The sequence below is a fragment of the Psychrobacillus sp. NPDC096623 genome (assembly GCF_044762655.1).
Taxonomy (GTDB): Bacteria; Bacillota; Bacilli; order Bacillales_A; family Planococcaceae; genus Psychrobacillus.
In genome coordinates, this window is sequence record NZ_JBIWER010000001.1 from 288,358 (window position 1) to 346,028 (window position 57,671).

54 protein-coding genes (2 of these 54 only partly in view) are annotated in these 57,671 nt (G+C 35.7%); 16 read left to right on the forward strand and 38 right to left on the reverse strand.

The features are described from left to right. Positions 1-515: the 3' end of an aminotransferase class I/II-fold pyridoxal phosphate-dependent enzyme gene (locus ACIQX2_RS01455; RefSeq protein ID WP_402846197.1), read on the forward strand. It extends 955 nt beyond the left edge of the window; 515 of the gene's 1,470 nt are visible here — the last part of the coding sequence; its start codon lies beyond the left edge, outside the window; the stop codon is at positions 513-515. A 57-nt stretch (positions 516-572) separates the two neighbouring features. Here ACIQX2_RS01455 and ACIQX2_RS01460 read toward each other — a convergent pair whose 3' ends face one another. The 8 genes from ACIQX2_RS01460 to ACIQX2_RS01495 all read right to left on the reverse strand — a co-directional run bounded on the left by ACIQX2_RS01460 (position 573) and on the right by ACIQX2_RS01495 (position 8,545). Further along, positions 573-1,247, reverse strand: a complete 675-nt coding sequence (locus ACIQX2_RS01460; RefSeq protein ID WP_402846199.1) for an LrgB family protein — start codon at positions 1,245-1,247, stop codon at positions 573-575. Continuing rightward, positions 1,244-1,621, reverse strand: coding sequence for a CidA/LrgA family protein (locus ACIQX2_RS01465; RefSeq protein ID WP_402846201.1), 378 nt, complete (start codon positions 1,619-1,621; stop codon positions 1,244-1,246). The genes ACIQX2_RS01460 and ACIQX2_RS01465 overlap by 4 nt, the downstream gene beginning before the upstream one ends. Before the next feature lie 109 nt (positions 1,622-1,730). Beyond that, on the reverse strand, positions 1,731-2,546 hold the full coding sequence (locus ACIQX2_RS01470; protein WP_402847472.1) for a polysaccharide deacetylase family protein: 816 nt from the start codon (positions 2,544-2,546) through the stop codon (positions 1,731-1,733). 226 nt (positions 2,547-2,772) lie between these two features. Continuing rightward, positions 2,773-4,185, reverse strand: a complete 1,413-nt coding sequence (gene lpdA, locus ACIQX2_RS01475; protein ID WP_402846204.1) for a dihydrolipoyl dehydrogenase — start codon at positions 4,183-4,185, stop codon at positions 2,773-2,775. A gap of 4 nt (positions 4,186-4,189) precedes the next feature. Then, entirely contained in the window at positions 4,190-5,539 is a 1,350-nt protein-coding gene (locus tag ACIQX2_RS01480) for a dihydrolipoamide acetyltransferase family protein (protein ID WP_402846206.1), read from the reverse strand. Between the two features lie 31 nt (positions 5,540-5,570). Beyond that, the gene (locus ACIQX2_RS01485; RefSeq protein ID WP_402846208.1) at positions 5,571-6,548 is read right to left on the reverse strand and encodes an alpha-ketoacid dehydrogenase subunit beta; all 978 of its coding nucleotides are present in this window, start codon (positions 6,546-6,548) and stop codon (positions 5,571-5,573) included. Positions 6,549-6,551: 3 nt separating this feature from the next. Further along, positions 6,552-7,664 carry a pyruvate dehydrogenase (acetyl-transferring) E1 component subunit alpha gene (gene pdhA / locus ACIQX2_RS01490; RefSeq protein WP_402846210.1) on the reverse strand — a complete coding sequence of 371 codons (1,113 nt, stop codon included), beginning with the start codon at positions 7,662-7,664 and terminating at the stop codon, positions 6,552-6,554. A 233-nt stretch (positions 7,665-7,897) separates the two neighbouring features. Next, a complete protein-coding gene (locus ACIQX2_RS01495) occupies positions 7,898-8,545 on the reverse strand; it encodes a YkyA family protein (RefSeq protein WP_402846212.1) in 648 nt (215 codons plus the stop codon). A 134-nt stretch (positions 8,546-8,679) separates the two neighbouring features. On the opposite strand from ACIQX2_RS01495, the gene def reads away from it, so the two are divergent. Then, the gene (gene def / locus ACIQX2_RS01500; protein ID WP_402846214.1) at positions 8,680-9,237 is read left to right on the forward strand and encodes a peptide deformylase; all 558 of its coding nucleotides are present in this window, start codon (positions 8,680-8,682) and stop codon (positions 9,235-9,237) included. Between the two features lie 321 nt (positions 9,238-9,558). Here def and ACIQX2_RS01505 read toward each other — a convergent pair whose 3' ends face one another. Both ACIQX2_RS01505 and ACIQX2_RS01510 read right to left on the reverse strand, forming a co-directional pair. Next, the gene (locus ACIQX2_RS01505; RefSeq protein ID WP_402846216.1) at positions 9,559-10,488 is read right to left on the reverse strand and encodes a carbohydrate kinase family protein; all 930 of its coding nucleotides are present in this window, start codon (positions 10,486-10,488) and stop codon (positions 9,559-9,561) included. Positions 10,489-10,501: 13 nt separating this feature from the next. Further along, positions 10,502-11,275 (reverse strand): Cof-type HAD-IIB family hydrolase, encoded by a 774-nt coding sequence (locus ACIQX2_RS01510; RefSeq protein WP_402846218.1) that lies wholly within the window; start codon positions 11,273-11,275, stop codon positions 10,502-10,504. A 409-nt stretch (positions 11,276-11,684) separates the two neighbouring features. Between ACIQX2_RS01510 and ACIQX2_RS01515 the strand changes: the two genes are divergently transcribed. The 3 genes from ACIQX2_RS01515 to ACIQX2_RS01525 all read left to right on the forward strand — a co-directional run bounded on the left by ACIQX2_RS01515 (position 11,685) and on the right by ACIQX2_RS01525 (position 14,369). Next, positions 11,685-11,894, forward strand: a complete 210-nt coding sequence (locus ACIQX2_RS01515) for a DNA-dependent RNA polymerase subunit epsilon (protein WP_093059811.1) — start codon at positions 11,685-11,687, stop codon at positions 11,892-11,894. Between the two features lie 3 nt (positions 11,895-11,897). Beyond that, positions 11,898-13,565 carry a ribonuclease J1 gene (gene rnjA, locus ACIQX2_RS01520; protein ID WP_402846221.1) on the forward strand — a complete coding sequence of 556 codons (1,668 nt, stop codon included), beginning with the start codon at positions 11,898-11,900 and terminating at the stop codon, positions 13,563-13,565. Positions 13,566-13,742: 177 nt separating this feature from the next. Beyond that, positions 13,743-14,369 carry a LysE family transporter gene (locus ACIQX2_RS01525; RefSeq protein ID WP_402846224.1) on the forward strand — a complete coding sequence of 209 codons (627 nt, stop codon included), beginning with the start codon at positions 13,743-13,745 and terminating at the stop codon, positions 14,367-14,369. On the opposite strand, the gene ACIQX2_RS01530 is transcribed toward ACIQX2_RS01525, so the two are convergent. From ACIQX2_RS01530 to ACIQX2_RS01540, 3 genes are all read right to left on the reverse strand, one after another. Then, a complete protein-coding gene (locus ACIQX2_RS01530) occupies positions 14,366-15,688 on the reverse strand; it encodes an amino acid permease (RefSeq protein ID WP_402846226.1) in 1,323 nt (440 codons plus the stop codon). The two genes, ACIQX2_RS01525 and ACIQX2_RS01530, sit on opposite strands and share 4 nt — an antisense overlap. A gap of 349 nt (positions 15,689-16,037) precedes the next feature. Then, the gene (locus ACIQX2_RS01535; protein WP_402846228.1) at positions 16,038-16,697 is read right to left on the reverse strand and encodes a potassium channel family protein; all 660 of its coding nucleotides are present in this window, start codon (positions 16,695-16,697) and stop codon (positions 16,038-16,040) included. 76 nt (positions 16,698-16,773) lie between these two features. Then, positions 16,774-17,220 (reverse strand): TlpA family protein disulfide reductase, encoded by a 447-nt coding sequence (locus tag ACIQX2_RS01540; RefSeq protein WP_402846230.1) that lies wholly within the window; start codon positions 17,218-17,220, stop codon positions 16,774-16,776. A gap of 183 nt (positions 17,221-17,403) precedes the next feature. Here ACIQX2_RS01540 and ACIQX2_RS01545 point away from each other — a divergent pair, with 183 nt between their 5' ends. From ACIQX2_RS01545 to ACIQX2_RS01570, 6 genes are all read left to right on the forward strand, one after another. Then, positions 17,404-17,946, forward strand: a complete 543-nt coding sequence (locus ACIQX2_RS01545; RefSeq protein WP_402846232.1) for a helix-turn-helix domain-containing protein — start codon at positions 17,404-17,406, stop codon at positions 17,944-17,946. A 30-nt stretch (positions 17,947-17,976) separates the two neighbouring features. Then, positions 17,977-19,083 carry an ABC transporter ATP-binding protein gene (locus tag ACIQX2_RS01550; protein WP_402846234.1) on the forward strand — a complete coding sequence of 369 codons (1,107 nt, stop codon included), beginning with the start codon at positions 17,977-17,979 and terminating at the stop codon, positions 19,081-19,083. Then, entirely contained in the window at positions 19,073-19,897 is an 825-nt protein-coding gene (locus ACIQX2_RS01555; RefSeq protein ID WP_402846236.1) for an ABC transporter permease, read from the forward strand. Before ACIQX2_RS01550 ends, ACIQX2_RS01555 begins: the two co-directional genes overlap by 11 nt. Then, positions 19,881-20,684 carry an ABC transporter permease gene (locus ACIQX2_RS01560; protein WP_402846238.1) on the forward strand — a complete coding sequence of 268 codons (804 nt, stop codon included), beginning with the start codon at positions 19,881-19,883 and terminating at the stop codon, positions 20,682-20,684. Before ACIQX2_RS01555 ends, ACIQX2_RS01560 begins: the two co-directional genes overlap by 17 nt. Further along, on the forward strand, positions 20,681-21,754 hold the full coding sequence (locus tag ACIQX2_RS01565; RefSeq protein WP_402846241.1) for an ABC transporter substrate-binding protein: 1,074 nt from the start codon (positions 20,681-20,683) through the stop codon (positions 21,752-21,754). Before ACIQX2_RS01560 ends, ACIQX2_RS01565 begins: the two co-directional genes overlap by 4 nt. A gap of 137 nt (positions 21,755-21,891) precedes the next feature. Further along, positions 21,892-23,076 (forward strand): MFS transporter, encoded by a 1,185-nt coding sequence (locus ACIQX2_RS01570; protein ID WP_402846243.1) that lies wholly within the window; start codon positions 21,892-21,894, stop codon positions 23,074-23,076. 75 nt (positions 23,077-23,151) lie between these two features. On the opposite strand, the gene ACIQX2_RS01575 is transcribed toward ACIQX2_RS01570, so the two are convergent. The 12 genes from ACIQX2_RS01575 to ACIQX2_RS01630 all read right to left on the reverse strand — a co-directional run bounded on the left by ACIQX2_RS01575 (position 23,152) and on the right by ACIQX2_RS01630 (position 39,647). Next, entirely contained in the window at positions 23,152-25,749 is a 2,598-nt protein-coding gene (locus ACIQX2_RS01575; protein WP_402846245.1) for a VWA domain-containing protein, read from the reverse strand. Further along, positions 25,733-27,490: a vWA domain-containing protein gene (locus tag ACIQX2_RS01580; RefSeq protein ID WP_402846247.1), complete on the reverse strand. Its 1,758-nt coding sequence runs from the start codon at positions 27,488-27,490 to the stop codon at positions 25,733-25,735. The genes ACIQX2_RS01575 and ACIQX2_RS01580 overlap by 17 nt, the downstream gene beginning before the upstream one ends. 11 nt (positions 27,491-27,501) lie before the next feature. Then, a complete protein-coding gene (locus ACIQX2_RS01585; RefSeq protein WP_402846249.1) occupies positions 27,502-28,377 on the reverse strand; it encodes a DUF58 domain-containing protein in 876 nt (291 codons plus the stop codon). After that, positions 28,374-29,366, reverse strand: coding sequence for an AAA family ATPase (locus tag ACIQX2_RS01590; protein ID WP_402846252.1), 993 nt, complete (start codon positions 29,364-29,366; stop codon positions 28,374-28,376). The genes ACIQX2_RS01585 and ACIQX2_RS01590 overlap by 4 nt, the downstream gene beginning before the upstream one ends. Positions 29,367-29,377: 11 nt before the next feature. Continuing rightward, complete coding sequence (locus ACIQX2_RS01595) at positions 29,378-30,790, reverse strand: hypothetical protein (protein ID WP_402846254.1); 1,413 nt, start codon at positions 30,788-30,790, stop codon at positions 29,378-29,380. A gap of 12 nt (positions 30,791-30,802) precedes the next feature. Next, on the reverse strand, positions 30,803-31,645 hold the full coding sequence (locus tag ACIQX2_RS01600; RefSeq protein ID WP_402846256.1) for an ABC transporter permease: 843 nt from the start codon (positions 31,643-31,645) through the stop codon (positions 30,803-30,805). Position 31,646: 1 nt separating this feature from the next. Further along, positions 31,647-32,576, reverse strand: a complete 930-nt coding sequence (locus ACIQX2_RS01605) for an ABC transporter ATP-binding protein (RefSeq protein ID WP_402846259.1) — start codon at positions 32,574-32,576, stop codon at positions 31,647-31,649. Next, the gene (locus ACIQX2_RS01610) at positions 32,576-34,978 is read right to left on the reverse strand and encodes a hypothetical protein (protein ID WP_402846261.1); all 2,403 of its coding nucleotides are present in this window, start codon (positions 34,976-34,978) and stop codon (positions 32,576-32,578) included. The genes ACIQX2_RS01605 and ACIQX2_RS01610 overlap by 1 nt, the downstream gene beginning before the upstream one ends. Positions 34,979-35,036: 58 nt before the next feature. Further along, a complete protein-coding gene (locus ACIQX2_RS01615; RefSeq protein WP_402846263.1) occupies positions 35,037-35,912 on the reverse strand; it encodes a transcriptional regulator CcpC in 876 nt (291 codons plus the stop codon). Positions 35,913-36,205: 293 nt separating this feature from the next. Continuing rightward, complete coding sequence (gene cbpB, locus ACIQX2_RS01620; RefSeq protein ID WP_093059774.1) at positions 36,206-36,646, reverse strand: cyclic-di-AMP-binding protein CbpB; 441 nt, start codon at positions 36,644-36,646, stop codon at positions 36,206-36,208. A 103-nt stretch (positions 36,647-36,749) separates the two neighbouring features. After that, a complete protein-coding gene (fadH, locus tag ACIQX2_RS01625) occupies positions 36,750-37,517 on the reverse strand; it encodes a 2,4-dienoyl-CoA reductase (protein ID WP_402846266.1) in 768 nt (255 codons plus the stop codon). A 96-nt stretch (positions 37,518-37,613) separates the two neighbouring features. Then, positions 37,614-39,647, reverse strand: coding sequence for a sensor domain-containing protein (locus tag ACIQX2_RS01630; protein WP_402846268.1), 2,034 nt, complete (start codon positions 39,645-39,647; stop codon positions 37,614-37,616). 193 nt (positions 39,648-39,840) lie between these two features. Here ACIQX2_RS01630 and ACIQX2_RS01635 point away from each other — a divergent pair, with 193 nt between their 5' ends. Continuing rightward, a complete protein-coding gene (locus ACIQX2_RS01635; RefSeq protein ID WP_402846270.1) occupies positions 39,841-40,305 on the forward strand; it encodes a YkyB family protein in 465 nt (154 codons plus the stop codon). A gap of 207 nt (positions 40,306-40,512) precedes the next feature. On the opposite strand, the gene ACIQX2_RS01640 is transcribed toward ACIQX2_RS01635, so the two are convergent. From ACIQX2_RS01640 to ACIQX2_RS01670, 7 genes are all read right to left on the reverse strand, one after another. Next, positions 40,513-41,418: a chemotaxis protein gene (locus tag ACIQX2_RS01640; protein ID WP_402846272.1), complete on the reverse strand. Its 906-nt coding sequence runs from the start codon at positions 41,416-41,418 to the stop codon at positions 40,513-40,515. A gap of 68 nt (positions 41,419-41,486) precedes the next feature. After that, the gene (locus tag ACIQX2_RS01645) at positions 41,487-42,356 is read right to left on the reverse strand and encodes an NAD(P)-dependent oxidoreductase (protein WP_402846274.1); all 870 of its coding nucleotides are present in this window, start codon (positions 42,354-42,356) and stop codon (positions 41,487-41,489) included. A gap of 142 nt (positions 42,357-42,498) precedes the next feature. Continuing rightward, positions 42,499-43,740, reverse strand: coding sequence for a hypothetical protein (locus ACIQX2_RS01650; protein WP_402846276.1), 1,242 nt, complete (start codon positions 43,738-43,740; stop codon positions 42,499-42,501). Continuing rightward, a complete protein-coding gene (locus ACIQX2_RS01655) occupies positions 43,733-44,893 on the reverse strand; it encodes a DUF58 domain-containing protein (protein ID WP_402846278.1) in 1,161 nt (386 codons plus the stop codon). Before ACIQX2_RS01655 ends, ACIQX2_RS01650 begins: the two co-directional genes overlap by 8 nt. After that, complete coding sequence (locus ACIQX2_RS01660; protein ID WP_402846280.1) at positions 44,890-45,828, reverse strand: AAA family ATPase; 939 nt, start codon at positions 45,826-45,828, stop codon at positions 44,890-44,892. Before ACIQX2_RS01660 ends, ACIQX2_RS01655 begins: the two co-directional genes overlap by 4 nt. Positions 45,829-45,848: 20 nt before the next feature. After that, complete coding sequence (locus ACIQX2_RS01665; protein WP_402846282.1) at positions 45,849-46,022, reverse strand: Spo0E family sporulation regulatory protein-aspartic acid phosphatase; 174 nt, start codon at positions 46,020-46,022, stop codon at positions 45,849-45,851. Between the two features lie 93 nt (positions 46,023-46,115). Beyond that, the gene (locus ACIQX2_RS01670) at positions 46,116-46,307 is read right to left on the reverse strand and encodes an abortive phage infection protein (RefSeq protein ID WP_402846284.1); all 192 of its coding nucleotides are present in this window, start codon (positions 46,305-46,307) and stop codon (positions 46,116-46,118) included. Between the two features lie 125 nt (positions 46,308-46,432). Between ACIQX2_RS01670 and ACIQX2_RS01675 the strand changes: the two genes are divergently transcribed. From ACIQX2_RS01675 to ACIQX2_RS01685, 3 genes are all read left to right on the forward strand, one after another. Continuing rightward, positions 46,433-46,621 carry a YkvS family protein gene (locus ACIQX2_RS01675; RefSeq protein ID WP_090563100.1) on the forward strand — a complete coding sequence of 63 codons (189 nt, stop codon included), beginning with the start codon at positions 46,433-46,435 and terminating at the stop codon, positions 46,619-46,621. Between the two features lie 62 nt (positions 46,622-46,683). Next, positions 46,684-47,295, forward strand: a complete 612-nt coding sequence (locus ACIQX2_RS01680) for a CPBP family intramembrane glutamic endopeptidase (RefSeq protein ID WP_402846287.1) — start codon at positions 46,684-46,686, stop codon at positions 47,293-47,295. Positions 47,296-47,340: 45 nt separating this feature from the next. Then, positions 47,341-47,994, forward strand: a complete 654-nt coding sequence (locus tag ACIQX2_RS01685) for a hypothetical protein (protein WP_402846289.1) — start codon at positions 47,341-47,343, stop codon at positions 47,992-47,994. Between the two features lie 172 nt (positions 47,995-48,166). Here ACIQX2_RS01685 and ACIQX2_RS01690 read toward each other — a convergent pair whose 3' ends face one another. Then, positions 48,167-48,613, reverse strand: coding sequence for a MarR family winged helix-turn-helix transcriptional regulator (locus tag ACIQX2_RS01690; RefSeq protein WP_402846291.1), 447 nt, complete (start codon positions 48,611-48,613; stop codon positions 48,167-48,169). 65 nt (positions 48,614-48,678) lie between these two features. Continuing rightward, positions 48,679-49,743 carry an ATP-binding protein gene (locus ACIQX2_RS01695; RefSeq protein WP_402846293.1) on the reverse strand — a complete coding sequence of 355 codons (1,065 nt, stop codon included), beginning with the start codon at positions 49,741-49,743 and terminating at the stop codon, positions 48,679-48,681. Between the two features lie 179 nt (positions 49,744-49,922). On the opposite strand from ACIQX2_RS01695, the gene ACIQX2_RS01700 reads away from it, so the two are divergent. Next, a complete protein-coding gene (locus ACIQX2_RS01700; protein ID WP_402846295.1) occupies positions 49,923-51,677 on the forward strand; it encodes a B12-binding domain-containing radical SAM protein in 1,755 nt (584 codons plus the stop codon). Between the two features lie 228 nt (positions 51,678-51,905). On the opposite strand, the gene ACIQX2_RS01705 is transcribed toward ACIQX2_RS01700, so the two are convergent. From ACIQX2_RS01705 to ACIQX2_RS01720, 4 genes are all read right to left on the reverse strand, one after another. Further along, positions 51,906-53,258, reverse strand: a complete 1,353-nt coding sequence (locus ACIQX2_RS01705) for a TrkH family potassium uptake protein (protein WP_402846297.1) — start codon at positions 53,256-53,258, stop codon at positions 51,906-51,908. Between the two features lie 104 nt (positions 53,259-53,362). Next, on the reverse strand, positions 53,363-54,130 hold the full coding sequence (locus ACIQX2_RS01710) for a TerC family protein (protein ID WP_402846299.1): 768 nt from the start codon (positions 54,128-54,130) through the stop codon (positions 53,363-53,365). A gap of 245 nt (positions 54,131-54,375) precedes the next feature. Then, the gene (locus ACIQX2_RS01715; RefSeq protein WP_402846301.1) at positions 54,376-55,464 is read right to left on the reverse strand and encodes an SDR family oxidoreductase; all 1,089 of its coding nucleotides are present in this window, start codon (positions 55,462-55,464) and stop codon (positions 54,376-54,378) included. 61 nt (positions 55,465-55,525) lie between these two features. Then, positions 55,526-57,671: the 3' portion of an efflux RND transporter permease subunit gene (locus ACIQX2_RS01720; RefSeq protein WP_402846304.1), read on the reverse strand. It continues 926 nt past the right edge of the window; the window shows 2,146 of its 3,072 coding nt (coding positions 927-3,072); the start codon falls outside the window, past its right edge; the stop codon is at positions 55,526-55,528.

Below are 57,671 nucleotides of genomic sequence, written 5' to 3' on the forward strand. Positions count from 1 at the left end.
ATATGGATCCAACTAAGCTATTAATAAGTGTTAAAGATTTAGGAATGACAGGATATGAGGCTGAAATTTGGTTAAGAGAAAAAGCAAATATAGAAGTAGAGCTTTCGGATTTGTATAATATCCTATGCCTAATAACGCTTGGAGATACTAAAAAAGAAGTTAATCTACTCGTTAATGCTCTATCAAGAATGGTAGCTGCTCACGAATCAGATGCTGTTGTCGTAGAGCCATCTGTTACACTTCCCGAAATTCCTGGACTTGCAATGTCACCTAGAGATGCTTTTTATGCAGCTACAGAGTCTATTAGGTTAAAAGAAGCAAGTGGACGTATATCTGCAGAATTCGTAATGGTTTATCCACCGGGTATTCCGATTTTTATTCCCGGGGAAATAATTACACAAGGTAATATTGATTATATTACAATGAATATCGAAGCAGGACTACCCGTGCAAGGACCAGAAGACGACACACTTGAAATGATTCAGGTCATAAAAGAACATCAGGCAATATTTTAATAACTAAAGAGGAACCCCTAAACAGGGGTTCCTCTTTGCATTCTTTAACAGAGAATATTAGATTAATAGCGCAAACAACGGGCAAACAAAGGATCCTAATATCGCACTTAAAGTCATCGATACAGATCCCATTGTCAACGTTTCCTCACCATATTCAGTAAGTTTGGAAACACCAATACCATGCGATGCACTACCAATAGATATCCCTCGACTTATCGCTTGGTCGATACGACAAACTCGGAAGATAATTGGTCCCAGTATAGCTCCTACAAGCCCCGCAAAAATAACGAACACAGCTGTTAATGTCGGAACCCCACCTACTGCCTCACTAATTGGGATAGCAACTGGTGTAGTAATGGATTTCGGTAATAATGATAATAAAACATGTTCCTCAAATGACAACAACCTAGAAAGTAAAGTGATGCTAACTAAACCGGAAAGAAGAGCACATAATACACTCAAAAAAATTGGAACCTTATATTTAATAATTTTCTCACGGTGAATATATAGAGGATAGGCCATACTAACAACAGCCGGTCCTAATAATTCATTGATCCACTTCCCACCCGACATATATGTATCATAAGGAATCTTATTCATAACTAATATGAGAACTAGCAATACCGTAGTAGAGAAAATAGGAATCAATAACGGGTATGTAAATCTTCTATAAACGAAAGTCATTAAATAAAAAAGAACAATTGTTCCGATTATCATCAGAAGTGCTATCATTCAACTTGCTCCTTTTCTAAAAGTTTTCTCTCTAGGTACTGGCAAAATTTACCTGAAACGATAATAGTTAGAATCGTGCTAATAACTATGGATAAAATAATTCCTATACCAACCCATGAGAAAATTTCTGGATACTCCATAATTCCAACTGTTGCGGGTACAAAAAACAAAGCGAGAAATGCCAATAAAAATCCAGCTCCATCTTTTATAAATTGAACCGGTATGATTTTAAAATACAAGCAAACAAAAAGTAATATTAAACCAACAATACTACCAGGAAATTGAAGAGAAAAGCTATCTACAACCCAAGAACCAATAAATGAAAATAAATATAATATAAATACTTGGAAAACAATTCGAATAAATTTAACCATACATGTCACCTCCGACAAACTCATAGATATATAGAGAATAATTTTACGCCTAATAAAACACACTGTCTATGTAAAAAAACACCTTTGAAATATTCCAAAGGTGTTTAGATTATTCAATTCCTTTAATCGTTGTTGGATCAATAAAATCGTAGTCTTTTGCACGGAATTCCTCTACCATACCTCGTAGAGCATCTGCAGTCCACTCACGATCATGCATTAATAAATTTGCACCATTCGTCAGATATTCAGTATTCACCATAATATTGGTTAAACTCGCTGCATCCATGTATTGTTTTTCCCAATCATATCCGTACGTCCAATTCATTAAAAGCATCCCTTCTTGCAGAACAAGGGACCTACTAAAATCAGTGTTAACTCCGAAAGGTGCACGGAAAAATTTAGGCTTTTCACCTATCACCGCTTCTACTGTTTCATTAACTTTCAAAATTTCATCCTTTTGCTGTTCTTCAGAGCTATCTTTTAAATTTACATGTGTTTGAGTATGATTTCCAATAGAAAATCCCATATCGTATATAGCCTTTAAATTAGCTTTTTCCTCATCCGTATCGATAAAATGTCCATTTACGAAGAAGATAGCCGGTGCACTTAACTCTTTCAATGTTTTTGCCATTTCTACTGCATATCGATCAGGCGCATCATCGATTGTCAGTAACACTGCTTTCGGATTTGCATCTTTAATCGGCTCGAGTGTCCAGTTTGCTTCGTTCAATTGGTATAGTGGTTCAGGCTCCTCCACAATAACTTCTTCCTCAACAACCTCTTCCACTTCTTCTATTACAGGCTCTTGTGATACTGGGGTTGTTTCTTCGGTTTCTTTTTCTACTTCTGGTTTTTCGTCTACATTGCTGCATGCAGAAAGTCCAAGTAGTATTATCGCTGACATTATCCAAGTAGTAAGTTTCAATCTAAACACCTGTCCCTTCCACTATATTTTAACAGGTGAAAGAGTTGGATAGTAGGGTATATTATTACTACTTTTATCCAAGGTGGATGGAATAAAATTACTATTCCAACTTGAGCATTGATTTTTCCAACTAAACTGACCAGAATTTCAACTAACCCCATTTTGAACATTAAAAATAGACTTGTCGCATAAGCGAACAAGTCTATTTTTGATTCTCAAAGGAGAATTATTTAGAAAGAATATGAATTGGATGACCCATAACTACTTCTGCAGCTTCCATTGCAATTTCACCTAAAGTTGGGTGAGCATGAATAGTCATTGCAATATCTTCTACAGTCATTCCTGCTTCGATAGCTAAACCTAATTCAGCGATCATATCTGAAGCACCTTGACCAACGATTTGAGCTCCAAGTAATAGACCATCTTCTTTACGAGAAACGAGTTTAACGAAACCATCAGTAGCATTTAGAGCAAGAGCACGACCGTTTGCACCGAATGGGAATTTCCCAGCAGCAACGTCATAACCTTGTTCTTTAGCTTGTGCTTCGTTTAGACCAACTGTAGCCATCTCTGGATCCGTAAAGCAAACAGCAGGAATTGCTAAGTAATCTACTACGGATGTTTGACCAGCAATTGCTTCTGCAGCTATTTTTCCTTCGTAAGATGCTTTATGTGCAAGTTGAGGACCTGCAACAATATCACCAATAGCATAAATATTAGAAATACTTGTACGACATTGTTTGTCTACTTCTAATAATCCGCGCTCTGCGAATTTAAGGCCAATTTCTTCTAGACCCATTTCATCTGTATTTGGACGACGGCCTACTGTAACTAAAACGTAATCAGCTTCGACTTTTTTCTCTTCTCCGCTAACTTCATAAGTAACTACTACGCCAGTGTCAGACTCTTCTACGCCTTTAGCAGATGCTTTAACTGCAATTTCAACGCCTTTTTTCTTCAAGCCTTTTTTAACAATCGTTGTCATTTGTTTTTCGAAGCCAGCTAGAATATCGTCGCCACCTTCAATAATAGTAACTTTTGAACCTAAGTTAGCAAATGCTGAACCTAGTTCAGTACCGATATAACCACCACCAATTACAACTAAGTTCTCTGGAATTTCAGATAAACTTAATGCACCAGTAGAGTTTAAAACACGTTTAGAGTATTTAAAAGTTGGAATTTCTACAGGACGAGATCCTGTTGCAATAATTGCATTTTTAAATGTATATGTTTGCGCAGATTTTTCATCCATTACACGAACAGTGTTAGCATCAACGAAATATGCTTCGCCCATAACTACTTCCACGTTGTTTCCTTTTAATAATCCAGAAACACCGCTAGTTAATTTTTTTACTACACTGTCTTTGAAAGCTTGTGATTTAGAGAAATCGATTGTTACATCTGTAGCTGTAATTCCCATATCATCAGCATGTTTTGCTTGTTCAAAACGGTGACCAACAGAGATTAATGCTTTTGAAGGAATACATCCCACGTTTAAGCAAACTCCTCCGATATGTTCTTTTTCCACAACTACAACTTTTTGTCCTGTTTGTGCTGCGCGAATAGCTGCAACATATCCACCAGGGCCTGAACCTATTACAAGTGTATCTGTTTCGATTGGGAAATCTCCTACTACCATTTTTTTACGCCTCCATTAATAATAGTTCTGGACTGCTTAACAAACGTTTCATATGATTCATCGCATGTTGTGCAGTCGCACCATCGATCATTCGATGATCAAAGCTCAATGATAATGCTAACACAGGTGCAGCCACAATTTCACTATTTTTTATTACAGGTTTCTCGGAAATTCGACCAATACCTAAAATAGCAACCTCTGGATGGTTGATAACTGGAGTAAACCATTGCCCACCAGCTGATCCAATATTACTGATAGAGCAAGAAGCTCCCTTCATTTCAGCAGCAGCTAGTTTACCATCACGTGCTTTTCCTGCAAGTGCATTGATTTCATCAGAGATAGCAAAAACAGACTTGCGATCAGCATTTTTGATAACTGGCACTAATAAACCTTTATCCGTATCAGCTGCAATACCTATATTAAAGTAATGTTTTTGGATTACTTCATTTGTTTCATCATCATAAGATGTGTTCAATGCAGGGAATTCTCTTAGTGTACTTACTAAAGCTTTAACTACATAAGGTAAATAAGTTAACTTGATATTCTTTTCTGCTGCAATTTCCTTGAATTTTTTACGATGTGCAACAAGTTCCGTTACATCCACTTCATCCATTAATGTAACATGAGGAGCTGTATGTTTGGAATTTACCATAGCTTTAGCAATTGCTTTACGCATCGGTGAAAGTTTTTCTCTCGTTTCTGGGAATTCACCTTCAAAAGTTACTGGTGCTGAAGCTTTTGGTGATTGCTCAACTTCCACATTTGTAGTTTCTACTTTTTCTTCATTAGCTGAAGTGCGATCTCCAGATAAGAATGCGTCAATATCTTCTTTTAACACGCGTCCATTTTTACCTGAACCAGTCACATTTGTAATATTCACTTCGTTTTCACGAGCAAATTTACGAACAGAAGGCATTGCAATTACTCTCACATCACCTTTTGGTTGCTCTTGAGTAGCTGGTTTTTCAGTTGCAGTATTTGTAGAATCTGCTTTTTTGTCTGGAGTTTCTACTTCTTCTTTTTCTACTGCTTGGCCGTCTTCAGCAGTTGCTTGAACTTGTGCTTCTGTCTTTTCCTCGTTACTATGATCGCCTTTAAATTGAAGGTCTTCATAACCAGGTGCATCAAGCTTAACAAGTACATCTCCAACTATTGCTACTGTTCCTTCACTTACAAGAACTTCCGTAACTTTCCCTTTTACAGGAGAAGGAATTTCCACAACCGCCTTATCATTTTGCACTTCACATAAAATATCGTCCTCTTGTACCTCATCGCCTGCTTTTACAAACCACTTAACGATTTCACCTTCATGTATACCCTCACCGATATCTGGTAATCGAAATTCAAATGACAATGTATTCACCCTTTCTATAACAGATTTTATATTAGAATGTTAAAACTTTTTTAGCTGTATTTACTATATCCTTAGAATTAGGTAACCAAACTGTTTCTGCTTGAGAGAATGGGAAAACAGTATCAGGAGCAGCTACTCGTAATACAGGAGCCTCTAAGCTTAAAATTGCACGCTCCGTAATTTCAGCCACAACGTTTGCAGCAATACCCGCTTGTTTTTGTGCTTCTTGGACAACCATTGCACGATTCGTTTTTTCAACAGATGCAATAATTGTTTCAATATCTAATGGTTGCACTGTACGTAAGTCGATTACTTCTACAGAATGTCCTTCTTTTTCGAGCTCTTCTGCAGCTTTTAAGCTTTCGTGTACCATTGCGCCATAGGAGATAATTGTTAAATCTGTTCCTTCACGTTTTACATCCGCTTTACCAAGAGGAATTGTATATTCTTCTTCAGGTACTTCGCCACGGAATGAACGATATAATTTCATATGTTCTAAATAAATTACTGGATCATTATCACGAATTGCAGAGATTAATAAACCTTTTGCATCGTATGGAGTGGAAGGAATAACAACTTTCACTCCAGGTGTTGAAGTCATTAAAAGCTCTAAACTATCTGCGTGCATTTCTGGTGTATGAACCCCACCACCGAATGGAGAACGGATAGTTACAGGTGCATTAAATGCTCCACCAGTACGGAAACGCATGCGAGCTAATTGACCAGCTATAGAATCCATTACTTCAAATACAAATCCAAAGAATTGAATTTCTGGAACAGGGCGGAACCCTTGTAATGATAGACCTACTGCAAGACCACCAATACCAGACTCTGCAAGTGGTGTATCAAACACACGATCTTCTCCGAATTCTTTTTGTAATCCTTCTGTTGCACGGAAAACTCCGCCGTTAACGCCAACGTCTTCGCCGAAGACTAGAACGTTTTCATCATTTTTAAGCTCTGTACGGAGTGCGTCCGTAATTGCTTGAATCATCGTCATTTGTGCCATCGGTTACTTCGACTCCTTCTCTGTGTAGTAAGCTAATTGCTCATCTAAGTTGTATGGATTTTCTTCATACATAATATTAATAAGGTCAGTTACTTTTTGTTTTGGTGCTGCATCTGCTTTTTTAACTGCTTCTTTAATTTCTTCTTTAGCTTTTTCAATTACTTCTGCTTCTTTTTCTTCATTCCAAATACCTTTTGTTTCTAGATACTTACGGAAACGTACTAATGGATCTTTCTTTTCCCATTCAGAATCAGTTTCTGAAGTACGGTAACGAGTCGGGTCATCTCCTGCCATTGTGTGTGGACCGTAACGGTAACATACAGTTTCAATCAGACTAGGCCCTTCTCCTTTAATCGCACGTTCTCTAGCATCTTTTGTAGCTGCATAAACAGCAAGTGGATCCATACCATCTACTACAAGACTCGGAATACCAGCAGCAATACCTTTTTGAGCTATTGTTTTTGCAGAAGTTTGTAATTCACGAGGTGTAGAAATAGCAAATTGATTGTTCTGAACGATAAACACTGCAGGTACACGGAAAGCCCCAGCAAAGTTAATACCTTCATAGAAATCTCCTTGTGATGATCCACCATCACCTGTATAAGTGATTGTAATCGCTTTTTTACCACGTTTTTGCATACCAAGAGCAACACCAGCTGCTTGTATAAACTGAGCACCAATAATGATTTGTGGCGGGAAAACATTTACACCTTCAGGAATTTGGTTCCCCATAAAATGCCCACGTGAGAATAGAAACGCTTGCCATAAAGGTAGACCATGCCAAACAATTTGTGGTACATCACGATAACCAGGTAGGATAAAATCTTCTTTTTCTAAAGCATACTGAGATGCTAACTGAGAAGCTTCTTGACCTGCTGTTGGAGCATAGAAACCTAAACGACCTTGTCTGTTTAAAGAAATAGAACGTTGATCTAAAATACGTGTATAAACCATACGGCTCATCAATTCTACTAATTCCTCATCTGATAGGTTAGGATTTGCTTGCTCGTTAACTATTTCCCCTTCTTCGTTTAAAATCTGAAACATTTCAAACTTTTCTTCAATTTCTTGAAGCGTTTTCATAGGGTCTAACTGCGCTGGTTTGTTTGCAGCCATTATTACATCTCTCCTTTTCTTCTGTATTAAGATTTTCTTTTAAATATAGTAGTACAACGATATTTCTCTTTTAGTATACTCAAGAATAAATTTGTGGTCAATCATATGAAATTAACGAATTTAATTGTCGAAACATTGAAATTCCTTCAATCTGTATTACTCGTAATTTATGTCTGTATTATATCAGTTTAGTATTATTATATAAAAAAGCAGCTCTAAGCAGAGCTGCTTTTTTATATTTCATCTTTCTGTAGTGAAGTTAAGACTTCATCCTTCACTTCATTTACCCTTTTAGTTGCCTCATTAAACTTTTGAACAGATTCTTGAACTAATTCATTATGTTTATTTACTACCTGAACTTGTTCTTGGATTGATGTAACTTCCGCTGTGTCATCCACTAACATATTGTATAAATCTTGTTGTTTTGTAGCTAACTCATTATAGTTATTCGTCAGTTCTTCATAAGCTGCAATACGCTCTTTCAAAGTAGTTTCCATTTGTTTTAAACTTTCTTTATCGGACGCTTCTTTTGTTTCTGAAATAAGTGTAGTAAGTTTACTAATCCCATCAGAAGTAGCTTTTAAAGAAGCCGCTTCCTTCTCAACTAATGCTAATCTAGCATCCAAAAGAGTTGCGGTATCTTCTACCATCGTAGTAAGTTCTTCTTTTTGATCCTTCGTAAGTTCCATCATTTGTTGAAAGTTTGCTTGTTCTTTTGTTTCTGTTTCAGCCAATTCTTTTTGTACATCTCTATAATCAGCTTCTAAATCATAAATTTCTGTCAAGATGTTTGATAGCTTTTCTTCTGTTGATTCTCCAAAATTACAGCCAGTAAGTAATAAAATACTGCTGAACATGATAATATATTTTCTAAGTTTCATCATGTAACCCCCTATACCCATTCAACTATAATTGTATTAGGCTCTAAATTCAACTGACCAAAAGGCTGTTTTTTGTTTAGTAAATAGTCAAATTTCGCTATAATAGATATATGAACATTGAAGGGACGATTAAAATGATTTTAATGAATGATATTGTCAGAGATGGACACCCATCTTTACGAAAAAAAACGGAGGAAATGACCTTCCCATTATCAGAGCAAGATTTAGCACTTGCAAGCGAACTATTAGAATATGTTATTAACAGTCAAGATGATGAATTAGTCGAGAAATATAAAATACGACCTGGAATTGGAATCGCCGCTCCACAGGTAAATGCGAACAAAAGAATGTTCGCGCTCCATTTGGAAGACGAAAACAATGAAGAAGTGAGCTTTGTAGCAGTCAACCCAAAAATAATTAGCCACTCTGTGGAAAAAACGTATATATCTGCTGGAGAAGGCTGTTTGTCTGTAGACGAAGTAATTGAAGGATATGTCCCAAGATACGCACGTATAACTGCAACAGGGTTTTACCCAGATGGTACTCCATTCAAAAAACGTTTAAAAGGATTACCCGCAATTGCTTTCCAGCATGAGCTAGATCATCTAAACGGCATTATGTTTTATGATCATATAAACAAAGAGAATCCTTATGCTCCTATTCCAGATTCAGTTCCATATGACCGAACTTAAAGTGATTACAAAACGCCAGCCCTACAATTGTAGAACTGGCGTTTTTTCTATATATTGCGCTTTCGTGTGTCGAACTTGCGATTTAAAACTTCAGATTTGCGATTTGCATTAATATAGCTGCTAACTTGCGATTTGAACTGGTTATATTGCGATTCCCAATACTGAACTTGCGATTTAAAACTTCAGATTTGCGATTTGCATTAATATAGCTGCTAGCTTGCGATTTGAACTGGTTATATTGCGATTCTCCAAACTGAACTTGCGATTCGAAAGGACCAACTTGCGATTTATAGCTTCAGATTTGCGATTTGCCTTAATACTTTATTGTTTAATATCTATGAGCCTTGGCATGGCAGATAATGCACCTGACTTAGTTGCGCATATTGCGCCTAGCTTATTGCCAAATGCGATATACCGAATCCAGTCTTCTTTAGTTGAAGGATGCCCTTCCAAATAAATTTTAGAGAGAATACCTGCTACAAAAGCATCTCCAGCTCCAGTTGTATCAATCGGAATCACTTTTTCTACAGGAACATGTACGACTTCCCCATTTATCACCGCATAAGTACCTTCCGAACCAACTGTTATAAGTAATGCCTCAATATTATATGGCTGCAAGGATTTAATTCCCTCTTCTATTGATGTCGTTTGCGTTAAAAACAAGAGCTCTTCCTCTGTTAACTTCAGTATATTGATAAACTCAAAAAAGGAAGAAATCGTTTTTCTACACAACTCTTCACTTTCCCAGCGCAACGGTCTAATATTGGCGTCAAATGAAGTAGTAACATTGGATTTTTTCATACTTTCTACAATTTTTCTTGTAGTTGCAAGAGCTGTTGGATGAAAAAGAGTTCCCGAGCAGAAATGAAATACGGAAGACTGCTGGATTGCCTCGCACTTTATAGAAGAGAAATCTACTTGGATATCAGGTGTCGAATTTACATAATGTGCGAAATGGCGTTCATTATTTTCCAATAGATGTACGTAAACTCCGCTTACCTCTTTTTCTGGTACTATTTGAGAAAATGATAAGTCCACACCTTCTGCAGTCAATTCATTTCGAACGAATTCAGACGTTTCATTTTCCCCTGTGACTGTGATAAATGACGTAGCTGCCCCAAGACGTGCCACACCTGCTGCAACATTAACGGTAGCCCCGCCTAAAAATTTTGTAAAACGATTATTGCTCTGATCTTCGGCAATATAATCGACAAATGCATCCCCATATATGAGGACATACTTTTTGGACATCTAGTAAACTCCTTTAGATTAAACTTAATTTCTTCATTGCGTTTGTTAATCCGTTCTCTGATACATGTTCGGTAACAAACGTAGCGTGTTCCCTTAACTCTTCAACACAGTTCCCCATTGCAACACTTGTCCCTGCGAATTGAAGCATTTCGATATCATTTAGACCATCTCCAAAAGCAATTGCATCTTCGGGTCCCCTGCCAATATGCTTCAATAACAAATCCATTCCTTTAGCTTTTGAAATGCCTTTCGGAAGTACATCACAGGAAACACGATGCCAGCGGACGAATTTTAAATTTGGAAATGCTTGTTCATATTCCTTTTGTTCTTCCAAGCTACAAAAAATCAGCGCTTGATGAATGTCATTTGTTAAAAAGAATCCTTCTGCATAACGGGGAAAGTTTATCTTCAGTGTAGATATACTTTCCAATACATCTTGATGATCCGGTAAACTCGAAACCATCTCATCACTATCCATGTAAACTATTGGTTGCTCTCTTTCATTCGCAAAATCCGTTAACTGTTTAAGCTCCTCTCTCTCAATAATTCCCTTATGTAGTATTTTCCCTTTAAACTGAACAATTTGCCCATTATAGCAAACAAAAGAATCTACCTTCAATCGATCTAACACAGATTGAGCAGTAAATGGAGACCGTCCAGTGGAAATGACAATTTCATGTCCATTATCCCTAGCTTTTTGAAGTGCTTCTTCTACACCTTCAGGAATATTTTTGTCGTGATCTAAAATAGTTCCATCAATATCAAAAAATAAAATTTTGTTTTTCATAAAAATTCCTCCATTTCAATATTCAAATTATTTGACTTTTCTGTCTAAATCCTTTACACACTTCTTCCTATGGTATATAATACTCTATAAGGAGTGAATAGCCATGTTGAAACGCCTGAAAAGGAAATTGTTGAGACGGCTCGGTGGAATGCTTAGAAACAAAACGATTGCTTAAAGTTAACTTCAATCTTGGATTGTAAGTTTAATCATTCAATCGTATACGGACAGTTAATCTCCCATTATAACTTAAGTTCTAGAATAAGACTCAAAACTGGTGAATTATACTATCCGTAAACGCATGTTAAATACTTTTGCCCTCTAAAATGGAGGGTTTTCTTTATTTTAAATAAGTGTCGTGATAATATAAAGAGAATTGATTTATTTTGAACGTGAAAAAGGAGAGTATAAAATGATTTATAAAGTTTATTATCAAGAGAATGCACTAGAAGTACCAGTCCGCGAAAACACACAAGTTTTATATGTAGAGGCTGAGAATGAGCGCGAAGTTCGTGCTCTTTTAGTAGACCGCAAATACAATATCGAACTAATCCAGCTACTTGAAGGTAATCATCTTGAGTACGAACAAGCTAGCGAAAATTACAAAGTAGAGAACATTTAATATATGAAATTTGTAAAAAATGACCAAACTGCAGTTTTCGCTCTTGGCGGACTAGGCGAAATCGGCAAAAATACGTACGGCGTACAATTTCAAGATGAGATTATTTTAATAGATGCTGGTATTAAGTTTCCAGAGGATGACTTACTAGGTATCGATTATGTAATTCCTGATTACACATATCTAGTAAAAAACGTTGATAAGATTAAAGGATTATTTATAACACATGGTCATGAAGATCATATCGGTGGTATTCCTTATCTATTGAAACAACTTAATGTACCAGTTTATGGTGGCAAGCTAGCGCTTGGGTTATTACGCAATAAATTAGAAGAACACGGGTTACTTCGTCAAACTAAGATGATTGTGATTGAAGAAGAAGATGTTATTAAATTTAGAAAAACTTCTGTAAGTTTCTATCGTACAACACATAGTATTCCCGATGCATTCGGAATCGTTGTAAAAACACCACCAGGTAATATAGTACATACTGGTGACTTTAAGTTCGACTTTACTCCTGTAGGTGAGCCTGCTAACTTAACTAAGATGGCAGAGATCGGTCGCGATGGAGTTTTATGTTTATTGTCAGATAGTACAAATGCGGAAATTCCTAACTTTACAATGTCTGAACGTAAAGTTGGAGAAAGCATGGATTCTATTTTCCGTAAAGTAGACGGACGTATAATCTTTGCTACTTTTGCTTCTAATATTCATAGACTTCAACAAGTTACGGATGCAGCTGTGTTACATGGTCGTAAAATTGCTGTATTTGGTCGAAGCATGGATAATGCAATGACAATTGGTCGTGAACTTGGCTATATTACTGCGCCAAAAGAAACGTTTGTAGATGCAAGCGCATTAAATCGTTTACCAGCAAATGAAGTTCTTATCCTTTGTACTGGTAGTCAAGGTGAACCAATGGCAGCCTTATCACGTATTGCCAACGGAACACACCGACAAATTCAAATTCAACCTGGCGATACTGTTGTATTTTCATCTTCTCCTATCCCAGGTAATAGAGCGAGTGTCAATCGTACGATTAACCTTTTATTCCGCGCTGGAGCAGAGGTAATACACGGTTCCTTAAATAACATCCATACTTCTGGACATGGGTCCCAGGAAGAGAATAAACTGATGCTTCGCCTAATGAAGCCAAAATTCTTTATGCCAATTCACGGTGAATATCGTATGTTGAAAATTCATACAGAGTTAGCTGTAGATTGTGACGTAGATCCGAATAATACATTTATCATGGAAAATGGAGAAGTCCTTGCATTAAGCGCCAATGAAGCACATGTTGCTGGTCGCATTCCTTCTGGTGATATATATATTGATGGAAGTGGAATTGGGGATATCGGTAATATTGTCCTACGTGATCGTCGCATCCTATCCGAAGAAGGTTTAGTCATTGTAGTAGTTAGTGCTGATATGGAAAAGAAAAAAATCGTATCAGGTCCCGATATTATTTCACGTGGTTTTGTCTATATGCGTGAGTCAGGAACAATGATTAATGAGGCACAACAAATGCTGAACAAGCATTTACGCTACACTATTCAAGGTAAAGATACTGAATGGTCCGAATTGAAAAATGAAATTACGGATGTGCTAAGTCCATATCTGTATGAAAAAACAAAAAGACGTCCAATGATTCTTCCTATCATTATGGAAGTTTAATCACAAAGAATTCCTTACCATTATCCTAATGTTAGATAATTATAACCTCAGAATCGATCGATTCTGAGGTTATTTTACCATTCCAAAATATATGTGAATTCTTTTACTTTGCTAAGTTGTACAATCCCCTCCAACTGAATATCATACAAAGATATCATTTCTTTGGAGGAATCTAATATGAATTCTGTATTTGCTTATGTTTTTCTAGGAATATCCTTGGCAGCACCAGTTGGACCTGTTAACGCCGCACAATTAAATACAGGTATTAAAAATGGATTCTCTCATGCATGGATTTTTGGGTTTGGTGCTTTACTAGGAGATATTTTTTATATGGCGTTAGTCTATTTCGGAGTTGGTCAATTTATTGATTCCCCATATATAAAAATATTACTATGGTCGTTTGGCTGTTTTGTACTGATTTATACAGGTATAGAAAGTATACTCACTCTCAATAGTATTAAGTTAAGCTCCGACCAAGAGAAAAGAGTTAGACTGAGACAATCATTGTCATCGGGATTTCTTCTATCTTTGTTAAATCCATTAACAATCCTTTTTTGGTTAGGAATATTTGGCTCAGTTCTAGCAGAAGCCTCTCAAAACTTTACGGGCAACCAACTCTTGTTGTACAGTTTCGCAATTATAGCCGGGATTATTTTATGGGATACTTTTATGGCATTCCTATCTAGTGGAGCTCGTAAATTTCTATCGAATAAGTTTTTAGTCATAATTTCCATCATCTCTTCTTTATCGATGCTTGCTTTTGGTATCTATTTTGGAATAAAAGCTTATCAATTGATTTTTTAAGCTTCTTCTTCTTTCCATCTTTTGCGCAGAAATAAGACAATTGTAATAATAATTGATAAGAAGCCAAGACTGATGAAGAAGCCTGGCATACTAGTGGAGTTAAAAAGTGCACCACTTACTGCAGCTGATACGAGTATCATGCCGATTACTCTTTTTACCTTATCTGCTTTAGTTGCTTTCACTAGCCTTTGATACATAGATAATATAAACAGCCAATTATACAGCAGCATTAAAGCCGCGGCTGTTGTTATATACTGATAAACTTTATCGGGTAATAATAAGGATGTAACAATTGAAAGAATAAGACCTACTGAAGTTAGTGCAATCGCTGGTAAAGGCATTTTAAATTTCTTTTTTGTTTGTTTGCTAAATATTGCAGGAGCGTCTCCCTCTTCCGATAAAGTTGTGAGTATTGTTGTTACTGAAAATAAGGATGCAGACATAGTTGAAAAACCCGCGATGATAATAGCAGCTGTAAATACATGCGGAAAAAAGTCTAGGTTAAAGTCTGTTAAAGCTGTAACAAACGGACTCTTGTCATCCTTAAATTTTGTATAGGGCATTAATAATAATGCCAAAGTAAGTGAGGTAACATAGATTACACCTAGCAGTAATAGCATGACTTTACCTGATTTTGGTGCGTCTTCTTTTTTTTTCAAATGAATAGCCATAACTCCCATTACTTCAATGCCACCATGGGCATAGAAAGCAAATAAAAGTGCACTCCAAAAGCCTAATAATCCTTTCGGAAAAAAACCTATTATAGTATTAGGAACATCACCCTTAGGATTGCCATCTATTACGCCAGTCAATGCCAAAATCGCAATCACAATAAACATAAAAATAGCAGCAATTTTCAGAATTGCGAATACACTCTCCATTTTTCCAAACGCTTTTGCTCCAATAAATAACACTAGCAACCCACAAATCGCATAAATTAATGCAAATATCCATAAAGGTACTTTCGGAAACCACAGCTTAGTTAACAGAGAAATCGCAGTCAATTGGCTACCTATGATCAGAATTTCAGAACACCAGTAAACCCACCCACTACTAAAGCCCGCCCATCTACCATAAGCTTTTTTAGCATATGTTCGAAATGTCCCTTTTTGTGGATCATTCGCTGACATTTTTGCAAGTGCTTCGAACACTATATAAGTAGCACAGGCAGCCATGATAAAGGCAAGTATAACAGATGGACCAGTCATCTGAATCGCTATACTAGATGCTAAGAAAAAACCTGTACCTATAATACAGCCTACCCCGATTAGAGATAATTGCCACCAGGCTAGATGTGCCTCTTCTTGTTTTTTAGCCATAACGCACCTCCTCGTAAACCTAGTCTTTCACGAGAAAATATAATTATGTGTCCAAATTAATCTAAAAGAATGTTACTCTTGGTATATATATACTTTAAATATAGATATACTTGCATTAACATTTTCATTTTATTTATAGAAGTGTGAAGCATAAGAAAAACTGGGTAAATGACATGAACGGTCCCAAGGTAAAACACTGGATGCGTGCGTTCATAATATGTAAATTTTATGCTTCCTTCTTAGAAAAGAGGCGATTTGTAACATTGGTCACAAATCACCTCTTTTAATATATATCTATATCTCTATATTGTCGGAAAACAGCCTTGGATCTAAAAATAATTGATCATTATTAAGATAATACTTTCTTTTCAAATCGAATGATATCTACATCTGCTCCAATAATAATTAGAACGTCATTTAGTACTAGCTTTTCATCCGCTTGTGGTGAAACAATAATATTATTCCCACGTTTGATGGCTACAATATTAATGCCATAACGTGCTCGGATATCTAAGTCAATGAGAGATTTGCTGGCTATTTTCTCATTTACTCTTATTTCCATTATAGAATGCTCATCTGAAAGCTCCAGATAATCTAATACGTTATTAGACAGAATATTGTTTGCGATACGAATACCCATATCTCTTTCAGGATGTACTACCATGTCTGCGCCGATTTTTCTTAGAACTTTTTCGTGGTAATCATTTTGTGCTTTTACCGTAATTTTCTTAACACCTATCTCTTTTAGCATTAAGGTAGTTAAAATACTCGATTGAATATTATCCCCAATAGCTACTATCACATGTTCGAAATTTCGAATACCGAGTGATTTCAGCACTGCTTCGTCTGTTGTATCAGCTACTACAGCTTGCGTAGCGATAGAAGCAAACTCATCCACTCGCTCTGATGCTATATCAATTGCCATAACATCAGCTCCTTGGTCAATTAGCTCTCTTACGATACTACCGCCAAATCTCCCTAAACCGACTACAACAAATTCTTTGTGCATATTAATGCCCCCTACTTATCTAATGAAATTAGTTTACCATATCCATTCCATTATTAGATACGAAATCAATTCACAATTATTTGTTTTCATTTATAAGCATTAGGAGTCTTTTTTCTAACATCATCATTCCATTTTCTCCCGATTGTATATGACGCAATAATCCTTTCTTATCAAACAAATAAAAAGAAGGAACTATTCTATTTTGAAATTGTTTAGTCATAACTAACGCATGATCTAAGTAAATGGAGTCTTTCATCCTCCCCTTTTGAATTGCCTCAACAATACGCTGTTCCTGTAAGTCTTCCTTGGATCTCGGCATATGAATTCCAACAAGATTGAAGAATTCCCCATATTTAGCTTTCCACTGACTAATGTACTTATATGCTCCTCCGCATGATGGACAGCTCACGGACCAAAAGTATACGAGTACCGGCTTTTGCCCTGCTAACTTTTCATTGTTTATCGGTCCATTTATCCAATTGTTATCGCTTGGAAATGATGGTATTTTAGTTCGTAATTTCACTACCTATATCCCTTCTTTCTTTAAGCATTCATTAGTATATGCGTACTCTAAAAATAGCGTTTAATCGACAGCCTAAAAAAAAATTGAAGTTCAACAAATAAATTGTTAAAGTAAACTTTAAGTTGTGTTAAAATAAACTTTGTTTGAAAATATGCTATTTTTATTTCCGAAGGAGCCTAAAAAATGCAAATTGGGAAAAAAATAAAAAGATTACGTTTAAAAAAAGGCCTTACCCAAGAGGAATTAGGCGAAAGAACAGACTTAAGCAAGGGATTTATCTCACAGCTTGAAAGAGATATTAACTCACCTTCTATTGAAACACTATTTTCTATTCTAAATGTCCTTGGTTCTAAGCCAAAAGACTTTTTCGACGATGAGCATTCACGCACGAAAGTTGTTTTTCGAGAAGATGAGCAAACCGTTTACTTGGATGAAGAAAAAAAGTACAAGCTTCACTGGCTAATTTCGGAATCCAATGAAAATGAAATGGAGCCTGTGTTAATTTCGCTAGATTCAAATGGCCATTTTAAACAATTTGAACCTTCCCTTTCCGAAACTTTCATCTATGTACTGGAAGGTAAAGTTTCGCTTACATTAGGAAAGCAAAACTATACTGCTTCTGCTGGAGAATCCCTCTATTTTGAAGCATCCGACAATCATCAACTAAAAAATGCAGCTGATGAAATGGCGAAGGTAATCTACGTTGTTACAAATTCTTATTTGTAATCTTTTAATAAACTACCATGGAGGTATATTATGACAGATAATACTATAATTCGTTTTGAGAATGTGTCCAAATCATATGATGCAGAAACGACCGTACTAAAAAATATTAACTTAGAATTAGAGCGTGGAAAGTTTTACACTTTACTTGGCCCATCCGGTTGCGGAAAAACAACTATTTTACGCTTAATCGCGGGATTTATGCAACCCACAAGTGGGAGCATCTATTTTAATGGCAAACTTATTAATAACGTGCCAGCAAATGAACGTCAAGTAAATACAGTATTTCAGGACTATGCGTTATTTCCACATTTAAATGTATTTGAAAATGTAGCATTCGGCCTTCGCATCAAAAAACTTGGAAAAAAAGAAATTGAACAAAAAGTTTTAGAAGCGTTAAAATTCGTTAACCTAGTAGGCTACGAAAAAAGAGAAATTGCGGAAATGTCAGGCGGACAAAGACAGCGTGTTGCAATTGCTCGTGCAATTGTCAATGACCCGGAAATCATTCTACTGGATGAGCCGCTTTCAGCCTTAGATTTAAAATTACGTTCAGAGATGCAATATGAGCTTCGTGAGCTTCAGCAAAGACTGGGCAAAACATTTATTTTTGTGACGCATGACCAGGAAGAAGCACTGGCAATGTCTGATGAAATCTTCGTATTAAATGAGGGTGAAATTGAGCAAAGTGGTACACCCATGGATATTTACGATGAGCCGATTAATCGATATGTAGCAGACTTTATCGGGGAGTCAAATATTGTATCGGGTGTAATGGTAGCAGATTTCCGTGTGAAAATTGGTGGAAAAGAGTTTGAATGTGTGGACCAAGGACTAAACCCAAATGAAAAAGTCGATATTGTTATTCGTCCAGAGGATTTAGAAATAACAACGGTCGAAAAAGGGAAAATGAAGGTGAAAGTAGATACTCAATTATTCCGAGGAGTACATTATGAGCTTTCTACTTACGATGATGAAGGAAATGAGTGGCTTGTACATTCAACTAAAAAAGCTGATGTTGGTGAATATATCGGCTTAGATTTCGATCCAGAGGCAATTCATGTAATGCGTTTAAATGAAACAGAAGAAGAATTTGATAAACGTCTCGAGTCTTATGGAGAAGACGCTTATGCAAACTAAAACTACAAAAACGTTTTACTTAATACCTTATTATGTATGGATCGCATTATTTGTTATTGCGCCAATTGCGTTAATCGCATATTATTCCTTCTTCGATTTAAATGGAAGTTTCACTTTAGACAATTATTTAAACTTTTTCTCATCAGTTTATTTAAAGCTAACACTTAGCTCGTTTTGGTATGCATTTTTAATTACATTCTTTACGTTAGTCATTGCATATCCAACTGCTTATTTGCTCACGAAAACAAAACATAAACAATTATGGTTATTACTTATCATCATTCCATCTTGGATCAATTTACTATTAAAAACATATGCATTTATCGGTATATTCGGTTTGTATGGTCCTGTGAACGCATTTTTAAATGTATTTGGAATTGGAGAAAAGCAAATTTTATTCACAGATTTTAGTTTCGTCTTTGTAGCAGTTTATATATTTATTCCATTTATGATTTTACCTATTTTTAACTCTTTAGATAAGTTAAATCCATCTTTAATTGATGCTAGCCGAGATTTAGGAGCATCAAGCTGGACAACATTTTCAAAGGTAATATTACCTTTAACGATTAATGGGGTTAAAGCTGGTATTCAAGCAGTATTCATCCCTTCCCTTTCATTATTCATGATTACTCGATTAATCGCGGGGAACAAAGTGATTACGTTAGGTACAGCTATTGAACAGCAATTCTTAGTTACGCAAAACTGGGGAATGGGTTCTACTATTGCCGTTTTCTTAATCATATTTATGGTAATTATTATGATCATTACAGGTCAACGTGATAAGGGGGCTACTTCCAATGGAAACAACAAGTAAGTCAGCGAAGTTTTACTTAGCCCTTGTATTTATCGTGTTATACACGCCTATTATCTATTTAATTTTTTACTCTTTTAATAGTGGTGGGAGCATGAATAACTTTGAATCATTCACTTGGGAGCATTATGCGGCAGTATTTTCAGATACTCGTCTCATTATGATTCTTCTTAATACCGTTATTGTCGCCTTACTTTCGGCCCTATTAGCAACTATTATTGGTGTTTTCGGTTCGATTGGTATTGTATTTATGCGAAATAAATCATTACGCAGATCCATCCTTTCTTTAAATAATGTTTTAATCGTAAGTCCGGATGTTGTAATTGGAGCATCATTTTTAATCCTTTTTACTGCAATTGGAGTAAAACTTGGATTTGCATCCGTTCTAATCTCTCATATTGCATTTAGCATTCCTATTGTAGTGTTGATGGTACTACCTAAGCTACAAGAGATGAATAGTACGTTAATAGATGCAGCAGCTGATCTGGGAGCAACTAAACGTGATATTTTGACTCGCGTTATTATCCCATTCATCAAGCCTGGAATTTTCGCAGGATTTTTTATGGCATTAACATATTCATTGGACGATTTTGCAGTTACATTTTTTGTAACAGGAAATGGTTTTAGCACGCTTTCAGTCGAAATTTATTCGATGGCAAGAACGGGTATTACGTTAACTATTAATGCATTATCTGGAATTGTCTTTATCGTGACACTTCTTCTCGTTGTTGGTTATTATTTTGTTAGCCAACGTGGGAAAAACCCTGTCGGAATGGGGGTTCGAAAATGAAAGAAATAACAAGAGCAGCAATAGCAATCGTTATAGTATGTATTATATTGTTTGGTATTAACAATTATTTAAACAAAAGCTCTGGTAATGCAGGTAGTGATACTTTAACAATTTATAACTGGGGAGAATATATTGATCCCGATTTAATCACGCAATTTGAAGAAGAATCGGGATATCGTGTCGTATATGAAACGTTTGATTCGAATGAAGCTATGATGACAAAAATTGAACAAGGCGGTACTTCTTATGATATTGCGGTACCTTCAGAGTATGCAATTGAAAAGATGAAGGAAAATGATTTATTGCTAGAAATTGATCATTCTAAAATTCCAAACTTGAGCAATATTGATCCGTACTTTTTAGATTTAGCATTCGATCCAAAAAACAAATACTCTGTTCCTTATTTCTGGGGAACCGTAGGAGTTGTATTCAATCCTGCCCTTTTAGATGGACAAACCTTTGAAAGCTGGGATGCACTTTGGGATCCGTCACTAGAGGGCGAAGTATTGCTAGTAGATGGAGCTCGTGAAATCATTGGTATGGGATTAAACAGCTTAGGCTATTCTCTGAATTCTACAGATGAAAAAGAATTACTAGAGGCCACAGCTAAATTAAAAGAATTAACTCCAAATGTAAAAGCGATTATTGGAGACGAAGTTACACAGCTAATGATAAACGAAGAAGCTTCAGTAGCAGTTACGTTCTCTGGCCAAGCCGCTGATATGATGTGGGAAAATGAAGGTTTAGATTACGCGGTCCCTGAAGAAGGGTCTAATCTATGGTTTGATAATATGGTAATACCTAAAACAGCCGCAAATGTGGAAGGTGCACATGAATTCATCAACTTTATGTTGGATGCCGAGGTTGCTGCACAAAATACAGATTATGTTGGATATTCGATACCAAATGCTGCAGCAGTAGAATTACTGGATGAAGAAGTTACTTCGGATGAAAGATTTTATCCTCCAGAGGAATCTAGAGAAAATCTAGAAGTTTACAAAAATTTAGGGCTTGAAATGCTCGGGAAATATAATGAGCTGTTTTTAGAATTTAAAATGAGCGCAAACTAAAGTGGAGAGTCGTCAATTATGACGACTCTTTATTATTCTCCAAAATTTATAATTTCGCTACTCGAAAGTTTTTATTCTAACCGGAATATGGTAGAATCGATAGACGTGTATAAGTATTTACAGAAAGCAGGAATTTTATGGCGAAGAAAACAAACAACTCTGCATTGTATATTTTAATGTTCAATATGTTCATAGCAATGTCTGGAATAGGTTTAGTAATTCCGGTTATGCCCCAATATTTAGAGACCTTTGGTGTAGCAGGTCAAGCACTTGGGTTTATCATAGCATCATTTGCTTTTGGACAATTTTTATTTTCACCTTTAGCTGGTGACCTATCCGATACATTAGGACGTAAAAAACTAATCATGGTAGGATTGATAATATTTTCAGCCTCTCAATTATGGTTTGGATTAGCAACTCATGAATGGATGTTGTACACAGCTCGATTTGTTAGTGGTATTGGAGGAGCTTTTTTAATACCAGCTACAATGGCCTTTGTTGCTGATATTACCTCTTTAGAAGAACGTGGAAAAGGAATGGGATTCCTAGGAGCTTCTATGTCTCTAGGATTTATGGTTGGTCCCGCAATTGGTGGATTTTTAGCAAAAGTAAGTTTAACCTTCCCGTTTTATATGGCTTCTGTAGCAGCAGTTATTGCAGCAGTTATTTCATTAATCATCCTACCTGATATAAAAAATGCTGTTTCAGAGATTCCACCTGAACCTAAAAAACGCGAAAATATATTAACACAAATGAAAAATTCAGTGAAAACACCTTATTTTATGATGTTAATCATCATATTTGTTTTCACTTTTGGTATTGCAAATTTCCAAACGACCTTTTCTTTGTATGTAGATCATAAATATAATTATACTCCACAAGATATTGCTGTTGTATTAACAGTAGGTGGATTTATCGGGGTTATCGTACAAACATTGGTAGTGGAGAAACTATTTAAACGATTTGGTGAATTGAATGTTATTCTAGTTAATCTAATTGTTGCTGCTATAGCTTTCCTACTATTCTTCGTAGTAGATGGTTTTGCGCTAGTGTTACTAGTTGCATCGATATTCTCTACCGCTACAACGCTCATTCGTCCAGCCGTTAATACCGTTATTTCAAAATTGGCGGGAAATGAACAAGGGTTTGCAGCAGGGATGAATAATGCCTATATGAGTTTAGGCAGTATGGTTGGACCAGCACTTGCGGGAATGTTTTTTGATATAAATATTAATTATCCTTTTATAATAGGTTCCATTATTTTGTTAGGCTCGTGGGCAATCACACTTGTTTGGATAAAAAGAAAAAAACCAATTATATAAACAATGTAGAAAACTAAGGTCAGAAAAAATAACCGTTAGTGAGCAATGGCTCATTAACGGTTATTTTTATATTACTTATCGTTTTTTCTTTTCTCTTACTAATTTCCCTAAATTCGTAGCAGAAGTAGAATTTTCTGATTTCATTTTTTTACGTGTTCTTTTGAATGGTGCAAGTAATAGATGGAATCCGAATCGTCTGATCGTTATATCAATGAAAAATAAAAGAATGGCAACCATTAAAAGTAATTGTTGGATAGATTGTTTCTCCGAGCTCGAGAGCTCCATTTCCCGGAAAGCCTCAGAAGGTTCCGTCAGTAGCTTACCATCTGTTTTTGCTGAAATCATCTCCAAAATTGCTGTATTCGGCTTTTGTATTTTGTATTCCTCGCTATAAGGAATGGAAATACCGGCTTGGTATAGTGCATCCTTTTCATTTGAAATACGGAAAAACACAAGCCCAGGGTCACTGTCAACTGTTACTCTTGCTTTACCAGGCGCAAGTGCTTCAGATGTAACCGAAAGCTCATCTCCTCGTTCGTTAACAGCTGCTATTTCTAAAAAGGAGGATGTACCTGTTGGATCTGTTACCGTGAATGATTCATCTGATGACTTTTGAATTGAGAATGGTACCTCACTATAGGCCGGTAGTAATCTTGATACGGCCGTATTCCAAAAATCATCCCAATTACCCCATCTTGCAAAATCTCCGCTCCATTCACCCGTTGAATCTGATGTAAATGCAATCGTGCGACCGAGACCGTACATCCATTCTGCTAATACAGGATCCTCTTTTTCACTTTCTGCGATAACGGATGCTGTTTGTTTCGGTGTAGTTGCAATATAAGCATTCATTTGCGGTACACCTTCTGCAAATAAGCTCGTCCACGCTGCATCACCATAAATTGTTGGATAGAATGGATTATCCTCGATATATGTTCTTGAAATCATTGCAGTCTCGGTGGACATTATTGCAGGTATAGTAGATTCATCTTGGACATCGTAAAACGTGCCCCCTCCCATTTCTGCTAAACTTTCTAATAATGATCTATCTGCATCTTGACCAACTGCAACAGTGGAAACAGTTATTAAATTATTCTTTCCATCCTCTAACAGCGTTTGATAGTCATTGCTCGTACCTGACTGACCATCCGTCAATAATATAATATGCTTGCGTTGTAGTTTGAGAGGTGATAATTTTTCATATGCTAGAGCTAAGCTTGTATATATTTCTGTTCCTCCGCCAGACCCTACCGATAGTATACTTTCGACAGCGGTTTCTTGATCATTTAATGGAGCAGCCTCTATAATTTCCCAAGGTCGATCATCAAATGCGATAAACCCAAGTGTGTCTCCTTCTCGAAGCATTTCCACAGAACGCGCAGCAGCTTCCTTCGCATATTCCAATTTTGTTCCACTCATACTTCCTGACCGGTCCATTACAATGACTAATCCTAGAGATGGCAGTTGCTGTTTTCCTTTTATCTCCATCTCAACAGGTAATAATCGCTCAATGGGACTCTTAAAATAGCCTCCTAAACCAAAGCTATTGTTCCCACCAACCATCATAAAGCCGACACCAAAGTTCTTCACTGCCTGTTCAATGACTGTCATCTTTTGTTCACCTACAACATGACCTGGGACATTATCAAATATCATTGCGTCGTATGTTAAATAATTCGATAAATCAAAAGGTAGCACACTTGCATCAATGACATCTGCTTCTATAGCCTGTTGATCAATCACAGCCGCAATATTAGAAGAATTACCATCATGGGTAACAATTAAAAGTCTCGGAGGTCTCTCTACATTTGTGACACTTGTCAGCTTGTTATTTTCAATTAGTCCATCCTCTGCCAGAACTACTTGAGCTTCATATTTAAGTAATCCTTCTCCCTTCGATGCATTTCTAAATGTATACGTATTGGTGCCTGGTTCTAGATTAATTTGTTCTCGTGTAATTAGCTGATCATTTTGATATAGAAGTAATTCTGCCTCTGTAGCAATTGTCGCTTCTATTGTGACATTAAGTTGTTGCTGCTCCCCTTCAAAAGCCACAGGTGGAGTCTCAAAGGAAGTTATTGCAACATCTTCCGAAGACAATCTTGCCATTGGAACAACATCTATCGTGACATTCCCGCCAGCTATTTTCACTATTTCATCACTTACAGACCCTGTCGTTTCTAGTCCATCCGTAAAGAGGACTATTCTTGTTGCCTTGTTAGGCTCTATAATGCCAGTTGAAAGCTGTAAGGCTTTTGCTAAATCTGTATTACTAGGCTCTATCATAGGAGTAAAAATGGGTAAATTCACTTCTCCATCAGTCAACGCAACTTCTGTTTGAAAATCCTCAGCAAAAGTATAAACTCCTACCAGATGGGAAGCTTTTTTAGAATGCAAGCTCTCGTCTATCCACTCCGTTATTTGCTGATCAGTTCCTTGTAAAGAAGCAGATCTGTCTACCAAAAATACTACCTGTTCTTCCTTAATTGGTAATAATAAATAAGGATTTGTAATCCCTAATATTAAGCATAGAATAGCAATAATTCGTATATAAAATACTATTTTCGCTTCTGTTTTTAAGGACTTCTTATCTTTACTCCATGCCCAAATAAAATAAATACTAATAGGAATTAATAGCAATAGCCATAGTGGTTGGTCAACTCGTAAATCCACGTCGTCTTTGCACCTCCCACTCTATAACAAACAAAAGTACTAGTAAGATTAATAAATAAGGCACAAAAGAGTGAAATTGATGTTCATCCTTTGAATCCATTTGCTGTCCAGACACTTTATAAGACTTGCCTTTATCAATTACTTTTTCTTCTTGAGACAATACTACAGAAAGGTTCTTCTCTACATCGTTTGAACGCAGTACATATAGACCAGGTTTACTTGGTGCAAAGAATTTCCCACCATTTTCAATCGTATATTCATACTCATCATTCATCGTATAAATTTCCCACTCTTCCGTAGCACCAAGGGATAGAGCCTTTCGCTCATTGGGTGTGAATGCCCCAATGTAATCACTTCCTGCCGAAAGATACTCTTTAACACTCCACATAAATAGTGGAAACGTAGGACTCAATGGCCAATCCGTCATTTGAATATCTGAAAGTATTAGAATATCGCCTGATGGTGAGATTTGAATGAATGGATCCTCTCCAACAGTAGCAATCGTAGTATAGTCGTCTATAGGTGGATAAACTGAACTCACATATATATCGGATAAATCAGCAAAAGCAAATAACGGAGATTCCATTATATGCACTATTCCATTTACTTCCTTAGGAGATGTATCATTTCTTCCAATATATAAGGTTGGCCTCTCACTATCATCCTCTATTTCAAATTGATTGGTGACAATAATCCCTTCTTCTTTTATAAGACCCACTTGTTCTGAAGGTACACTGCTTACATTAATATCTAATGATTGAAAGGCAGTTCGAACGAGCGAATGAATAGAGCTATCGATGAAAACATTAGACAATTGTTCCTGCATGAAGACAATAGTCTCATTATCTAATAGGTAAGAATCTTGAATGTCTATATATGCCCTCAAATAATTTGAATTTACAAGTTCATCAAATGATAACGTAATCGTTTCTTTTGGCGGTAGTTTAACAATCTCCGAAACTAATTTTTTCTCTTCATTTGATATCGTCAGCTCAGTTTTGGTCTCTTTATCTGACTGATTTTCAAGTTGAATTAACGTAGAGATTCCATTTACAGTTTCTGTTGCACCGAAACGTTTAATAGAAACATTCGTACTGTTTACTTCTAAAGCTTCGATATTCCAGCTCACATTTTCATATTGTAAAGGAAGATTTTGCCTATCTAATTTATCGGTAAAAACGTAAACCGAAGTGGCTTTATTTTGAAAAAAAGATTGCGCAAAATCCAATGATTTAGACATATTTTCTGCCTCATAGCTGATCTCTAGTTTATTAATTTCTTTTATCATTTGCTCTGTATTCAATTCTTGGCGTAAAAGAACTGCTGGTTCATTTCCAGTTGTGATTAAAGTAAGTGGCTTCCCTGATAACTGCTCAACTAGCTGAAGCATTTTTTCCTTATGCTCTTCAAAAAGAGGAGTAGAATTATTCGTATGCACATTCATCGTTGCAGAAGTATCAACGATAAATACAATCTGTTCTCCAACAATGGCTTTCGTTTTCCAATAAGGTTGGAGTAAAGTTAAAACAAGCAATAGCATGGCAATCATTTGTAAATAAAACAAAGCATTCCGCTGTAAATGTTGCAAATATGGGGACGCTTTCGTTTCTTTCATCGCCTCTCGCCAAAACAATGTAGAGGAAACAGATTTTTTCACATATTTTTTTCGAAAAAAATAATATAGAAGCACAGCAATTGGAAAAATGGCTGTCCAAGCATATGATAACTGATTAATACCCAAACTTTTTCACCTCATTGAACCCAATTTGCTCGTAATAATTGATGAAACATTGTATGCGAAATACCCTCTTCTGCATTTACTTGTAGCATTTTAATGCCAAACTTATGACATAATAGTTCTATTTGCTGTTGATGTGTTTTTCTTTCCTGATGATATGCTTCTAGCACTCTATTAGATATTGATACATTTACTTGTTCGCTAGTTTCGACATCCTCCAACTGAACGTCTCCACCATAGGAAGGATCTATTTCTTCGCTAGTAATAACATGTAAAATTCGAATGTCTCCAGCGAATTTCGGTAGCTTTTGAAGAAATCTTTGCCATGATTCGATACTTTCTAAACAATCTGTTATAACAAATAAGACTGTACTATCTTTCGGTAGAAAAGGAAGTGCATGATCCGTAAAAGAGGAACTCATTGTCGGTTCGGGTATGTCAGAAATAGTTTGGATGAATGCTTTGCGATAAGTTGCTCCCTTTCTTCTAAAAGGAGGCTTTTTTTCCTCATTAACTGCTGAAAATGATAGTCGATCATCTCTTTGTAGCACAAGAATACCTAAGGAAGCTGCTAATTGCTTTGCAAAGGTCCATTTTACAGGATCGCTCATTGACTTAGTTGTATCAAGTAATATATGAACTCGCATTTCCTGTTCGTCTAAAAAACGTTTGATAAAATATTTATCTGTACGAGCAAATACATTCCAATCTATTTGCCGTACATCGTCACCAGGAGAGTATTCGCGAAAGTCCGAAAAATCTAAAGAAGCCCCAAAACGCTGAGAGCGATGTGAACCTTTATGTTGACCTCTTAGTTTCGATTTGGTGGTTATGGATAGTCTAGTTAGTTTGGCTGCCCAATCCTTTGGAACTAAATGTTCGATACTCATACCGCTTGTCCTTGCTTAACTGATTGTAGGATAAGATTGATCAGTTCATCTGCTGTTTTTCCCTCTGCTTCTCCTTCATAGTTAAGTAATAATCGATGGCGTAATACAGGTTTTGCAACTGTTTTTATATCTGCTATCGATACATGGTAACGTCCAGCAACTAAAGCTCTTGCTTTGGCAAGCTTGATCAAGCTTTGCAAACCACGCGGACCACTTCCGTATTGAACATACTGTGCAATCTCAGGGATACTTGCCTTTTCTGGATGTGTCGCCGCAATAATGTCTACTGCGTATTCGAGCATATCGTCTGCAATAAGTACTTCCTTCACCATCTGCTGAGCATGCACTATTTCTTCTGCATTCATTATTTTCTTTAACTGTATGGTTTGTCCACCTGTCGTACGTTTAGTTATTTCCATTAACTCGGCTTTAGATGGATATGATACTAGTATTTTGCATAAGAAACGATCCATCTGAGCTTCTGGTAACGGATAGGTACCTTCCATTTCAATTGGATTTTGCGTAGCAAGTACAAAGAATGGTCGATCCATTTGTTTGGTCTCACCGAGTACGGTGACTGTTTTTTCACCCATCGCTTCTAGAAGTGCACTTTGTGTCTTCGGTGTTGCTCGATTTATCTCATCCGCTAACACCATCTGGCTAAAAATTGGCCCCTTTTGAAAGGTAAATTGTTGTTTTCCATTTTCTAATCGTTCAATCATACTAGTTCCAGTAATATCTGAAGGCATTAAATCTGGGGTGAACTGAATACGTGAAAAGGACAAATCTAATACCTCTGAAACTGTTCGTATAAGCATCGTTTTACCTAAACCAGGTAATCCCTCTAGAAGGGCATGCCCATCTGCTAATACACAATAGATGGAAAACTCAACTGCCTCCTTTTGACCAACGATAAATTGTCCTATTTCTGTCCGAACATCATCTAAACGCTTACTCATATTCATATAGTCTTCTGTTGTAAAAGTCATGATTCCCTCCGCTATTCTCTATTTTCAACTGATGAAAAGTAGTCTTGGACAATTCTTTGTAAATCTGACGGTAATTGCATTCGTTCTGAGCTTTTTATATAGGATTCGGAATATTCGTTAACTACCTCTTCATATGGTCTTGCGGTACCTCGAGTTATTGGAGTATTTGCTGGTTGCTCACTCGCGGAATCTCCCTCTCCAAGTTCACCTGAATTTACTGAAGTATCTCCTTTCCCTCCAATTCTTGATGGAATGGAAAGTAAATCTCTACCTCCTGAACCTAACCCTGCACCTTGACCTTGACCTTGCCCTTGACCTTGGCCCTGACCTTGGCCTTGCCCCTGACCCTGACCCTGTCCTTGACCTTGGCCCTGACCTTGGCCTTGACCTTGACCCTGTCCCTGGCCTTGGCCTTGTCCTTGACCCTGTCCTTGACCCTTTCCTTGACCCTGTCCTTGACCCTTTCCTTGACCCTGTCCTTGAGTAGGTTGATTTTGTCCCTGCTGACCTTTAGGGTTGTTAGGAGTTTGTGAGCTGTTATTTCCTTGGGCAATACTATTTGAATTGAACGGTAATGATTTACCCATCTTACTTAAAGTAGTTTGTGATTTAGATGCACTTTTTGCGAGGGAGTTATTAATATCCTTCAAACCTGCTAGCTCTGTTTGCTCTTCAGCCGTTAAACCAGAATCAGTTGAACCATTTTGTCCAGCTACCTCTTTTTTTTGTTCTAGTTTCTGTTCCTTAAGTGCTAACTCTTTTTGCTTTTTTACTACTTCACGCAAAGCTTCTTCTGCTGTATCTACATCTTTTAACTTTTCTTTAAGATCATTTAATTCTTTTTTTACGGGCTCTGATAACTCTCCCTTTTCAAGCTTACTCACTTTTTTCTTTAGTTCCTTTATAATCTCCTGCTCTTGTTCTAAATCCTTCGCCTCTAATTGTGTAGCTGCTGGGAATATATACAAACAAAGAACTGCCGCAAGTGCCAAAACAAATCCTAAAATCCACTTAGGTTGAACATACTTTTTTTCACGCTTGCTAAATAACTGGAATGCAATTTCACTATTTTTTTCCGCTTTATCTATTAATCCTTGTGCAAGCAAGGATTTTTCCCCTATGAAAGCTAAAGCACTTACCAATAAATTATCCAAATAAAACGTATCCAGCTTCTGAACTGCCTCGTTATTTGAAGGTCTTTTCCAAAAAGCGTACAAAAACGTACCTATAAAAACAGAACCTCCAACTAGAATGGAAGTTCTTAAGTAATAAGGAAAGACAAACAACCGAGATACTAAAAGAATAATCGCTGTGGCACTGAAACTATAAAATAAAGCAGCTTGGAGCATTCTAAAATAATGCTCCACTGCAAGACCATTTTTAGCCCTATGAACGTACCGGATTAACTTTTTGGGTCTATTCATCTATTGTCCTCCTCATTTGGTTCGGTTCATGTTTACTCTCAATTTTTTCACCGATATAAAAATAGCAAATGCTGTAATACAAATATAAAAGATTGCATAGCCCGCCCAAATGGGGAAATCGACCTTAGTTGTATCTGTTATAAAAGTATCTGACCCTGGCGATACAAGCGTTAGTACTAACACTACTGGGTTAATACTTGCAAAGAAATGACCTATCGGTGAGGATGATATAGAACCAGCTCCCATAGTATTCACCCCTGTAATAACTAAGTAAATAAATCCAGTCACCGCACTTAAAAAAATCATTGTCCCATATGTTGCTATCATTGAGACAATCGTTTTACGAATGATGGTCGAATACATAATTCCAATACTTCCAATGGCAAGCATCGTTAAAAAGAAAAATAGGAAAATAACCCCTAATTGACTGGGTGATACCCCACCAAATAAGAAAACCATGCTATAAATCGGCAATCCAGCGATTAATAACAATAGTAAAAAGGCAATCGATGAAGTTAATTTGCCAAATATTATTTGAAATGAAGTCTGTGCTGTCGTTAATAATATATTCAATGTTTGTTTTTCTCGTTCGGTACTAATAGCACCGGCAGTTAAGCCTGGAGTGATGAAAAGTATTAATCCTAATTGTATATAAGTAAGCATCGTGAACATAAAAAAACTTTCCTCTGGACGGAAATATCCAGTTCCTGAAAACTGTGTTGTTAGTAATATAAATCCAAAAACAAAAATACACATTGCGATTAAATAGAACAGAATTCCTATAAAACTTTTTGGAGAACGAAAGCGCAACTTTATTTCTTTTACCAATACAGGGTTAGAAAACACCTGCTTCATATTATTTCGCTCCTTTCGTTATTTCCATAAAGACATCCTCTAAATCTGTTTCTGTCTCGGAGAAGGAAATAACCTTTATCGAATGATCCATCGCCTTTTTCAGCAAATTAATTTGATCGTCCTCGGTTCCTCGATAATTGAAAGTAACTGCATTTTTCTCTAGATGCATTTCTATGGAGGATACGAATGGGTCTTCTTCAAAAAATGTTGCAACATTTTCTAGTAGTCCCTTCACCTTCACCGTAATATGTCTTTCTCCTGCAAGCTGCGACTGTATCTCTGAAACAGAGCCATGAGCGATAAGTCTACCCCCATCAATAACACCTATTTCATCACACATCTCAGCTAGCTCTGGTAATATATGAGAGGAAATGAGGATTGTTTTCCCCATCCCTTTTAGCTGTTTTAGAATATCCCTCATCTCTACACGTGCTCGCGGATCAAGTCCTGAAGCTGGTTCATCTAAAATAAGTACCTTTGGATCATGTATTAAAGATCGAGCTAAACATAAACGCTGTTTCATCCCGCGAGAAAGTAAATCGACATATTCATAACGCTTATGTGTCAAGTTCACTAGCTCTAGCAGCTGTGGGATTAATATCTTTCTATCTGCTTCAGAAATTCCATAACTAGCTCCGTAAAAATCTAAATACTCATTTGCTTTTAATTGGTCATATACTCCAAAAAAGTCAGGCATGTAACCGATTTGTTTGCGAACCTCACTTGCATCTGTTCTTACACTTTTTCCATTTACAAAGGCATCTCCTGAGGTTGGCTGGAGTAATGTAGCCAAAATTGAGAAAGTAGTCGACTTCCCTGCACCGTTCGCTCCAACAAAACCAAATACGGTACCCTCTTTTAGTGTTAGATTTAAATCGTTTAATGCATAAAATGCTCCATACTTTTTACTTAACCCTTTAATTTCTATCATTACTTCACCTCCCCTTTCATACGCACTTCTGGAAGTCGTGTATATGGATCTCCATGGACTGATTTTTTAATTAATTTGTATTGAATTATCCCTTTTTTGTCGATATACGCATCAATATTTTCTTTTAACGTAAACCTGCTATCCGTAATTTCTTCAAAAGATTCTGTTTTTAAGTTCCAAATTTCGATTGTATGGGAGTTACGATCAGTATTTGCAATTTGTAGCTGTGTCCAATTAACCTTGTCTAATGGAAGTGTTTCTGGCACTGCCCAATACACATTATATTCTCCATCATCTAAATACCACTCAAGGTAACTATTTTGAACCGGTTCCATATACTTACCATACTGTTCGGTATTTACATTGACTGTAAACATATTAGCAGGAAGCGTAAACTCACCCGAAAAAATAGTAGTAGCCTTAAAAGGCTGAATGACTAAATGCAACGCAGAAAGCTCACTTTTTTTATCCTTCAATTCAATTGGAAGGATATTATCCTCTGCAAATCCCGTAATAGCTGGAGCCGATTTAGTATTATTAAATATATGACTGGATGAATATAGAGCTTGTTTTCGTTGGGTCAATAAATCGAGCGAGTTATTACCGAATGGTCCGTAATTTGTATTAACATACGGATTTGAAATTGGCATTAACATAACTGTACCAAGTTCTTTATCCACATCTACCTTTTCTCCAGCTGCTAAATCACCTAATTTATATAATTTGCTGCCTGACCAGATGGATACATCTTTTAATCCGAATGAAAAATTATTTTGAATTGTCCCCAGTATTTTACTAGAATCAACTTTTAAATCTACTTCAAAATTACCTACGTCCTGCACTTGTGTCTCTCCAAAAAAGGTAGATACAGACCAATAACCAACATCTCGGAATATCAGTTCACTATTTGTTGCATGTTTTTCCATAATGGCATCTTCATGCACATTGGCAGTCTGACCTGTTAATGAGTTTGTAACTCTTTGGGCAACCATCGTAGTAGAAATTGGAGCTTCAAAAGTGAAATCCCCACCTTTATTACTTAATATCGATTCAGCATAATATCCATGCAGGCTCTTATCATCATTTACTTGAAGGAAGGAGGATTGCTGAACTTGAGGTCTTGCTATTCGATCCTTTGCACCGTAGCCAAAAATCGCTAGTGAAGCAATTATCGCGGTGAGAGGAATGATACCCCAGGCATACTCGCGCTTATCTTTTCTTTTCAAAATAATATATAACAATGGAACTATTATGATCATATAAACAACGACGATTCCAATCATGAGAGGTGTAGATACTTTAAAGGAACTGAATAACGAATTCGTTCCCCCTAAATTATATACAAGCTCGTCTTTCGTATTATATCCATACATACTTTGTGTATTTTTCACTTGTACTGACTGCAATATAGTGGAAATTAAATCACTATAAACAGGATCAGCTGCCAAAGGTGCATCTCCTAGTGAAAAAGTAGTTTGTATGATCGTCCCGCTACCTACTTGCTTCTTACCTGCTAATATTGTCCCATCCAGTTGAAGTAATGGTGACGATCCTTCAGTCAAATTTGCATCATATACTTTTAAATTATTCGTCAATAAGTTGTTCGCAGTTAATGCACTTACTTGCTGAGCGGTTATGCTTTGTGTGGTTGTATGTAAATTTAATGGTAAATAATCCCCTAGTTTTCCAAGCTCTGCTATTACATTATCAGAGGCACCAACTACAATTATTCCACCAAAAGTAACATAATCGATAAGTGCTTGCTGTTGCTGCTCAGTTAAATCAGCAATCACAAACTCATCTATAATAATGTAATCTGCCATTTCCCAAGCAACCGCCTCATTTGGTAATGCAAAGTTGCTCTGCTGAGCTACATGTATAATTTCATCGTTTACTTGATTTGGTTGTTTTAGTTGATTGAGGACCTTTAGACGATCCGCACTCTCTGTTAATGTTAAATAGTAAATGGTTGCGGGATCTTGAAAGCTTGTTCTAAAAGTTTTGTTTCCTTTGAACTCAATGGATTTACCTTTTTCCCAACCTCCCTCAAAAAAATGGATCAATTGAACATTAGTTCCTTGATACATATAGTCTTCTGCTAATCCACTTGCTGCAATTTGAACAGTCTTTGTTTCGCCTGCGCCAATCTCAAAAGGGAAAGACTGTGCATTCCCAATGTTATAAGACTCCGCTAGATCAAGAACGATGTCACCGGAAAATGCATCTCCTTTGTTTTCAACTGTAAGAGTTATGGGCAATCCTTCACCATATTTTGCTTTTCCATTAAACCCAGTTGTCACTTTTACATTTAGTTCAGGCGCTGCTAAAGCTTCTAATGATGGCGAAAATATAAAATAAAGCATAAATGCCGAAATAACCATCACAAACTTTTTAATATGCATCTTTTTCCCCCCTTGTCTATATATGTATTAGTACGTTAATGGTGTAGTTAGGTTCCTTTCATTGAAAGTTATTTGCATGTTTTTTTACAATTTCGACAAACGCATCTACCTGGGGTAATTCAAATGCCGCATCATAACCGATAAGCCACGTATCTCTAGTTAATTCAAATTGTTCTTCATTATTTGTCAGCGGAATTTTATTTACCTCTTCATGACCTGTTAAAGTAATAGAAGGTAAAATAGCATAACCAATTCCATTTAACGCCATTTGCTTGCATGTTTCAATTTGATCAACAATAATTTGTCTTTTAGGATTAATTGCAAAATGTTTTTGCCACCATTGTTGAATTTCCTGATAGTAGTTAGAATCACTTTTGAATTGGATAAAAGGCTTTTCCGTCGTTAACACTTCATCAATGGAAGTCATCTCCTTGTCCACCAAATATAAAGTATCTCTAAATAAATGAATCTTATTTCCTTTCCAATCAGATTGACCACGCACTATGCCAATTTGAGCTTCTCCATCATAAATCGATTTAACAATTTCTGAGCTCCATCCTGTCAACAAAGAAATTTTTGCTTCTGGGTAAGTTTGCACGAAGTCCTTCAATACCATCGGTAACCAGTTTTGACCAACGATTGAAGCACATGCAATTTTCAAGGTCCCGTGTACTTTAGATGTTAACGATTGAATCGTTTCGTATACTTCCTCCCTTTGCTGAAGAATTTGGTTGGCAAACTCAATAACTAGCTCTCCTTCTGGAGTTGCAGTTAAGCCCTTTTGTGATCTTAAAAAAAGCTTCGCATTCCATTCTTTTTCAATTGTTTGAAGTCTTAGAGATAAAGCTGGTTGAGATAAAAATAGTCTCTCTGCTGCTTTTCGCATGTTTTGTTCTTCTGCTAATGTTCGGATAATTAGAAAATCTGTTACCACTGTCTTCCCTCTTTTCAAATTGAATTATTTCTATGCTTTATGAGCAAATAAGTAAAACCGGAAAAAGACGCTGGTTCTTTAAAGTAATATCCAAGAAACGCAATTTCCGCTTTAGGAGGACGCTTTCCGTGGGCACGGCTCGAGCCTGTAGTCACTCGCTCATGCTGTTCCACTGGATTCGCCGCCACCCGCTCCAATCAATGGGAACAACTTCACGGATACTTTATATACTTGCCTTAAAAAAAGAAGGCCAACTAAGATTGGCCTTCCATACTTAAAAAATATCTAGTATCTTATTGTGCTTGATAAAGGTACTTTTTCATTTGTTTCAAAATAACTCTTCTTGTTAAAATCCCTAAAAAAGTACGCTCATCGTCTACTACACAAACATACGGATTATTTACTAATAAATCTAATCCTTTTCGAAACTTTTCATCCACATGAATGACAGCTATGTCTGTTTTCATAATATCGTCTACTTTTAACTCTGGTAAACGTTCATATTCAATATGTTCTAATCCTAAAATTTCGTCTGTAATTTGCTGTGAACTTATTAAACCCTGTAATCTATATTTTACATCCAATACTGGTATCGAAGAATAGCCTGTTTTGGTGAGTACAAGTAAAGCATGTTCCGCATTATTTCCAAGTTGTACATGTGCAACCTTTTCTGCAGATATTATATACTCCAAAATCGGAATTTCTAAAAAATCTTTGCTGCTCACGGTTATCATTGCATCCTACTCCTTTGTTTGCTTTCATCATAAGAAAACACCCTATGTAGCTATCATAGCATATTAAAGGAATAAAAAAACCATGAAATCGCTTTCTTTTATATTAAAATGGATTTGGATTTAACCACTGTCCCCCATCTAGAGTAACAATTTCACCATTCATATAAGATGCTTTGTCGGACAATATAAATGCTGCGAGTTCTGCAATTTCTTCTGGTTTTCCAAGGCGTCCAAGTGGAACTGATAGAAGCGTACGCTTAGCTGCTTCCTCTGATTCCCATAGCTTTTCTGCTCCTCCAGTGCGTTCGATAGGTCCAGGTGCAATTCCGTTTACACGAATTCCATATTTAGTCCCCCACTCTACTGCTAATGTTCTCGTTAATGACATAACACCTGCTTTTGCTGCAGCTGAATGAACCACTCCAGCGCCTGCTCCCCATGCATAAGTCGCAAGCATATTTATAATAGACCCCTTACTTCCTTTGCTAATCCAATAGTTTCCAATAGCACTTGAACAATAAAAAGAACCATTTAAGACTATATCTATAACTGCCTTCCATCCATTTGGAGAAAGTTTTTCTGCTTCTACTATAAAATTACCCGCTGCATTATTAACTAAACCATCAACATGACCGTATGTTTTGTCCGCAAACTGAATCATTGCCTCTACATGTTCTGGGTTACGAACGTCCATTTGAAAGGACGATATAGTATTACCATATGCTTGAATTTCTTTTTTAGCGCTCTCTAGCTTTTCTAAATCACGTCCAGTTATAACTACATTTGCACCTTCTGATACAAACTTCATAGCCATGTATTTTCCCATTCCGCTTGATCCACCTGTAATGATAATTGTTTTTTGTTTCAACATCATAAAACACCCCTTTTAATTGAATGAACATTCACTCAATATTTTATCATATTTAATTCAAAAAAAAACCGAAAACTCCTTAAAAAGAATTTTCGGCTAAACATACTGCATATATGATTTGTTTATATACTCGATTGAAACAGGTTTACTGAACAAATACCCTTGCGCTTTTTGACAATTAGCAGATTTAAGTATTTCTACTTGTTTATCCTTTTCCACACCCTCAGCAATAACTTCCATACCTAAACTATGGGCAAGTTGGATAATCGTTGTAGCAATAGCTGCATTTTTCTCATCTAATTCCATATCTTTTATAAACGATTGATCTATTTTAATAATATCGATTGGATATTTCTTTAAATAACTTAAGGAAGAATAACCAGTTCCGAAATCATCAATCGAAATAACAACGCCTATTTCTTTCAGTTCTTTTAGAGTTGTAAAAGTATCTTGCATATCCGTCATTGCACTTTCCGTAATTTCCACTTCCAACGAACTTGGACAAATATCATACTTTTGAATTTTTTCGTTTATCTTCATAGCAAAATTATCTTGTATAAATTGTTTTGGCGATATATTCACTGCAATTCTAACTGGTCGATATCCTTTTTCTTGCCAATACTTCAGTTGTTTACAAACCTCTTCGAGTACCCACTCTCCAATTTGCATAATCATCCCAGACTCTTCTGCAAGCGGTATAAAATTCAAAGGGGATACATATCCAAATTTCCTATTATTCCACCGAAGTAATGCTTCAAATGAATTAATTTCACCTGTTACAAGATTTACCTGTGGCTGATAATGAATAGAAAACTCTTCTTTTTCAATCGCTCTTCGCAAATGCGATTCCATTAAGGCATCATTAGGAAAGGCTAAATTCATTTGTTCTTGATAAAAACGATAATGAGCCCTCCCTCTATCCTTCGCCACATATAGAGCTTGGTCCGCTTTTATTAGTAGCTCATCCATCTTTTTTCCATCGAAAGGGTACATGGAAATGCCAACAGAAGCAGTTACGAAATATTCCTGATGATCTAAGTATAATGGCTTAGAAAGTTCTATTAAAATTCTATTAGCAAAACTACTAGTTTCATCTCTAGATTTATTAATAACGATAAAAACAAATTCGTCACCACTTTGACGATATAAATTACTTGTCTTATCTATGTATAAACTAAGTCTATCTGTAATTTTTTTCAGGAGCTCATCTCCATAACTATAGCCAAGTGATTCATTTATCATTTTAAATCGATCTAAATCAATTCGTATTACCGATATTTCTGAATCAAATGGTGCATTGGCTAGGGCATCCCGTAGGTGCTCCTTCAAGGCACGTCTATTCCATAAACCAGTCAATTGATCATGATATGCAAGGTAATACAATTGTTCTTGATCTTCTGACTCCCCAGCTATATCACGCAGAACCAAATGGAGCCCACTAACTGTATTGTTTGTTTCTTGTGGTATTGCTTTTATATACATAGGCAAAAAATGCCCTTTAACGTGCTGTATTAAGCAATTTTGCATTTCCGTAGCATAGCCCGTTAATGTTTGCTTCATCATCAATTGGAAGTTCCTCATTGAATTTTCTTCAATGAGGTGTTCAATTGATAGGCCAACTAAGGTTTTTGGATCATATCCCAAAATTTTTGACGTTATTCCGTTCATGTCCAGAATATTTCCGTCCTCACAAACTGATATAATAGGATCCAAATTATTATTAAACAGGGAAAGGTATTTATCTTTATATTCTTTTAACCTACTTTTTTCAAGCTCAGATTTCGTGTTATTGTACAATGTCACACCATAAACTCTTTCTATGCCATCTTCTAACAAACTAATAGATACGTGATATATATATAATTGTTTTTGAATAGTAAAAGGAATGTTTTGATGAAACTCATGCTTTCTATTGCCAAAAAGTAGTTTTTGTAGTTGGTTCGACAACTCTTCTAGTACATTTTGTTCAAATGGGTGTAAAATGGAAGTAGTAGCATCATTAACATAAATAATAGAAAATCTATTTTGTTCATCTTGCTTGAGTACAAGTACTGGGATGAATGGATTTTCCTTAACGAGATTTATTAAATAATCACTGATAGCTAATTTTGTTTTTGATGATTTATGCATATAGTCCTCCAATGATCACGTCAAAAGTACTTGTAATATGAATAACTTTACTTCATTATATCGTCTTATTCACTAATTTCTTTAGAATTGTTATTTAAATAAATTTATTTATAATATTTTTTGATTTGTGTACACAATTTATTGGGGAATTGGTATGATATAATAATGGAGCAGCTTTCGAAGGGAGGATTATATGTCCTTAATATTAGACGAAAAAAACATTGCAACAGCAATCTACACAGTAAACCGTCATGCGAAAACCGCAATTGATAACAAACTACTTTATGAATTGAAAAAGTTAACAATCAATAAGCTTTTAGCAGAAAACAAGGCAAAGAAGGTAGGACTTCATTTCGTTAGAAATCCGAAGAATAGCCAACAACAGTCCTCAGTCTTAATCCAGTATGCCGACTACTATTTTCATATGATTCCGGTAAAAGAAGATTTTAAGAACCTCCCACATCTTGGACATCTAGATGATTCTTATCGAAACCCAATTCGAAAAATGAATTTAAAGATGGCTAAGCAGTTACTTACCGAATATATTGGTCCTCAACTTATTGCGAAAAAGTCCTCAACCAAACCTGTTGTTTGTACTAAGCCCTACATGCGAGAGAATCGAACCAAACGCACAATGAAATCCTATTTAGATAGGTAAGCATTTATGAATTTATTATGTAGTCTTTACGATTTATTAGATAGTTCTATCTCTATATTAAAACTGAATTTTTTAAAGAAAGAGGCTGGGACAAACCTTTCTTTAAAAATGATAAGCCCCGAAAACTTTACTTTTCGTAAAATTTTCGGGGCTTTCTTTTAGGTTTCTACTACTGTCCTTTTCCGCTACGGCGGACGCTAACAAAGCCTATAAAATAAACTTATCTATTTTTAAGACTAGTTCAGCTATTTCTGGTTTACTAATTTGATCTTCTGCACCAACTTGGTCGCCTTTATGACGAAGATCATCTGTTATTAAACTAGAGAATATAAGAACAGGAAGCTTTGATAAATGATTATGCTCTTTTATCCTTTTGGTTAGTGCATGACCATCCATTTGAGGCATTTCAATGTCTGTTACAACAATTTGCACATGCTCTGAAATGTCACTCGTTACTGTTGTTAGTTGCTCTAAATAGGTCAACGCATCTAAGCCGTTCTCAAAAAATTCTAAGTTAGCATAACCCGCTTCGATCAGCGTATCATGTAGCAGTTTACGGAGTAAAGGTGAGTCTTCAGCAATCACAATTTTTTTGTCTGAACGCTCTCGTTTACCAAGCTTTTTCACAGATTCTACACTAATACCTGATTCAGGATTAATATCGACTATGATTTTCTCAAAATCTATTAATAGAATCATTTGATCTTGTCTTTTAATAACTCCAATAACATGTGAAGAGCTTCCTTGGTAAATCTCGGATGGTTTTTCAATTTGATCCCATGATATACGATGAATCTGCGTGACATTATCCACATGGAATATAACACGCTGTTTGTTGAATTCTGCTACGATAAACTTTTCTTGGTCACTTTTGTTTTGTACCGGTATTCCTAAAACTCTATTCATGCTTACTACAGGCAAGACCTCACCACGAAGTTGAACAATCCCTTCGACATGTGGATGCGCATGTGGAATAAAAGTAATTGGGATCGGCTGAATTATTTCTTTTACTTTGATTACATTTATACCAAACTTATTTTGTCCAACTTGAAATTCCACAATTTCTAATTCGTTTGTGCCACTTTCAAGTAATATTCCTTTATGATCGTTCATGATGAATCTCCTGCCTTTATAGTTTGTAATACCACTAGTATAACATGTACTAGTAAAAAGTTACTACATTATATATAGAGATTAACTAAGGCTTGTGTACCATTTTCAGCATAACCTTCATTAACTAAATCATCATACAAAGATTTTGCTAGAGTTAAACCAGGTAATTGCAGATTCATCTTTTCTGCCTCTTCCAATGCTATTTTCATGTCCTTCACAAAATGTTTAATATAAAAGCCTGGCTCATAATCACCCGCAATTATTCTTGGTGCTAAATTACTAAGAGACCACGAACCCGCTGCTCCCGTTGATATCGAACGCAATACCTGATCTAAATCTAATCCAGCCTTCTTTCCATACGCTAATGCTTCACAAACGCCTATCATGCCTGAAGCAATAGTTATTTGATTACACATTTTCGTATGCTGACCTGCTCCAGCTGGTCCTTGGTATAAAATAGTTTCTCCAAATAGATTTAAGATAGGTAGGGCTTGGTCAAAAGTCGACTTCTCTCCTCCACACATAATTGAAAGCTTCCCTTGCTGTGCACCAATATCTCCTCCAGAAACAGGTGCATCCAACGAGAGCATCTCTTTCTCATTCGCTTTGTCAGCTATTTTTTTTGCTAAAGTAGGAGTGGATGTTGTCATATCTATAACCATTAGATTTGGATTGTTTACTTGAAAAATGCCTCTTTCTCCAAAATATACTTCTTCCACGTCATAAGGGTAACCTACCATTGTAAATAGAACTTCCACTTTTTGGGCAACCTCGCTAGGAGATGACGCCATTTTTGCGCCTTCTTTTACTAGATCAGCCGCCTTTTCCTTGGTTCTGGTATAAACAGTTACATCATGATTTGCATTTAATAAATGTTTCACCAAGCTTTTGCCCATTACACCGGTGCCGATAAATCCAACCTTCATTTGTTTTAACATAGCTAATCCCCCATTTATATTGTTAATACATTTAGTGTACCAAAAAAAGAGGACCATCCATATAACTTTTGGATGATCCTTAAAAAAGGGGGAAATGAGAATGTTGCTGTGTTCTTTATTAATATGCCCCGTTCTATATTTTTTAAACATCTTTTTCGAAAAAAAATGTTATTTTTATTTCTTCTAGATTTGAGAGGAATAATTCGGCTTTCTCTGAAGATATAGTTACATCGCCATATCTTAATTCTTCATAAATTTGAAAGAACTCATTCTTCACTGGCCATTTCATCCTTAGAAACCACTCGCGTACAGTTTCACTCTTTGTTCTGTGAAAACCATAGAAGGAAGCCTCTACTTCAAATTCTTTATATTTTTCTCTTAACAGAGAGGTATTTACTTTATAAAGTGATAGCTGACCATTCAGTTGCTTTTCCTCCTGATCCTCTAGTTCTTTGTTTAAATAATGAATAACACTGGGCTTTGTCGTTATTGTATCTGATTTATTTTTCAATAAAAATCGAACAAATAATATTATGACTATAGCAGATATTGCAAAGAGAATTATTTCAAACAAAAAGCCATCTCCAATAAATCCCTCGAACGATTCAGGTGGTTCCAATTCCGTTTGCTCTTCTGACTGGATACGTTCGGTTTCTTCCGGTGTTTTAATTTCTAACTTACTTAATAGCTTTTCTAGATATTCTAATAACGGTAGGAATGGAATAATAGCAATACTAACAACCTTCTCTAATAGAATATCAAGCACTTTTCTTATAAATGGAATGACAAAATATAAGCCTGTCGATAAACCCGCTATACATAACAAACCTAGGATAAATCCCCCTACCACATAAGTAAGAGATGCTGAATTTTGTTTGTTCGTACTGATCCAAACAGCATACAAACGCATTGCAACAAATATTACTATCCCCGAAATAACTACGCTATATGAAGTGGTTGAATAATCGTCCAACTTCAGAATAAAGCCAATAAAATGAACGGCTAAAAATACTAAAAAGTAGTAAATAAAATAGTCACTTTCATACGTTTGATCATCCTGCTCTTTAAGAAATCTTACTTGTACACGCCATATCGAAATCCCACTGCCAACTAAAAATAACCAAAAAGGAGAATGAAACAAAAATAATATTAAGAGAACAATGGTAGGAATTATAAATGGAATAATGGGATTTGGACCAGTTCTACTAAATATTATTTGAACGAGAATAGCGATAATAATTTGAAGGATGATCCATAAAAAAGGTAATGTAAAAGTCGTTTCATGCTGGACTATAACTAAAAGTAGTGCAATGATCCATACATCTTTAATGTATTTCCCCATTGACTGTGCCTGAACTTTTATAGGGTTAATCATATTATCCACGTGAGATGCCCCCTATCTTCGCAGGCGATTTATATATAACATTTGTTCGTTGCTCCCAATTATGGAGTAAAGGGCTATGCTTTTCTGTATATGGCGACATCACATACGTTGCAACTGGTAGCTCCTCATGTATATTTATATATGCTAGTAATTTATCAAAAGGAATAATACTATTAGCAATCGATAGAATCGATAGTATTTCCATTGCCTTTATACGATGGGAATCCCCACTACCTAAAGGTAGATACACAAACGGCACCTTTCCGGGAGCTCGAACATTAATAGCAAACGAAAAAGGGATATCTTCCTTATAGCAAGCATCTATGTATGAAGCAAGCCACTCTAACTTCTGTTCAAAATCAGACAGAACACTGTACTTTTCTCCAACATGGACAATAAATAAAACCGACACATTAGCTACACGTGTAAAAACCTTCGTCTGCAACTGCCCAGTCTTTGCAGTCGCCTTCCAATGTATATGATGAAACTGATCCCCTGGCGCATATTCCCGTGTACCTACTGGGAAGAAAGGATCATCAAACAAAGAGGAATTTAATGCCAAATCTCCTTGCTTTAGTTTAGATGGCACAAAACTTTCTTTAATATCATATATATTAGGGAAAACAATGGCATCTAGTAATATATAAGGTTTATATTCCAATATGATAGATCCATCGGTTAAAGGATGAGGTATTTGGACTTCCAGTTGTTTTATCCTCGCAAGACCTCTGCTCACTCCTTGAATAGGTACCTTTAAGGAGACACTTTTTCTATATCCAATCGAAAAAGGTATTTTAACTTCGTGAAAGTCACCTATTAATGTATTAGGTATTCCATCTGGCTTAATAGTTGTTTGAAATGTAATGGTTAAAATTGCGTTCCAAATCGGTAACCCTTTATTATGAAAAGTAAATGTAAAATCTGAAGTTATATTTGTCATTAATCGTACTCTTTTTTTATCATTGACAAATTCAAATTTTTTTCCTACTTGGCGATAATAAATTATTTGTACTAGCGCGACTAACAATAAAAATGAAATAACTGCAACAAAGGTAAACTGCTTGAAGAGAAAACTTAGAATAACAGCAAATACGAGGAAATCTATGTACATCTTCGTATTCCTCATGCCTGAACCATGACGATTCCAATTCATCGTATATTAGCCTCAACAGGTGCTTCTACCTCTTCTACTATTGTTTTGAGAATTTCGGTTAAATCATGTATAAGCATACCTTGTGAGGATAACTTCATCCGGTGAAGACATACTGGTTCAATAACATTTTTCACATCATCTGGCGTCACAAATCCTCTATTATTAATAAATGCATATGCCTTTGCGGCTTGTAAGACTGCTAAAGATGCTCGGCTACTTAATCCTAGTTCTATGTATGGATGATTTCTTGTATAGTGCACAATTTGAATGATATATGTCATGATATCCTCATGGACAGTTACTTCTTTTACTTGTTCTGACCACTCCTGGATTTGATTCAATGTAACAACTTTTTCGATATTTACTTTTCCTGGTGTGCGACCAAATTGCTGCAGAATACTTTTTTCCTGTTCCTGCGAAGGATAATCTATCGTCAACTTAAATAAAAAACGATCTAATTGTGCGGCTGGCAAAGGAAAAGTCCCCTGTTGCGATTCTACTGGATTTTGTGTAGCAATTACCATGAATGGCTTTAAAAGAGGAATCGTTTCCCCGTCAATGGAAACCTGTTTTTCTTCCATTGCTTCCAACAAACTAGACTGGGTTCGTGGAGTGGCACGATTGATCTCATCTGCAAGTAATATATTACTCATTACTGGTCCTACGCGAAGAACGAATTCTTGTTTTTGTGGATGAAAATAGCTAATACCCGTAACATCTGAAGGCAATACGTCTGGTGTAAATTGTAAACGTTTAAATTCACCATGAATAGCTTCTGCAAAAGCCTTAGCCATCATCGTTTTCCCCGAGCCGGGTACACTCTCTAATAGGACATGACCTTCTACTAACAACCCCATTAGCATAAAGTTAATTTCTTTTTCTCTTCCAACAATGGCTTTATTCAGTTCCCTTTGTAATAATGATATACTACTCAATTAATTCTCTCCCCTTGTTATCACTCTATTTTAGTTTTCTCTTCATCCGTATTAATATATTGAAATTCATTTAATAACTGATCTAACTCTTCACTCAATTTAATCGTATCAGTGTTTAAAACACCTTTTTCTAAGGCTGATCTGTACATTTTTTCCCTAGTACACTCTAATCTTTTTAAACTTTTCTCTGACATATTGAATCGCTCCTTTTAACATGTATATTCTTTTCAGTATACCTGTTGAAGACAGAGACTAAACCAATAAGTGTGCGACAATTTATGACATCTTTAACTCCTAGGAACCTCTAAATATGTATATACTACCTGTCCTCCTTGTTTTGCATTACCAGAAAAATGTTTAAAATCCTCACGTTGTACTAAAACTTCTCTTAAAGCGATAAAATCATTTTTTTCAATTACTATTTCGTTAATTTCTCCACTTTGTAGCATATTAAGTTTTACTTCATATGATTCTTGCATTTGTTCAAATCCTTTCATCTATTATTTTCAATATTTTTTTAAGAAGTTTAGTTAAAATACTTTACGTATGAGTAATTTTAAGGCAAACTGTATTATATTATGTTCTTAAGGGGATGGAACACTCTATGAAAATAGCTGAAGTTGGGAATATCATAGAATTTAAAGATGGTCTTCAAGGTATTGTAGAGAAAGTAAATGAAAATTCGGTAATAGTTAATTTAACTTATATGGAAAACTTTAATGAACTGGAGACCGAAGAGAAAACAGTTATTAATCACAAGCGTTATAAAATATTATATAGTAATGAAGATTAAACGTCATGCCGTTCCTCTCGATTAGATGGACGGTTTTTTTAAATATTAGAAGGATGTGTATTATGTTTCGTCAATCTCCAATATATCAACTAGTAATTTCATTAATTCTGGCCTATTGTCTATCCTGGATTGCTTTTTCAAATGAAAAAGTTTTTTGGTACTTTTATACTTTCTCCGTATTTTTCCTTATGGCAGCTTTTTTCTATTATTCCAAAATCGAAGAAGACAACAATTCTATTCGCTTAATTTTTCTTGGGATTATGTTCGGCGTGCTTTCTTACGCTGGCATGCTAGGTGCTTATCTCTTATTAGAAATGGGACCAGCATATTGGACAAGCAGTATTCATAATTTTTTAAGCCATTTTGGACCAACAACCATTTGGCATTTTCTATTATTAATATTCATCATTGCTCCTGGGGAAGAGCTTTTTTGGAGAGGATTAATCCAAGAGCAATTGAAAAAATTTATGCAGCCAAAGTATGCTGTTATTTTAAGTTCTTTGCTATTTGGTTTGTCGTTCATTTTCACTGGTTTTTGGATAGGTATATTAGGAGGATTTTTCGTTGGTATTATCTTTGGTATACTATACGAGTGGAAAAGAAGTATCACTGCTATTGTTCTCGCACATATTACATTGCTAGTGCTATTGTTTTTAATTTTGCCTTTCCATTGAAACATATGAAGACCTTTATCGTCCAAATACAAAAGGAGCTGAATTATGATGAAAAAAATTTATTCAATGCTGACAATCCTCTTACTAACAGTTATACTCGCGGCCTGCGGAACAAGCACAACAACAGAAGAACAAGATAAGACTGGAGAAACAGTAACTGAAAATACGGAACAAACAACTCCTGAGGTAACGGAGAATACAGAAACTGAGACTGAAACCGCTACAGACACTGATTCAGCACAATCTGCTGAGTCTCCGGAAGTAGTATTAGAAGGAACTACTACGGAAAGTGATAGTCAAAACTATTCCATCACAGTGGTCGAAGGTTATGAGCTAACTGGAGAAGAACCTAATAAAGACCTATTGTTCAATCAAAACAACGATTTACAGTCCATGCGTATTGAAACTTTCTCAGCAGATCAAGCAACTATCGAGGGAATTCAAGAAAATTTAGTTACAACTTTACAAGCTTCCAATGAATCTTCTACTGTTACAGAAATTCAAGACGAAAATCTTATTCCAACAAATGAAGATATAAAAAATACTTCTGCACATCAAATTGATACCCCTGAAGGTAAAGTTTCAGGTTATGTATTTGAACGAGAAGGACTTATTGTTAAACTAACAATATTTGACACAGTTGAGTCACCTGCCCTTGAAACATTTGTACAAATGGCAGAAACAATTAAAACTAAATAATAGTTTAAGAGCGTGAGATAGTGAGCAATACACTAACTACCGCTCTCTTTTTTCGTGAACTTAAATTTAAATCCGGGCAAAAAAAGGCTAGGAATATTAAGGAAATCAGTAGTATTATTTATTCTTTCTTATAAAAAAACCTTCGATCCTGTTACAGGCTCGAAGTTTCTTTTTAATACGATAAGTTTTTAATAGATAGACCTAATTTTTTTATGAGTTCAATTACATCCTGCTTCTCATCTTCCGATAATGCATCCATCAGACTGACTAATTGTTCTTCATGGCGCGGGAATAACTCATCCATAAATTTTGAACCTTCTGCAGATATTTCTGCATATGTCACACGTCTATCAGTTGGACTAGACACTCGATTAACATAGCCTCGTCCCTCTAATTTATCAACAACATATGTGATAGAACCGCTTGCTAATAAAATCTTATTACCAATTTGCTGAAGTGGCTGTTTACCTTTATGATACAAAAGCTCCATTACAGCAAATTCAGTGGGATTTAAACCGTTTTCTTGAAAAAACTGATTGGTACACTCGTGAATTACTTTATGGGCACGTGACAATACTATGAATAGTTTTAGAGCACTGGTAGTTTTTTCTGCTGTCATATTACTTCATCCTCACCTATATTAAATACATTAACAACTATTATATAGGTCCGTGGTTTAAATTGTCAAAAACCATCATATTTTTTTCTGCAGGGTAGTAAAAAATCGAAAGTAGTACCTTCTCCAACTTTGCTCTTAACTTCTATATTTCCGCCATGTTCTTCTATAACTTTATAAACGTGTGAGAGTCCTAGGCCTGTCCCTGCTGTTTTAGTAGTAAAAAATGGTTGGAAAATTTTATTGATATTTATATCATCAATCCCATGCCCTTGATCCTTCACAGAAATACTGACTACGTGTCCCGGCTTGCACGAAATATTAATAAGGATATTTCCACCATTAGGCATTGCTTCTATTCCGTTTTTAATAGCATTTATAAATACCTGCTTCAATAATTGACTATCTCCAACAACATGACATTCTTTGGTTACTTGACTAGAAACATTTAAATTTATGGACTTCAATAATGCTTCCGGCGCCATAAAATTAACCACTTCTAAAATTGTATCTTCCACATAGATAACATTTAATTTAGATTTACTTGGTTTAGAAAGCTCTAAAAATTGAGTTAGAATATTCTCCATTTGATCGATTTCGTGTTTAATAACAGTTAAATAACGCTGCGTATCTTCTGTTGCATTTTGACTTAATAATTGTGTAAAGCCTTTTAACGAGGTCATTGGATTCCGAATTTCATGTGCTATTCCGGCAGCAAGTTGTCCTAATGTACGAAGTGATTCAGATTGATCTAATCTTTTCTTCATATATATCTTTTCAGATTCATCATTTATTTCTAATAGATATAGTCCACTATCTATTTGTTTAGAAATTACTACATGTACATATTTATATTCACCATCGATTGGTTGGTATTCCAAATGATTTTCCAAATATCCTTCTTTTTGGAGTTTTTCTGTGAGAATTTCTTTCTCTTCGTCGCAAAGATTAAACATATTGTATAAATCCTTTGCATTTCTACCAATATAGTCACTTTTATTTATGAGTAGAATTTTTTCGGCATACGAATTCATGTCTAATAGTATCCCTCTGTCATTAATAAAAATCAGCCCACTTGAAAATAGCTGAAATATATGATCAAACTTTTCTTTATTATCATATTTTGTTAACAAGAAGACACCAGCCTTTCAGATTATTACAATTACAAAATTATATAGTCGAAAATAATATTTGTTTATTTATTCTGATTATTCCATAATGTCGAACAAATTTGCATGATTCTTTTAGCCTATATTGTCGACAATACTAATGACTGATACAATAGATATATTAATAAAGGAGTTTATGAACAATGAATATAATATTAACCACTTTGAATGCAAAGTTTATCCATACCAATTTAGCACTACGCTGTTTAAAAGCATATGCTGAACCTGAGTATCACCCCCAAATAGTAGAATACACAATTAAAGATCCGACCTTTAATATCGTTGCTGACCTTTATCAAAAGAAGCCGAACGTTGTGGGTTTTAGTTGCTATATATGGAATATTGAAGAAACGATAAAGGTTATTAAAATGCTTAAAACTGTAGATCCTACAATAGTAGTCGTTTTAGGAGGTCCAGAAGTTTCTTACGATACAAATATTTGGTTACGAAAAGTAAAAGAAATCGATTACGTGGTCGTTGGTGAAGGAGAGCAATCGTTTAAAAATTTGCTAGACTTTTTATCTCATAAAAGAGAGATAAAAGAAGTTCCTGGTCTAGCATATGTACAAGATGACAAATTTATACTTAATGTGCTACCGCCAAAACTGGATTTAAGATTATCTCCCTCCCCTTATCGTTTCGTGGAGGATCTTCCTGATTTGTCGAAGCGCATTGTCTATGTGGAAACGAGTAGAGGTTGTCCCTTTTCTTGTCAATTTTGCTTGTCTTCTATAGAAGTTGGCGTCCGATATTTTAATCGAGATAAAGTAAAAAATGATATTCGATATTTAATGGAAAATGGTGCAAAAATCATTAAATTTGTCGATCGAACATTTAACATTAGTCGAAGCTATGCAATGGAAATGTTTCAATTTCTTATAGACGAGCATCATCCTGGAGTAGTTTTTCAATTTGAAATTACAGCCGATATTATGCGTCCGGAAGTTATTCAATTTTTAAATGATAATGCCCCTGCTGGATTATTCCGCTTTGAAATAGGTGTTCAATCGACAAACGACTTAACGAATGAACTTGTTCAACGTCGACAAAACTTTGAAAAACTAAAACGAACTGTGACGATGGTTAAAAGCGGTGGAAAGATTGACCAACATTTAGATTTAATCGCCGGCCTTCCAGAAGAAGATTATTCTTCATTTAGAAATACTTTTAATGAAGTATTTGAGATGCGTCCTGAGGAACTTCAATTAGGATTTTTAAAATTACTGCGAGGGACGGGACTACGCGTCGAAGCTGAAAAATATGGCTACGTTTATGTAGATCAAGCCCCATACGAAATATTCTCAAATAATGTGTTAAACTTTGACGATATTTTACGTATTAAACAAGTAGAAGATGTTTTAGAGAAATATTGGAATGCACATCGAATGGATCGGACTCTCGAGTATTTATTCGAATATGTATTTGAGACACCTTTCGATTTCTTTCAACAATTCGGCACTTTTTGGGAAGAGCGCAACTGGTCAAGAATCGGTCACCAATTAGAGGATTTATTTACAAGACTTTATGCCTTCTTAGAAGGACTAGAGAATATATCATTGCCTACGATTAGAAGTGTAATGAAACTAGATTATTTATCAAAACAGAAGTTCCAGCCTCGCAAGCCCTGGTGGAATAATGATCTTAGTAAGGAAGAACAGTCTATAATGTATAAATTATTAGTAGAGGATCCAAGTATAGCAGGAGAAGCCTTTACTACGTTACAGTTGAATGAACGTGAATTGTATAAGCAAACCTTTATCACGCCAATTTCTATTGATGTAGATGCATTTATGCACGGTTCTATTGAGGAAAAAGAAGGATATTTATTAACTACTTTTGGTAAATCTGAGTCTCCTCATTTATCTTTTGTTAATGGGAAACGCGCAAACACACTTTAATGTAAAAACCTGTGTCTATCGTTTTCCAAGGGCTTTGACAGAAAATTCCCTATATTATTACCTAGTGAATTTATAGTGATACTGGTTGTAACGTCCGTCACAACCAGTATCACTTTTTTTGTAATCTTATGGAGTTTTTCTCGTATCAAGGGGCAGTAGATAACTGCCTGTTGATGCCAGAATGGTTCAAAAAAAGCCGAGCAATAATTCCATTGCTCGGCTTTTATATTATCCAATAATTACACGCTCTTTCGGATAATGATATTTTGTTTTGTTATGCTTTCCTCCTAATGTAAACAAGAACGATATTAACCCAACTCGTCCGATAAACATTAAAATCATAATAGTAACTTTCCCTATGTCCGACAAATCTCCTGTAATCCCAAGACTCATACCGCAAGTTCCAAAAGCAGACGTTATTTCAAATATCAAAGAGGCAATTGGTACATCAGGCTCCGTAACTGAGAGTAATAATGTTGCGACAAAAACCATTATTAATGCCAAAATAATCACTGCATAGGAACGATAGACATCTATTAAGTGAATTTCTCGATTAAAAATTTGAATATTTTCTTTTCCTCGTGAAAAATGGATTAAAAAAAGAAGTGCTATAGCAAATGTAGTCGTTCGAATTCCACCACCTACAGAACTTGGTGAAGCACCTATAAACATTAAAATACTCATTAAAAAGTTAGTACCTTCACTAAATAACGTAACATCCATCGTAGTTAAACCAGCTGAACGTGTGGACACCGAGTGAAAAAATGCTGTAAAGAACTTCTCGTGCCACGGCATACCTTTAAACGAATTAAAAAGCTCTAATAAAAAAATCATCACAGTACCAAACACTAAGAGTGCGCCATACGTTATTGTCGTCAGCTTTGTAAATAAAGAAAAACGGAAATTTTTGTTTTTATTAGACAAAAACTCCTTTACTTCTATTAAAACTGGAAAACCGATAGCCCCAAATACAATCAATATACTCGTGATCGTTTGCACAAAATAGTCATTATGGTATGCAAATAATGATTGACCAGTAATATCAAATCCAGCATTGGTTGTTGCGGAGACAGATGTAAATATTCCATGCATTGCCGCTTGCTTAAGTGTATCAAAATACTGTGTAAAATATAAAGTTAATAGTATTGCGCCGATAAGTTGAATAAGTAGTAGAATTTTAACAATCTCTTTAATTAGATGAACAGCACCTGATAAATTGGATTGGTTATGATCGACCATTATTAACTGTCTTTCACGCAGCCCAATCTTTTTGCCTGCTATTAACCAAATAAATGTTCCTAACGACATAATTCCAATTCCACCAAGCTGAAGAATAAGAATAAGCATGAAATAGCCAAATACACTGTATGTATCCAAAATACTTATTGCAGTTAAACCAGTAACGGAAACAGCACTGACTGCGGTGAACAAACTGTCAATGAACGCAACTTCCACCCCTGGTTTATGTACTCCTGGTAAACGAAGAAGAATAACAGAAATAGCAATCGCAATGAAATAATAAGTGACAATTACTTGAGCAGGTGTAAATTTCAATTTCTTTTTAAGTTGTGGCTGCTTCATTATTTTATTTCCTTTCGACAATTCGAGTAATTATTATCTCATTGTAAAAAAAAAAAACGTAAAAAGATAGCTAAAACTATCTTTTTACGCATTTTCTAAAATTATTACGCTTCTTTTTTCTGTTTCGCAACACCTAAAAGGTAACCACCAATAGCAATTCCAAGTAATACTACCCAGAAAGTTACTTTCCATGGTGTAGAGTGTGGGAAATGCTCATCTAACACTCCAACATTCGGATGTGCTAATGTCATTACCGCAAGTTTAACCCCAACCCATCCTACGATTAAGAATGCTGCTGTTTCAAGGGAAGGCATTTTTTCCAATAATTGAACGAATTTATGTGCAGCAAATCTCATAATTACTAGACCTATTACTCCACCAATGAACATTACTGCGAACTGTCCACCATTAATACCACCAATTTCATATTCTCCCCAATGTGGCAATGTTACCGCTATTGCAACCGCTGCTAACATAGAGTCAATCGCAAATGCTATATCTGCAAGCTCTACTTTTAAAACGGTCATCCAGAAGCCCGACCCTTTTTTAGGTGCCATATCGTCCATATCTATATGGTTATCCGATGTTTTTCGCTGATCATAAATGTGTTTTATCGAAATGAATAACAAGTATGCTGCACCTAATGCCTGCACCTGCCAAATATTCACTAAGAAAGTAATCATAAATAATGCTAAAAATCTAAATACAAATGCACCTAGTAAACCGTAAAATAATGCTTTTTTCTGTTGCGCTTTCGGTAAATGCTTTACCATTACAGCCATAACGACTGCATTGTCGGCTGCTAATAAACCTTCTAAACCTACCAAAACTAATACTACCCAACCGTACTCCAATAATATTGCCGTATCCATCAATATCCTCCTTTTTTGCATATAAAAAGACCCCTGCCTTAAAAAAGGCAAAGGTCTTGCTAAGCAAAAATAATATAATTGCTATCATAACCGGTGGTATAAACCACGTAATGACGACTATGAAATAGGTTTCCCTATAGCTACTCCCCTTTGACGTTAGTCAAAAGTTTATTTAGTTATGTTACTAATTATACCCATAACTCCAGCTCTTGTAAACAAATAATACTCTATCAGCATGAGGAAGTTCATTTTATCGGTATATGAAAAGATGGGTCATGCTTATGATTGTTATAAAATGTAATCATCGGTGGTATAGATTGAATGAAATCTGGGCAAGTAATATTCCCTTTTGAAAGAATTGCTTCCGCATTCGTTGTATCAAATGTAGCATACCACGTTAGGTAGTCTAAAGTTTCTTTTTCCACCTGTAAAAGTTTTCGAATTGGATAGAAGGAAACAGCAGTTTTCGCAATACTTAAGGGGAACCTTCCTTTTGGATACTTCCCAGTAACTTCTTTCACAAATGCTTTGTAAACCTCCTCTACTGGATAAGGGTTAGGATCTGTCAGATGAAGGGTCTTGCCTATTGCCTCTTCACTTAATGAACAATAGATGGATGCTTTGGTTATATAATCACTTGGCACAACATTTATAAATGCATTCGATTTACCCAAATAGGGTAGGAAAGGAAGCTTCCTTAAATTTGAAATCATATTAACAAAAAAATACGGACCATCAAACTTAATCGTTTCACCGGTTTCTGAATGTCCTCTAACAATACCAGGACGAATAATAGTAACAGGTACTCTTTCTTTTAACTTTTCCACTAGCAATTCTGCCTCATATTTAGTTTCTTCGTAATGATTTTTGAATCCTACTGGTCGAATTAATTCAGTTTCTAACAATTTCCCTTCTCGCAAACCTGCAACATATGCAGTACTAAAATATGTATATCGCTTTAGCTTGGAGAACTGAGTAACTACGTTATTAAACATTTCAGTACCATGTACATTCACTTTCCATGCAATTTCCTTCGGCACTGCTAAATCATAAATTGCTGCCAGATGCCAAACATATTCTACTTCGTCACATAACTTTTCAAATGTATCTTGATGTATACCTGCTCCAGCGAGCGTAATATCTCCTTCTACTATTTCAATTATTTGAGAATGAAGTTGATCATGATAAATTTCTGCAATTATACTCTCGGCTAATTCAATCTGAGAAGGAAGTACGAGAACATAGATTTTTGTATATGCTTGTTGCTTTCTTAACTCTTTCATAATATTCTTTGCCAAAAAACCTGGAAATCCAGTTATTAACGCAGAAGCCAATAACAACACCCCTTTTTTTCCAGTATACAAAAAAAGAGCCTTCAGTTGAAGACTCTTTTCACTAACTATCAGAATCTTTAGTTGTTTCTTTTCTTGTTTCTTTATCAAATAAACTATAAATTATCGGAACTACGTACAAAGTAAGAAAAGTAGAACTTATTAATCCACCAATAACAGTTATGGCCATTGGTTGATTAATCTCCGTACCTTCTCCAATCCCTAAAGCTAATGGGACAAGACCTAATATCGTCGTCAATGCAGTCATTAAAATGGGACGTACACGGTCTCGGACTGATGTAATAATTGCCTCATACGAGGGCATTCCATCTGCTTTTCGTTGATTGATATAATCGACCAATACAATTCCGTTATTTACAACAATTCCTACCAATATTAAGATTCCGATGATAGCAGAAATACTTATTGGTAAATTAGTTGTAAATAGTCCTATGAAGACACCTATAACCACAAGTGGTACTGTAAACATGATGACAAAAGGATATTTGTATGATTCAAATTGTGCTGCCATTACGATAAACACTAGTACTACCGCAAGCAGCACTGCCAGAATCATATCATTCTTGGAGTTATCCATTAATTCTCGATCTCCACCAAAAGATACATCAATATCCTCCGAGAAATTCTGTTGCTGGATAACCACATCCACTAAATCAGACATATCCCCTAATGAATATTTGGATTCGTATTTCACTGAAAATGATATTGCACTAGCTTGATCTACGCTTCGAATGGCGACTGGTCCTTCAGCAATATCAACAGTTGCAACGTCCTGTAATGCAATATACTGACCTGATGGTGCACGTAGCTGCAATTGCTTTAACTGCTCCAAGTTACTACGATACATTTCATCGTATTTCACATAAACACCAAATACATTGTCGTTTTCATCAATAATCTGAGAAGCCAAAACCCCTCTTGTTATGTTATTTACTGTCTGTGCAATTTGAGCTGGAGCAATTCCATATTCAATTGCTTTCTCTCGAATGACATTAATCTGTACCTCTTCTACTTTAGTAGTTAAGTCATTTGCAACCTTGACAACACCTTCTAAGCTTTCTAAATCCTGTTGTAAGTTATTCACTGCTGTGTCCAAGACTTTCTTGTTATTTGAGGACAAAGTAAATGACACAACATTTGGAGAAGAGCCAGAAGCAGTCTGCACATTAAAATTAATCTCTGCATCGGCTCCTACAACTTTTAATACTTTTGGCTGTACTTCATCAACAAACGTAAAAACAGACCGATCCCTATCTTCTAATGCTTTTAACTTCACTGAGATTTCAGCCGTATTGGAGTTTGCACTACCTCTAGATTGTCCTTCCTGACTTCCTCCAACAAAACTTACATACACCTCTATATCCTCTTCTTCTTGTAGAATTTCTTCTACTTTATGAACCACTGTATCTGTTGCTGTAAATGAAGAGCCTTTTTCAAGATCTATTGAAATAGTGACAAATCCTTCGTCAGTTGCTGGTAAAAACTCTGTTCCGACTCGGAACAAACCTATTCCGGAAACGACTAATAGAACAAAGGTAATCATTAATATTATGGAACGATGACCTAAAGTCCATTTAATCGAACGTTCAAAATTATTATACGCTTTCGACCTTCTTCTTTTAGCCTCTAAGTTCCCTTTAGGCTTTTTCAATAACTTACTTGCCATCATTGGAATTACAGTAATGGCTACTACCAAGGATGCGAACAAACTAAATGAGATAGTAAGAGCAAATTCCGTAAATATTTGTCCAATTAAACCAGAAAGAAACAAAACGGGTACAAAAACAGCTACAGTCGTCAAAGTTGAGGCTGTTATAGCACCAGCTACCTCTCTCGTTCCTACACTTGCCGCTTCTTTAGGAGTCTTTCCTAATCCTAAGTGCCGCTCTATATTCTCAATAACAACAATAGAGTTATCAACAAGCATCCCAATACCTAGTGCAAGCGCCCCTAATGTCATAATATTTAGTGAAAATCCAGCAAAGTACATGAGAACGAATGTAACAATTACGGAGTATGGAATTGCGACTCCAACAATTATAGGACTTCTAATACCTTTTAGGAATATAAACAGAATGACCATTGCCAATAATCCACCCGTTATTAACGTAGTTCCTATATTGTTTATGGCAATTTTTACATAGTCTCCTTGATCAAAAAGAATATTTGCTTTTATATCTTTAAACTCT

What these genes read in the sequence shown, in the direction of transcription:
- ACIQX2_RS01685 (WP_402846289.1), top strand. Translation starts at nt 47,341, where the DNA reads ATGATGAAAAAAATTTATTCAATGCTGACAATCCTCTTACTAACAGTT.
- cbpB (WP_093059774.1), bottom strand. Translation starts at nt 36,646, where the DNA reads ATGATAACCGTGAGCAGCAAAGATTTTTTAGAAATTCCGATTTTGGAG.
- ACIQX2_RS01560 (WP_402846238.1), top strand. Translation starts at nt 19,881, where the DNA reads ATGGAAACAACAAGTAAGTCAGCGAAGTTTTACTTAGCCCTTGTATTT.
- ACIQX2_RS01605 (WP_402846259.1), bottom strand. Translation starts at nt 32,576, where the DNA reads ATGATAGAAATTAAAGGGTTAAGTAAAAAGTATGGAGCATTTTATGCA.
- ACIQX2_RS01595 (WP_402846254.1), bottom strand. Translation starts at nt 30,790, where the DNA reads ATGAATAGACCCAAAAAGTTAATCCGGTACGTTCATAGGGCTAAAAAT.
- ACIQX2_RS01525 (WP_402846224.1), top strand. Translation starts at nt 13,743, where the DNA reads ATGAATTCTGTATTTGCTTATGTTTTTCTAGGAATATCCTTGGCAGCA.
- ACIQX2_RS01700 (WP_402846295.1), top strand. Translation starts at nt 49,923, where the DNA reads ATGAATATAATATTAACCACTTTGAATGCAAAGTTTATCCATACCAAT.
- ACIQX2_RS01690 (WP_402846291.1), bottom strand. Translation starts at nt 48,613, where the DNA reads ATGACAGCAGAAAAAACTACCAGTGCTCTAAAACTATTCATAGTATTG.
- ACIQX2_RS01670 (WP_402846284.1), bottom strand. Translation starts at nt 46,307, where the DNA reads ATGCAAGAATCATATGAAGTAAAACTTAATATGCTACAAAGTGGAGAA.
- ACIQX2_RS01485 (WP_402846208.1), bottom strand. Translation starts at nt 6,548, where the DNA reads ATGGCACAAATGACGATGATTCAAGCAATTACGGACGCACTCCGTACA.
- ACIQX2_RS01705 (WP_402846297.1), bottom strand. Translation starts at nt 53,258, where the DNA reads ATGAAGCAGCCACAACTTAAAAAGAAATTGAAATTTACACCTGCTCAA.
- ACIQX2_RS01550 (WP_402846234.1), top strand. Translation starts at nt 17,977, where the DNA reads ATGACAGATAATACTATAATTCGTTTTGAGAATGTGTCCAAATCATAT.
- ACIQX2_RS01515 (WP_093059811.1), top strand. Translation starts at nt 11,685, where the DNA reads ATGATTTATAAAGTTTATTATCAAGAGAATGCACTAGAAGTACCAGTC.
- ACIQX2_RS01665 (WP_402846282.1), bottom strand. Translation starts at nt 46,022, where the DNA reads ATGTCAGAGAAAAGTTTAAAAAGATTAGAGTGTACTAGGGAAAAAATG.
- ACIQX2_RS01495 (WP_402846212.1), bottom strand. Translation starts at nt 8,545, where the DNA reads ATGAAACTTAGAAAATATATTATCATGTTCAGCAGTATTTTATTACTT.
- fadH (WP_402846266.1), bottom strand. Translation starts at nt 37,517, where the DNA reads ATGTTGAAACAAAAAACAATTATCATTACAGGTGGATCAAGCGGAATG.
- ACIQX2_RS01545 (WP_402846232.1), top strand. Translation starts at nt 17,404, where the DNA reads ATGCAAATTGGGAAAAAAATAAAAAGATTACGTTTAAAAAAAGGCCTT.
- ACIQX2_RS01465 (WP_402846201.1), bottom strand. Translation starts at nt 1,621, where the DNA reads ATGGTTAAATTTATTCGAATTGTTTTCCAAGTATTTATATTATATTTA.
- ACIQX2_RS01610 (WP_402846261.1), bottom strand. Translation starts at nt 34,978, where the DNA reads ATGCATATTAAAAAGTTTGTGATGGTTATTTCGGCATTTATGCTTTAT.
- ACIQX2_RS01535 (WP_402846228.1), bottom strand. Translation starts at nt 16,697, where the DNA reads ATGCACAAAGAATTTGTTGTAGTCGGTTTAGGGAGATTTGGCGGTAGT.
- ACIQX2_RS01680 (WP_402846287.1), top strand. Translation starts at nt 46,684, where the DNA reads ATGTTTCGTCAATCTCCAATATATCAACTAGTAATTTCATTAATTCTG.
- ACIQX2_RS01655 (WP_402846278.1), bottom strand. Translation starts at nt 44,893, where the DNA reads ATGAATTGGAATCGTCATGGTTCAGGCATGAGGAATACGAAGATGTAC.
- ACIQX2_RS01505 (WP_402846216.1), bottom strand. Translation starts at nt 10,488, where the DNA reads ATGTCCAAAAAGTATGTCCTCATATATGGGGATGCATTTGTCGATTAT.
- ACIQX2_RS01555 (WP_402846236.1), top strand. Translation starts at nt 19,073, where the DNA reads ATGCAAACTAAAACTACAAAAACGTTTTACTTAATACCTTATTATGTA.
- rnjA (WP_402846221.1), top strand. Translation starts at nt 11,898, where the DNA reads ATGAAATTTGTAAAAAATGACCAAACTGCAGTTTTCGCTCTTGGCGGA.
- ACIQX2_RS01590 (WP_402846252.1), bottom strand. Translation starts at nt 29,366, where the DNA reads ATGACTTTTACAACAGAAGACTATATGAATATGAGTAAGCGTTTAGAT.
- ACIQX2_RS01510 (WP_402846218.1), bottom strand. Translation starts at nt 11,275, where the DNA reads ATGAAAAACAAAATTTTATTTTTTGATATTGATGGAACTATTTTAGAT.
- ACIQX2_RS01530 (WP_402846226.1), bottom strand. Translation starts at nt 15,688, where the DNA reads ATGGCTAAAAAACAAGAAGAGGCACATCTAGCCTGGTGGCAATTATCT.
- ACIQX2_RS01565 (WP_402846241.1), top strand. Translation starts at nt 20,681, where the DNA reads ATGAAAGAAATAACAAGAGCAGCAATAGCAATCGTTATAGTATGTATT.
- ACIQX2_RS01640 (WP_402846272.1), bottom strand. Translation starts at nt 41,418, where the DNA reads ATGAACGATCATAAAGGAATATTACTTGAAAGTGGCACAAACGAATTA.
- ACIQX2_RS01570 (WP_402846243.1), top strand. Translation starts at nt 21,892, where the DNA reads ATGGCGAAGAAAACAAACAACTCTGCATTGTATATTTTAATGTTCAAT.
- ACIQX2_RS01600 (WP_402846256.1), bottom strand. Translation starts at nt 31,645, where the DNA reads ATGAAGCAGGTGTTTTCTAACCCTGTATTGGTAAAAGAAATAAAGTTG.
- pdhA (WP_402846210.1), bottom strand. Translation starts at nt 7,664, where the DNA reads ATGGCTGCAAACAAACCAGCGCAGTTAGACCCTATGAAAACGCTTCAA.
- ACIQX2_RS01675 (WP_090563100.1), top strand. Translation starts at nt 46,433, where the DNA reads ATGAAAATAGCTGAAGTTGGGAATATCATAGAATTTAAAGATGGTCTT.
- ACIQX2_RS01585 (WP_402846249.1), bottom strand. Translation starts at nt 28,377, where the DNA reads ATGAGTATCGAACATTTAGTTCCAAAGGATTGGGCAGCCAAACTAACT.
- ACIQX2_RS01645 (WP_402846274.1), bottom strand. Translation starts at nt 42,356, where the DNA reads ATGTTAAAACAAATGAAGGTTGGATTTATCGGCACCGGTGTAATGGGC.
- ACIQX2_RS01710 (WP_402846299.1), bottom strand. Translation starts at nt 54,130, where the DNA reads ATGGATACGGCAATATTATTGGAGTACGGTTGGGTAGTATTAGTTTTG.
- ACIQX2_RS01635 (WP_402846270.1), top strand. Translation starts at nt 39,841, where the DNA reads ATGTCCTTAATATTAGACGAAAAAAACATTGCAACAGCAATCTACACA.
- def (WP_402846214.1), top strand. Translation starts at nt 8,680, where the DNA reads ATGATTTTAATGAATGATATTGTCAGAGATGGACACCCATCTTTACGA.
- ACIQX2_RS01460 (WP_402846199.1), bottom strand. Translation starts at nt 1,247, where the DNA reads ATGATAGCACTTCTGATGATAATCGGAACAATTGTTCTTTTTTATTTA.
- lpdA (WP_402846204.1), bottom strand. Translation starts at nt 4,185, where the DNA reads ATGGTAGTAGGAGATTTCCCAATCGAAACAGATACACTTGTAATAGGT.
- ACIQX2_RS01630 (WP_402846268.1), bottom strand. Translation starts at nt 39,647, where the DNA reads ATGCATAAATCATCAAAAACAAAATTAGCTATCAGTGATTATTTAATA.